The organism is Flavobacterium sp. IB48 (assembly GCF_016405855.1).
Classification (GTDB): domain Bacteria; phylum Bacteroidota; class Bacteroidia; order Flavobacteriales; family Flavobacteriaceae; genus Flavobacterium; species Flavobacterium ginsengisoli.
In genome coordinates, this window is record NZ_JAEFCA010000002.1 from 793386 (window position 1) to 851056 (window position 57671).

At 32.3% G+C, this 57671-nt stretch carries 54 protein-coding genes (2 of these 54 cut by a window edge); 31 read left to right on the forward strand and 23 right to left on the reverse strand.

Annotation, left to right across the window (positions count from 1 at the left end; all coding sequences use genetic code 11):
- The 5 genes from priA to nadC form a co-directional block, all read right to left on the reverse strand.
- On the reverse strand, positions 1 to 896 hold the start of the coding sequence (gene priA, locus JC605_RS10440; protein WP_198856111.1) for a primosomal protein N'. It extends 1555 nt beyond the left edge of the window; only the first 896 of its 2451 coding nucleotides appear in the window; the start codon lies at positions 894 to 896; its stop codon lies off the left edge, out of view.
- Between the two features lie 24 nt (positions 897 to 920).
- A complete protein-coding gene (gene bla-B1-FLAV / locus JC605_RS10445) occupies positions 921 to 1679 on the reverse strand; it encodes a subclass B1 metallo-beta-lactamase (RefSeq protein ID WP_198856112.1) in 759 nt (252 codons plus the stop codon).
- Between the two features lie 10 nt (positions 1680 to 1689).
- Positions 1690 to 2118 carry a DUF2147 domain-containing protein gene (locus JC605_RS10450; protein ID WP_198856113.1) on the reverse strand — a complete coding sequence of 143 codons (429 nt, stop codon included), beginning with the start codon at positions 2116 to 2118 and terminating at the stop codon, positions 1690 to 1692.
- Between the two features lies 1 nt (position 2119).
- Positions 2120 to 3043, reverse strand: a complete 924-nt coding sequence (locus tag JC605_RS10455) for a YihY/virulence factor BrkB family protein (RefSeq protein ID WP_198856114.1) — start codon at positions 3041 to 3043, stop codon at positions 2120 to 2122.
- A gap of 89 nt (positions 3044 to 3132) precedes the next feature.
- On the reverse strand, positions 3133 to 3990 hold the full coding sequence (nadC, locus tag JC605_RS10460; protein ID WP_198856115.1) for a carboxylating nicotinate-nucleotide diphosphorylase: 858 nt from the start codon (positions 3988 to 3990) through the stop codon (positions 3133 to 3135).
- 204 nt (positions 3991 to 4194) lie between these two features.
- Here nadC and JC605_RS10465 point away from each other — a divergent pair, with 204 nt between their 5' ends.
- From JC605_RS10465 to rlmH, 7 genes are all read left to right on the forward strand, one after another.
- Positions 4195 to 5295 (forward strand): DNA alkylation repair protein, encoded by a 1101-nt coding sequence (locus JC605_RS10465; protein ID WP_198856116.1) that lies wholly within the window; start codon positions 4195 to 4197, stop codon positions 5293 to 5295.
- A gap of 188 nt (positions 5296 to 5483) precedes the next feature.
- Positions 5484 to 6365, forward strand: coding sequence for a pirin family protein (locus JC605_RS10470; RefSeq protein ID WP_198856117.1), 882 nt, complete (start codon positions 5484 to 5486; stop codon positions 6363 to 6365).
- Between the two features lie 2 nt (positions 6366 to 6367).
- Complete coding sequence (locus tag JC605_RS10475) at positions 6368 to 6763, forward strand: OsmC family protein (RefSeq protein ID WP_198856118.1); 396 nt, start codon at positions 6368 to 6370, stop codon at positions 6761 to 6763.
- A gap of 5 nt (positions 6764 to 6768) precedes the next feature.
- Positions 6769 to 7053 (forward strand): GNAT family N-acetyltransferase, encoded by a 285-nt coding sequence (locus JC605_RS10480; protein WP_198856119.1) that lies wholly within the window; start codon positions 6769 to 6771, stop codon positions 7051 to 7053.
- A 211-nt stretch (positions 7054 to 7264) separates the two neighbouring features.
- A complete protein-coding gene (locus JC605_RS10485; protein WP_198856120.1) occupies positions 7265 to 8680 on the forward strand; it encodes an adenosine deaminase in 1416 nt (471 codons plus the stop codon).
- A gap of 173 nt (positions 8681 to 8853) precedes the next feature.
- Positions 8854 to 9156 (forward strand): antibiotic biosynthesis monooxygenase, encoded by a 303-nt coding sequence (locus tag JC605_RS10490; RefSeq protein ID WP_198856121.1) that lies wholly within the window; start codon positions 8854 to 8856, stop codon positions 9154 to 9156.
- Between the two features lie 145 nt (positions 9157 to 9301).
- Positions 9302 to 9775: a 23S rRNA (pseudouridine(1915)-N(3))-methyltransferase RlmH gene (rlmH, locus tag JC605_RS10495; protein ID WP_035648259.1), complete on the forward strand. Its 474-nt coding sequence runs from the start codon at positions 9302 to 9304 to the stop codon at positions 9773 to 9775.
- A 54-nt stretch (positions 9776 to 9829) separates the two neighbouring features.
- On the opposite strand, the gene JC605_RS10500 is transcribed toward rlmH, so the two are convergent.
- On the reverse strand, positions 9830 to 10462 hold the full coding sequence (locus JC605_RS10500) for a hypothetical protein (RefSeq protein ID WP_198856122.1): 633 nt from the start codon (positions 10460 to 10462) through the stop codon (positions 9830 to 9832).
- A gap of 139 nt (positions 10463 to 10601) precedes the next feature.
- Entirely contained in the window at positions 10602 to 11426 is an 825-nt protein-coding gene (folP, locus tag JC605_RS10505) for a dihydropteroate synthase (protein ID WP_198856123.1), read from the reverse strand.
- 217 nt (positions 11427 to 11643) lie between these two features.
- Between folP and JC605_RS10510 the strand changes: the two genes are divergently transcribed.
- The 7 genes from JC605_RS10510 to tpiA all read left to right on the forward strand — a co-directional run bounded on the left by JC605_RS10510 (position 11644) and on the right by tpiA (position 16774).
- Positions 11644 to 12186, forward strand: coding sequence for a DUF1599 domain-containing protein (locus JC605_RS10510; protein WP_198856124.1), 543 nt, complete (start codon positions 11644 to 11646; stop codon positions 12184 to 12186).
- 87 nt (positions 12187 to 12273) lie between these two features.
- Positions 12274 to 13395, forward strand: a complete 1122-nt coding sequence (locus JC605_RS10515; protein WP_198856125.1) for a BT_3928 family protein — start codon at positions 12274 to 12276, stop codon at positions 13393 to 13395.
- 86 nt (positions 13396 to 13481) lie between these two features.
- Positions 13482 to 13937, forward strand: coding sequence for a DUF2750 domain-containing protein (locus JC605_RS10520; protein ID WP_198856126.1), 456 nt, complete (start codon positions 13482 to 13484; stop codon positions 13935 to 13937).
- Positions 13938 to 13999: 62 nt separating this feature from the next.
- On the forward strand, positions 14000 to 14455 hold the full coding sequence (locus JC605_RS10525; RefSeq protein ID WP_198856127.1) for a hypothetical protein: 456 nt from the start codon (positions 14000 to 14002) through the stop codon (positions 14453 to 14455).
- Positions 14456 to 14485: 30 nt separating this feature from the next.
- On the forward strand, positions 14486 to 15145 hold the full coding sequence (locus tag JC605_RS10530) for an alpha/beta hydrolase (protein WP_198856128.1): 660 nt from the start codon (positions 14486 to 14488) through the stop codon (positions 15143 to 15145).
- Between the two features lie 325 nt (positions 15146 to 15470).
- Positions 15471 to 15965 (forward strand): TlpA disulfide reductase family protein, encoded by a 495-nt coding sequence (locus JC605_RS10535; protein ID WP_198856129.1) that lies wholly within the window; start codon positions 15471 to 15473, stop codon positions 15963 to 15965.
- A 56-nt stretch (positions 15966 to 16021) separates the two neighbouring features.
- Entirely contained in the window at positions 16022 to 16774 is a 753-nt protein-coding gene (gene tpiA, locus JC605_RS10540; RefSeq protein ID WP_198856130.1) for a triose-phosphate isomerase, read from the forward strand.
- 166 nt (positions 16775 to 16940) lie between these two features.
- Here tpiA and JC605_RS10545 read toward each other — a convergent pair whose 3' ends face one another.
- Together JC605_RS10545 and JC605_RS10550 are read right to left on the reverse strand one after the other, a co-directional pair.
- Positions 16941 to 19277 (reverse strand): hypothetical protein, encoded by a 2337-nt coding sequence (locus tag JC605_RS10545; protein ID WP_198856131.1) that lies wholly within the window; start codon positions 19275 to 19277, stop codon positions 16941 to 16943.
- Entirely contained in the window at positions 19237 to 20376 is a 1140-nt protein-coding gene (locus tag JC605_RS10550; RefSeq protein ID WP_198856132.1) for a hypothetical protein, read from the reverse strand. The genes JC605_RS10545 and JC605_RS10550 overlap by 41 nt, the downstream gene beginning before the upstream one ends.
- A 112-nt stretch (positions 20377 to 20488) precedes the next feature.
- On the opposite strand from JC605_RS10550, the gene prmA reads away from it, so the two are divergent.
- The 11 genes from prmA (at position 20489) to JC605_RS10605 (ending at position 28218) form a co-directional block, all read left to right on the forward strand.
- A complete protein-coding gene (gene prmA / locus JC605_RS10555; RefSeq protein WP_008462980.1) occupies positions 20489 to 21322 on the forward strand; it encodes a 50S ribosomal protein L11 methyltransferase in 834 nt (277 codons plus the stop codon).
- A gap of 36 nt (positions 21323 to 21358) precedes the next feature.
- Positions 21359 to 21634, forward strand: a complete 276-nt coding sequence (locus JC605_RS10560) for an ATP-dependent Clp protease adaptor ClpS (protein WP_198856133.1) — start codon at positions 21359 to 21361, stop codon at positions 21632 to 21634.
- 65 nt (positions 21635 to 21699) lie between these two features.
- Positions 21700 to 22971: a sterol desaturase family protein gene (locus tag JC605_RS10565; protein WP_198856134.1), complete on the forward strand. Its 1272-nt coding sequence runs from the start codon at positions 21700 to 21702 to the stop codon at positions 22969 to 22971.
- A gap of 8 nt (positions 22972 to 22979) precedes the next feature.
- The gene (locus tag JC605_RS10570) at positions 22980 to 23666 is read left to right on the forward strand and encodes a lysoplasmalogenase (protein ID WP_198856135.1); all 687 of its coding nucleotides are present in this window, start codon (positions 22980 to 22982) and stop codon (positions 23664 to 23666) included.
- 18 nt (positions 23667 to 23684) lie between these two features.
- Entirely contained in the window at positions 23685 to 24137 is a 453-nt protein-coding gene (locus JC605_RS10575; protein ID WP_198856136.1) for a 2-dehydro-3-deoxyphosphooctonate aldolase, read from the forward strand.
- A 141-nt stretch (positions 24138 to 24278) separates the two neighbouring features.
- Entirely contained in the window at positions 24279 to 24620 is a 342-nt protein-coding gene (locus JC605_RS10580) for a hypothetical protein (protein ID WP_198856137.1), read from the forward strand.
- 230 nt (positions 24621 to 24850) lie between these two features.
- A complete protein-coding gene (gene kdsA / locus JC605_RS10585; protein WP_095927741.1) occupies positions 24851 to 25669 on the forward strand; it encodes a 3-deoxy-8-phosphooctulonate synthase in 819 nt (272 codons plus the stop codon).
- A gap of 19 nt (positions 25670 to 25688) precedes the next feature.
- On the forward strand, positions 25689 to 26594 hold the full coding sequence (locus JC605_RS10590) for a hypothetical protein (protein ID WP_198856138.1): 906 nt from the start codon (positions 25689 to 25691) through the stop codon (positions 26592 to 26594).
- 99 nt (positions 26595 to 26693) lie between these two features.
- Positions 26694 to 27368, forward strand: coding sequence for a YiiX family permuted papain-like enzyme (locus JC605_RS10595; protein ID WP_198856139.1), 675 nt, complete (start codon positions 26694 to 26696; stop codon positions 27366 to 27368).
- 88 nt (positions 27369 to 27456) lie between these two features.
- On the forward strand, positions 27457 to 27909 hold the full coding sequence (locus tag JC605_RS10600) for a hypothetical protein (RefSeq protein WP_198856140.1): 453 nt from the start codon (positions 27457 to 27459) through the stop codon (positions 27907 to 27909).
- Positions 27910 to 27915: 6 nt separating this feature from the next.
- Entirely contained in the window at positions 27916 to 28218 is a 303-nt protein-coding gene (locus JC605_RS10605) for a hypothetical protein (RefSeq protein ID WP_198856141.1), read from the forward strand.
- Between the two features lie 81 nt (positions 28219 to 28299).
- On the opposite strand, the gene JC605_RS10610 is transcribed toward JC605_RS10605, so the two are convergent.
- From JC605_RS10610 to dnaK, 14 genes are all read right to left on the reverse strand, one after another.
- Positions 28300 to 28824: a PsbP-related protein gene (locus tag JC605_RS10610; RefSeq protein ID WP_198856142.1), complete on the reverse strand. Its 525-nt coding sequence runs from the start codon at positions 28822 to 28824 to the stop codon at positions 28300 to 28302.
- A gap of 8 nt (positions 28825 to 28832) precedes the next feature.
- A complete protein-coding gene (locus JC605_RS10615; protein ID WP_198856143.1) occupies positions 28833 to 30224 on the reverse strand; it encodes a M20/M25/M40 family metallo-hydrolase in 1392 nt (463 codons plus the stop codon).
- Positions 30225 to 30388: 164 nt separating this feature from the next.
- Complete coding sequence (locus JC605_RS10620) at positions 30389 to 32305, reverse strand: discoidin domain-containing protein (RefSeq protein ID WP_198856144.1); 1917 nt, start codon at positions 32303 to 32305, stop codon at positions 30389 to 30391.
- A gap of 31 nt (positions 32306 to 32336) precedes the next feature.
- The gene (locus JC605_RS10625; protein WP_198856145.1) at positions 32337 to 33110 is read right to left on the reverse strand and encodes a glycerophosphodiester phosphodiesterase family protein; all 774 of its coding nucleotides are present in this window, start codon (positions 33108 to 33110) and stop codon (positions 32337 to 32339) included.
- Between the two features lie 92 nt (positions 33111 to 33202).
- A complete protein-coding gene (bglX, locus tag JC605_RS10630; protein ID WP_198856146.1) occupies positions 33203 to 35503 on the reverse strand; it encodes a beta-glucosidase BglX in 2301 nt (766 codons plus the stop codon).
- Positions 35504 to 35513: 10 nt separating this feature from the next.
- Complete coding sequence (locus tag JC605_RS10635; protein ID WP_198856147.1) at positions 35514 to 36227, reverse strand: prolyl oligopeptidase family serine peptidase; 714 nt, start codon at positions 36225 to 36227, stop codon at positions 35514 to 35516.
- A 6-nt stretch (positions 36228 to 36233) separates the two neighbouring features.
- The gene (locus JC605_RS10640; protein ID WP_198856148.1) at positions 36234 to 37610 is read right to left on the reverse strand and encodes a glucoamylase family protein; all 1377 of its coding nucleotides are present in this window, start codon (positions 37608 to 37610) and stop codon (positions 36234 to 36236) included.
- A 75-nt stretch (positions 37611 to 37685) separates the two neighbouring features.
- Positions 37686 to 39143, reverse strand: coding sequence for a RagB/SusD family nutrient uptake outer membrane protein (locus tag JC605_RS10645; RefSeq protein WP_198856149.1), 1458 nt, complete (start codon positions 39141 to 39143; stop codon positions 37686 to 37688).
- 4 nt (positions 39144 to 39147) lie between these two features.
- Entirely contained in the window at positions 39148 to 42156 is a 3009-nt protein-coding gene (locus tag JC605_RS10650; RefSeq protein ID WP_198856150.1) for a SusC/RagA family TonB-linked outer membrane protein, read from the reverse strand.
- Between the two features lie 244 nt (positions 42157 to 42400).
- Complete coding sequence (locus tag JC605_RS10655; protein ID WP_198856151.1) at positions 42401 to 45145, reverse strand: histidine kinase; 2745 nt, start codon at positions 45143 to 45145, stop codon at positions 42401 to 42403.
- A gap of 96 nt (positions 45146 to 45241) precedes the next feature.
- On the reverse strand, positions 45242 to 46426 hold the full coding sequence (locus JC605_RS10660) for an acetate/propionate family kinase (protein WP_198856152.1): 1185 nt from the start codon (positions 46424 to 46426) through the stop codon (positions 45242 to 45244).
- 165 nt (positions 46427 to 46591) lie between these two features.
- Positions 46592 to 48685 (reverse strand): phosphate acetyltransferase, encoded by a 2094-nt coding sequence (pta, locus tag JC605_RS10665; RefSeq protein WP_198856153.1) that lies wholly within the window; start codon positions 48683 to 48685, stop codon positions 46592 to 46594.
- 42 nt (positions 48686 to 48727) lie between these two features.
- Positions 48728 to 49801: a magnesium/cobalt transporter CorA gene (gene corA, locus JC605_RS10670; protein ID WP_198856154.1), complete on the reverse strand. Its 1074-nt coding sequence runs from the start codon at positions 49799 to 49801 to the stop codon at positions 48728 to 48730.
- A 195-nt stretch (positions 49802 to 49996) separates the two neighbouring features.
- Positions 49997 to 51880, reverse strand: a complete 1884-nt coding sequence (dnaK, locus tag JC605_RS10675; protein WP_198856155.1) for a molecular chaperone DnaK — start codon at positions 51878 to 51880, stop codon at positions 49997 to 49999.
- 556 nt (positions 51881 to 52436) lie between these two features.
- Between dnaK and JC605_RS10680 the strand changes: the two genes are divergently transcribed.
- The 6 genes from JC605_RS10680 to JC605_RS10705 all read left to right on the forward strand — a co-directional run.
- Positions 52437 to 53087, forward strand: a complete 651-nt coding sequence (locus JC605_RS10680) for a hypothetical protein (protein ID WP_233074083.1) — start codon at positions 52437 to 52439, stop codon at positions 53085 to 53087.
- A gap of 265 nt (positions 53088 to 53352) precedes the next feature.
- Entirely contained in the window at positions 53353 to 54840 is a 1488-nt protein-coding gene (locus JC605_RS10685) for a TlpA disulfide reductase family protein (protein ID WP_198856157.1), read from the forward strand.
- Between the two features lie 8 nt (positions 54841 to 54848).
- Positions 54849 to 56150 carry a Na+/H+ antiporter gene (locus JC605_RS10690; protein ID WP_198856158.1) on the forward strand — a complete coding sequence of 434 codons (1302 nt, stop codon included), beginning with the start codon at positions 54849 to 54851 and terminating at the stop codon, positions 56148 to 56150.
- Between the two features lie 15 nt (positions 56151 to 56165).
- Positions 56166 to 56633 carry a hypothetical protein gene (locus JC605_RS10695; RefSeq protein ID WP_198856159.1) on the forward strand — a complete coding sequence of 156 codons (468 nt, stop codon included), beginning with the start codon at positions 56166 to 56168 and terminating at the stop codon, positions 56631 to 56633.
- Between the two features lie 82 nt (positions 56634 to 56715).
- On the forward strand, positions 56716 to 57177 hold the full coding sequence (locus JC605_RS10700; RefSeq protein ID WP_198856160.1) for an SRPBCC family protein: 462 nt from the start codon (positions 56716 to 56718) through the stop codon (positions 57175 to 57177).
- A 59-nt stretch (positions 57178 to 57236) separates the two neighbouring features.
- Positions 57237 to 57671: the 5' portion of a TlpA disulfide reductase family protein gene (locus tag JC605_RS10705; protein WP_198856161.1), read on the forward strand. 351 nt of this gene lie beyond the right edge of the window; 435 of the gene's 786 nt are visible here — the first part of the coding sequence; its start codon is at positions 57237 to 57239; its stop codon lies off the right edge, out of view.

Consider the following 57671-nt stretch of genomic DNA (forward strand, 5'->3'; position numbering starts at 1 on the left):
ACTTCTTTATCTAAAAAACTATCTTTTATAGCCAAAAAAGCATTCTCTTGAGCTTTGCTCAACTGCAATTCTTTATCCGATATTTCTCCACTAAATGTAACGCGATCATGCTGTAAATAATATTCTTCGAATATTTCTTTTTCAATTAGAGCCTTTACAACTGCAGCTGTTACATTTGAAACTTCTGTAAGTTTTTTGACTGTGATTGGCTTTCTCTCTGAAGCATTCAACTGAAAATAAGTCAAAACAATTTCTTTCTGCTTATTAGCACTTTTCAACACTTCAAGCAATTCAGCCAAACCATTATCTGATTCGTATTTTGAATGCAATTTCACATATCGCACCAACTTTGGTTTATATGTTTCTTTTATTTCTTCATCCAAAAAAATAATATCCCTAGCAATCAGCTTTTGAAGCACCGGAAGTATATTTTTTTTATTTAAAATCGAAGCAATTTCTTGAACCTTTAATGAACTCTGATGTTGCAAAGCCTCATAAATCAAAAATTCATCATCAGAAAGTTCGCTGTCGTTTACTACCACATCAGGTTTATGCGAAATAATAGTTTCACTCTCTAACAATAATCCGCTTGGAAATGCACCTCGATATACGTCTCCAATACCACACATATAATAATTAGCTACCCAAAGCCAGTGTTTAATCTGAATTTCGGTTGCAATTGGTTTTTCATCCAAAATCTGATGAATTTCTTTCGCTTCATACAATGTTGGAGCATTTTCATGAACATCCAAAACAAGTGCTGTATAAATTTTACTTTTGCCAAATGGCACAGCAACTCGCATTCCTTTTTTAATGAAATGAAACTCGGCTTCAGAAACTCGGTATGTAAATGTCTTAGCTAAAGAAAGCGGTAAAATGACTTCGATGAAATGCATGGATTATTTTTATATGTCAGCAAATTATTTCTGACCTGATTTAGGAGAAGTATTATTTGAAAGATTATAATCCTGAATCAGCTTTAAAGTATGATTGATAGATTTATTGCTTGTTCCGCCATCATGTCCCGGAATAACATAATGAGGATTCTTAAATTTTGACTGAACTTTTTTAATGGATCTTTGCCATTCTTTAACATCTGCATCGCCTAAATATCCAAGATCTTTAGCTTCAACACTTTTTATAAAACACCCGCCATAAAGAATTTTCTCTTTTCCGAACCATACTACAATATTATCTGGCGCATGGCCTTTACCAGGATAATACACTTCAAATTTGTATTGTCCAACTGTAAAAATTGTGTCATTCGGAGTTATAAATTCAGATCTGGATTCGTTGTTCTTTTTCAAAATATCATCTGTCAGCTTAATAGAGTACGTTTTGATTCCTTTTTTTTTATAAAAATCAAATCCACCCGCACGATCTTCATGTGAGTGCGTTCCAAAAAGCATAACAACTTCTTTATTATGTTTTGATTTTATACTATCCAATAAAGGCTGAAACTGTGTTTTATCCCACGGGGCATCAAAAAGAACAACTCCTTTATCTGTAACAACATACATGGCATTGGCAGAAATCTTTGTCCCTTTATAATCGCTAAAAGTCTTATAAACATAAAAGTCACCCGTAAGATGACTTATTTGTAATGGCGAATTCTTAGATTGTCCAAAGCTGTTTGAAACTATAACTAAGAATAAAATTATCGAAGCTAATTTTCGCATTAGATTTTAATTAATTTTTTACCCTTGTCCAATATTGCGTTCTACCCATTAAAGATATACCAACATACCCTCGAAGTTTTAGTTTATCGGCAGATTCTAATGAGATATAACATTTGTATTTTTTACCGCTTGTAGGGTCTAAAATAGTACCTCCATTATATTCATCACCATCTTTTTTTAAACCATTTATAATTACCATTCCTAAAATTGGCTTGTTTTTTTCAGCTCCTTCACATTTTACGCAGACATCTTTTTTATGGCTATCGCGAAGTATATCTACTACTTTACCATACAATTTCCCTGATTTTTCGTAAATCTCTACGATCGATTTTGCTTCACCTGTTTCATCATCAATTGTTTTCCATTTCCCAATTACACTTTGGCTTTGCATGGTTAGCGCAAAGAAAAAAACACCGATTGTTAACATCCAATTTTTCATACTAGTAAGTTTTTTTTTGTTTTAATTTTCTGATAGAAGCGTTTAGTTCGAACCCTAAAAGCAGTATCATACAGTTTATCCAAATATAAAACATTAGAATTAATAATGTCCCAATTGAACCATAAAGTTCGTTATATTTTGAAAATTTTATAACCCAAATCCCAAAAAAGAACGAAGATATAACAATTAGGATCGTTGTAAAAACAGAACCAATGCTTATAAAAGACACTTTATTATACTGTTTTGTACCATAACGCAATAATATTGAAGATGTTATCAAAATCATTAAAATAACAAACAAGTATCTTCCTAAGATGATCAACGGAATTCGATCACTCAATACATCCTGAATGATTGTTTTCTGAATAAAAACCTCAAAAACGACAATTGTTGCCACTGTTACAAACAAAATAACTGTCATAACAAGAGAAATTGCCAACGCAACAAGATACTGTTTAAAAAATCCGCGTTTATCAAAAACATGTTTAGAAGATTCAAAACCGCTCAAAATGCCATTTATACCATTTGCCATTAAGAAAATAGAAAGCAGGAAACCTGACGATAATAAACCCGAGTGACTATTATTTAAAATATCACTAATGATTTTACTAATCGCATCAAAAGTGTTTGGCGGAACGCTTTGCTGAACGAACTGCAAGAAATCTTCCTGAAAATTATCTATAGGAATAAATGGAATTAAGTTTAAGATAAACAGTGCAAAAGGAAATAAAGCCATGAAAAAGCTAAAAGAAACCGCACTGGCATGATATGAAAATGCACCTTCAATAATTCCTAAGGTATACATTTCTAGCAAATCATACAGCGAAAAACCTTCTAGCCAAGGCAGTTTTATTCTTTTAAAAAGTCGGGCTACATTGCGTATAACAGGCAATTTCTCAATCCGATCTTCTATCTCCTGCGACATATTTTTAGATTTTAGATTTCTGAGTTTAGTCCAACTATCGGGATAGATTTACAAAACTCATAACTTATAACTCAAAATTTATAACTTCGTTAAAAAGCTTTCAAACTCAAATCCATATTATAAACAGAATGCGTTAAAGCACCAGACGAAATATAATCTACACCGCATAAAGCATATTCACGAACTGTTTTTTCACTGATATTTCCTGAAGATTCAGTTTGGCATTTTGTACCAATTAATTCAACGGCCGTTTTAGTATCTTCATAATTAAAGTTATCAATCAGAATTCTATGAACTCCATCGCTCAATAAAATCTCTCTAATTTCATCTAGATTGCGAGCTTCAACAATAATTTTTAAATCCAAATTATTTTCCTCTAAATATTCTTTTGTTTTAGAAATCGCACGAGTAATTCCGCCTGCAAAATCAATATGATTGTCTTTTAACATAATCATATCATATAAAGCATAACGGTGATTCTCGCCACCTCCAATTTTTACAGCCCATTTTTCTGCCGCTCTAAAATTTGGAGTCGTTTTACGTGTATCTAAAATCTTTGTATTTGTTCCTTCCAAAAGATCCATTAAATGACTTGTTTTTGTAGCAATTGCAGACATTCTCTGCATGGTATTCAAAACAACTCTTTCAGCTTTTAAAATAGATTGTGAGCTTCCAGAAACTTCAAAAACAACTTCTCCGTATTCTACATGCGTTCCATCTTCAATAAAAGTTTTCACTTTCAGTTTTGGATCCACATGTGCAAATATCATTTTTGCCAATTCTACACCAGCAATTATTCCTTGATCTTTTACCAACAATTTAGCTTGACCGTGAGCTGTATCTGGTATACAAGCCAGCGAACTATAATCGCCTGGTCCAACATCTTCTCTTATGGCGTTACTAATCAAAAGTTGTAATTCTGCTTGAAATTGTGCTTCGCTTATCATTTTTCTATTTTTAATAATATGCTAAATTAGGATATATTTTATGGATTTGAAAGTTACTGCACCATGAAAAATTACATAAAACATTAAATATCTCTTTTTTAACTATTAAGATATTCAGAAAAATAAAGTTACAATTCTTAACAAAACTTAATCTCTTAATAAGAGCTCAATTAAATATCTTTGAAGTTTATTCAAGCAAAAATCATGGGATTAATTAAAGATATTTACTCGGTTTCTTTTTACGAAAAATTTGGTCAGGCTGTCGCCGAAGTACATCCTTCATTCAACAAACAAAAATTCATTGAAGCGATTTACGAAGGCGATTTTGTACAGAAAGAATGGAAAGACCGCATGAAACATACTACAGTTGTACTTCACCAATTTATGCCTCAGAATTTTGTAGAAGCCACTGCTTTAATTGATGAAATCATTGAAAACTTAAAGAAAAATAGTTTTACTGATGGCAATCTGGCTTTCATTTTCTTTGCCGATTATATCGAAATGTACGGTTTAGACGATTTTGAAACTTCCGTAAAGGCCTTTGTTTCTATAACACAATTTATAAGCTGCGAGTTTGCCGTTCGTCCCTTTCTTTTAAAATATAAAGAAAGAATGATCAACGAAATGATTAAATGGTCTTTGCACAAAAATCATCATGTACGAAGATTAGCTAGCGAAGGTTCAAGACCCAGATTGCCTTGGGCAATGGCGATTCCGTTTCTAAAAAAAGACCCAACTTCTATTCTTCTGATTTTAGAAAATTTAAAAAATGATCCTTCAGAATATGTTCGCAGAAGTGTTGCCAATAATTTGAATGATATTGTAAAAGATAATCCTGAGATTGTACTCGAAATCGCTTCAAGATGGAAAGGCCACAGCAAAGAAACAGACGGAATTATAAAACACGGTTGCCGAACTTTATTAAAACAAGGACATCCTGAAATTTTAAGTCATTATGGTTTAGAAAGCACCAATATCGAGCTTTCATCTTTCGAAATCAAAACTCCAACTGTAAAAATTGGAGATTATCTGCAGTTTCATTTTCATTTAAATAATAAAAACGAAGAACCCAAAACAGTTCGTTTAGAATATGCCGTTCATTACAAAAAAGCAAAAGGGCATTTGGCAAAAAAAGTCTTTAAAATCAGTGAGAAAATTTATCATCCAAATCAATTAACTAAGATTGAAAGAAATCAGTCTTTTAAATTGATTACGACCAGAGTTTTTCACACAGGAAAACATCAATTGTCGATTATTATTAATGGAACTGAAAGTGAAGTTTTGGAGTTTGAGTTGATTGATTAACTGTACTGAATTCACAAATTATCAAGGTTTAAACATCCTGAACTTAGAAACATCAAAATCAACAATTTGAATAATTACACATTTTCACTACTTTTATAGATAATACAAAAAACAACTTTTCTTAATCTAAATTAAGTTACAGATTTCTATCACCACTGTAATTTTGTTTTCAAATAAAATAATACCACATGTCAAACATCAGTTTAATCATCGAAGAACGTGCAGCCAATATTGGCAATTTTATGGTAGGAAGATTATTGCCTTTCCGTGAAAAAAGAGCCGTTGGACCATTTGTATTTATCGATCATATGGGGCCTGCGCATTTAAGTGACCATGAAAATATGGATGTTCCTCCGCACCCGCATATCGGACTTTCAACACTTACTTTTTTATTTGAAGGAAGCATTATGCACCGCGATAGTTTAGGAACCGAATTAGAAATAAAGCCAGGCGCTGTAAACTGGATGACAGCCGGAAAAGGAATTGTTCACTCAGAAAGAACTCCAGAATATTTAAGACATTCAGATAAAATGCTTCACGGTTTGCAGATTTGGGTTGCTCTTCCTAAAGAATTAGAGCAAATGGAACCTAATTTTACACACGTTGAAGCAGATAATATTCCTGCTTGGGAAGAAAATGGAGTTTCGTTCAAATTGATTGCTGGTGAAGCTTTTGGAAAAAAATCTCCAGTTCCTGTTTATAGTCCATTATACTTTATTGAAATTAAAAGCAAAGAGGCTCAAAAAATTAATATCGGAAAAGATTTGTTTGGCGAAAGCGGTTTATATATTTTGGAAGGAAGCATCAAAAATGGCGAACATACATACGATCCAAGACAAATTTTAATTACAACTGAAGCCTCTCTTTGCGAGTTCGAAATTGCTGCAAACTCTACAGTTTATATTTTTGGAGGAGAGCCATTTCCTGAAGAACATTTCATCTTTTGGAACTTTGTTTCTTCTGATAAAAACCTCATCGAAAAAGCAAAAATTGACTGGACAAACCAGACTTTTCCAAAAGTTCCTGGAGAAACCGAATTTGTACCATTGCCTGAACCAAGAATTAGATAATTATGAATACAATAGCAGCAAAAATAGATACGCGTTTGTATCGCACCGAAATAACATCTGCCAGCGGAAATGTAGTAATTGCAGATGAACCACAGGAAATGGGTGGCAAAAATTTAGGATTCAGTCCGTCAGAACTTTTAGCTTCGTCATTAGCCTCTTGCACGCTGATTACATTAAGAATGTACATCAATAGAAAGCAATGGAATGTTGAAGAAATCAATATAAAAGTCGATTTTGAAAGAGATTCAGAACAAAACGTATCTCTTTTTACCCGAAAAATAGAAATCATTGGCGAAGTTGACGAAAAACAAAGACAGCGCCTAGAAACGATTGCAAATAGCTGTCCGATTCATAAAACATTAACACATTCAATCGAAATCAAAACCACATTATTTTAATCATCATGGAAATTCAACAAATAAACGATACAAGAAGAGGCTATTTTGAAGCTGTAGAAGACGGAAAAGAAGCTGGAAAAATGACTTATACTTGGGCAGGAGACTCTAAATTTATTATTGACCATACAGAAGTAAGTCCAGATTTTAATGGAAAAGGTGTTGGCAAAAAATTAGTTATGGCAGCCGTAGATTATGCCAGAGCAAATAATGTAAAAATTATTCCTCTTTGTCCTTTCGCAAAAAGCGTTTTTGATAAGGTTCCTGAAATACATGATGTATTTTTTTCTTAAAAGGTTCTAAGTTTTTTTAACCGCAAAGCGCGCAAAGAATAACGCAAAGTTCGCAAAGTTTTTAGACAAAGCTTTGCGAACTTTGCGTTTATACTAAGTCAAGTAAATAACAAAACCTTGCGCTCTTTGCGGTAAAAATTCAAGATAACGAAATTCAATTTTCAAATTTCTCCGAAAACTCGTATATTTGCGCGTAATTTAATCTTAGAGTATGACAAGAATAATTACGCTTTTCTGTATTTTTATAGCACAAATCGGCTTTTCTCAATCGGCTGAGAGTTATTTAGAAAAAATCAGAAATAATGAAGCTCTCTTAACAGCTTTTTTTCAACAAATGCCTAAAGGAGGCGATTTACATCATCATTTTTCAGGATCAATTTATGCAGAACCGCTTTTAGAAAGAGCTATTGCTGAAGACTTTTATTTGAATCTAGAAACTATGGCAGTTTCTAAAACCAAACCTGAAAAAGGAAATTGGGAAAACTTTTCATCTCTTAAAAGCAAAGGAAAATTAGATTACTATCAGCAACAAGTTATGCAAACTTGGTCTATTAAAGATTACAATGGCTCCGTTCCTTCTGATGATCAATTCTTTGATTCTTTTATGAAATTTGAACCAACTATTGCAGGTCATTTTGCAGAAGGAATGCTCGAATTAAAAAAGCGTGCGATTGCAGAAAATGTGCTTTATATTGAAACGCAATTATCGACAATTCCGTGCGATATGAATGTTTCAGATCTAACCGATTTCAATTCAAAATTACGCCAAGCCGCAGAACAGAAAGATGAAAAAGCCGTTATGAAACTTTTAGATGAATTGTATAAATCATTTCAGAAAAAAGATGCTAAAAAATATGCTTTAGATTTCAATAATAATTTCATTGCAAAACTGCATAAAGACTTAAAAATAGATGACGATAAATTTACGATGCGTTATCAAAACTTTGTGCTTCGTTTTATGGATCCTGTTGATTTATTTAAAAATCTGACAATAGCTTTTATCTCTGCAAACGAAAGTAAATTGGTTGCTGGCGTAAACATTGTTTCTCCAGAGCATGGCGAAAATTCTATGAAAGATTACTGGCTTCATATGGTAATGTTTAAATATTGCCACTCTAAATTTTCAGACGTAAAATATACGCTTCATGCAGGTGAATTGACTTTAGGTTTAGTTCAGCCAGAAGAATTGACTTGGCATATTAATGACGCGATCTATGTTGCGGGAGCAAACAGAATTGGTCACGGAGTTGATATTGCGTATGAGGCAAATTCATATGATTTATTAAAATATATGTCGAAAAACAACATTCCGATTGAGATCAATTTAGCAAGCAACGAATTCATTTTGAAAGTAAAAGAAAACAGACATCCGTTTACGCTTTACAAAGAATTTAATGTGCCAATTGTGATCAGTACAGACGACGCCGGAATTCTAAGAAGCAGTATGACAGAACAGTATGTTATACTGGCAAAAAGATATCCCGACGTAAATTATGAAACGATTAAAAAATACGTTTACAATAGCATCAATTACAGTTTCATTCAAGATGCTTCAGTAAAAAAACAATTACTGAAAGATTTAGATACTCGTTTTAAAACTTTTGAGGCGAATTTTTCTAAAAACTAATCTTAAATCTATGTAAAAATTTCACGCAGATTTTAAACCGATTTAGGTTGATTTAATAAAGTTTTTTTTAAAACAAAATACTAAAAATAAAATCCGTTTAATCTGCAAAATCTGCGAGAGTATAATTTTTCCCTCAGATTTGGCAGATCCAGCAGATAAAATTTATTTAAATTATGATTCTAGAAGCAGCATTTCTATACGTAAAACCAAACTTAGCAAATCAATTTGAAGCTGATTTTACTAAAGCAAGCCAATACATTTCATCAATCGATGGTTATTTAGGACATCGTTTAGAAAAGTGTCTCGAAGTCGAAAATAAATATCTTTTACTGGTCGATTGGAATACATTAGAAGATCACACATTAGGTTTTAGAACTTCTGAAGCGTATCTGGAATGGAAAAAGATTTTACATCATTACTACGAACCGTTTCCAATTGTCGAACATTTTGAAACGGTTTTTGAAAACAAAAAATAAAGTTTTCATTTTGCCGCAGATTAAAAAGGATTAAAAAGATTTTTTTAAATTTAAAATAATCTAATCTGTGTTAATCCTTTTTAATCTGTGGCAAAAAAAATAAATTCGTGCGAATTAGTGTAATTCGTTGCAAAAAACTTAACCAATGAACATCAAACTTATAGCAATAGGCAAAACAGATAATAAATCGCTTCAGACTTTGATAGACGATTACACCAAACGCTTGTCATTTTACATCAAATTTGATCTGGAAATTATTCCTGATATCAAAAACGTAAAAAACTTATCTGAAAGCCAGCAAAAAGAAAAAGAAGGCGAATTAATCCTGTCTAAACTTTCAGCAACAGATCAATTGATTTTGTTGGATGAAAATGGAAAAACATTCTCAAGCGTTGGTTTTTCTGAAGAATTACAGAAGAAAATGAATTCTGGAGTTAAAACTTTAGTTTTCGTAATTGGTGGTCCTTACGGATTTTCTGAAACCGTTTATAAAAAAGCACAAGGAAAAGTTTCTCTTTCGCTAATGACTTTTTCGCATCAAATGGTTCGTTTATTTTTCATAGAACAATTATATCGCGGATTTACGATTTTACGCAATGAACCTTATCATCATCAATAGATTCTTTAAAGGGGCAAAGATTCAGAGAAACAAAGGTTCAAAGTTTTTTAAGTTTTAAAAAATGTACTCTACTGGGAGTTTATCAAGATTATATGTCACCTCTTTTTGCAATAGAATTTTATACTGGATATACTCTTCGTAGCTCATATTCTTGTCGAATAAAAACACTAAATCTGGTACTCTTTCAAACTTTATACTGTAAAATTGCTTTAGTATTTCTGAGATTTTTATTTCCTGATTAGCCATAAAAACCTGTTGTTTCCCTTTTTTAAAGTAAACTACAAAACTTCCTTGAGCAGGTCTTTCCATTTTATAAAACACTTTCGTGAAAGGAAGAAAAGCTAAATTCTTCCCTATAGAATCTGCATAAGAATAATAGTTTTCAGATTCTTCGTTTTGATGCATTTTCTCATTACGCTTTTTTTCCTGCATTTTAATTACTTCTGGGATTACCTTTTTTAATGGCAAGCGTTTGTCAATATTGAAAATCCAATTGGTTGAAATTATGGCGCTTTTTCTATTTAAATCTGCGATTGTATCTTTTCCCTCAACTTTAAAAAAGAGGTAAATTGGCGAATGATCTTGTACGTCTTTTACAATTGAAACATTTGATTTTGGCAATAAAACGTCTTCTTTTTTTCCGCAGGAGAAAAGTAGGAAAGCTATAATTAAGGTGAAGTATTTCATATTTTTAAAATTCATTTTACACAAAGTTTGTCATTTCAACGAAGGAGAAATCTTCGCAAGTAACTCCGCAACGAGAATCCATTCTTTGTCGATCTAGCAACGAAGATTTCTCCTTCGTCGAAATGACAAAACTGGCGATTTACAAACTCATTTTACCAAACAAAGTAACACATTCCATCGCTTCTTTCACATCATGAACTCTCAAAATTTTAGCTCCTTTTGTCAAAGCAATCGTATTCAAGAAAGTAGTTCCGTTTAAAGCTTCTTGAGGCGTAATGTCAAGTGTTTTATAAATCATTGATTTTCTAGAAATTCCAGCTAAAACGGGTAATTTCAAAAGATTAAAAAGTTCCATTTTCTGCATTACTTCATAATTCTGATCGGTTGTTTTAGCAAAACCGAACCCAGGATCTAAAATCAAATCGTTGATTCCTAAACTTCTTGCTTTTTTCACTTTTTCAGAAAAATAAAAAAGCATTTCTTTTATAATATCATTGTACTGCGTCAAACTTTGCATCGTCTGCGGATTGCCTCGCATGTGCATCATGATGTACGGAACATTATAATGCGCAATTACATCAAACATTTTTTCGTCTAGTTCTCCAGCAGCAATATCGTTTATAATTGCCGCGCCACTTTCTATGCTCGCTTTAGCAACCTCAGCTCTAAAAGTATCGATTGACAATAAAGTTTCTGGAAAGTGTTTTAAAATCAATTCTATCGCTGGCACAATTCGGTCAATTTCTTCTTGTTCGGTTACAAACTCAGCACTTGGTTTACTAGAATATGCTCCAATATCAATAAAAGTGGCTCCTTCTGAAAGCATTTTATCAACTCTCGAAATAATTTCGTCTTCGTTTTTATATTTTCCGCCATCAAAGAAAGAATTTGGAGTAACATTTAAAATTCCCATTACTTTTGGAATTTCCAAATCAATCAAACGGCCTTTACAATTAATTGTCATTTGTTCTGTTATTTTTTATTTCAGGTTTCAAGTCTCAGAACTTACGCAATCCAAGTCAACTTTAAACCTGAAACTTGAAACATTATATTTTAGTTTCAACTTCGTAGCATTAACACTTTGTTAAGAAAAAACTTGGAACAAAGAAAACCTTAAACTTGAAACTCTTAAAAAATTATGCTTATTTTTGAAGAAATTTTAGCAAATATACAGCATATAAATGAAGAATACTTCCCAAGAGTTTGATAATGTTATCGCGGTTTGCCGAACATTGTACATCAATAAAATGAAAGATTACGGTAGTGCGTGGAGAATTTTAAGATTACCATCACTAACTGACCAGATTTTCATAAAAGCACAACGAATTAGAAGTTTGCAAGAGAACGATGTTCGCAAAGTTGACGAAGACGAAAAAGGAGAATTTATCGGAATAATCAATTATTCGATCATGGCTTTGATTCAGTTAGAACTTGGCGTTGCAGATCAGCCGGATCTTGACGTTGAAAAAGCAACAGAATTATACGATGCTAAAGTAAAATTGACTAAAGATTTAATGGAAGCTAAAAATCATGATTACGGCGAAGCTTGGCGCGATATGCGTGTAAGTTCTTTAACTGACCTAATTTTGCAAAAAATTCTTCGCGTTAAACAAATTGAAGATAATAAAGGAAAAACTTTGGTATCTGAAGGTATCGATGCCAATTATCAGGATATGATTAATTATTCTGTCTTTGCTTTAATTCTAAACCCTATAAACAAATAAAATTTCAAAAAATAAAATCCCAAATTCCAACTTTAAAATTGGAGTTTAGGATTTAGAAATTTGGAATTTAAACCCTAAATATTTGCCATGAAAAACATCATTACCCAATTCTCCCGATTATTTGTCGGCGTCTTATTTATTATTTCTGGATTAATAAAACTGAACGATCCTGTTGGTTTCTCTTATAAACTGGCAGAATACTTTAGCGAACCTGTTTTTAATATGCCATTTTTAGAGCCGTTAACTTTAGGATTAGCAATTTTCTTAGTTATTCTAGAAGTAGTTTTGGGTGTAATGCTTTTGGTTGGCTACAAATCAAAATTAACAATTTGGGCTTTATTATTATTAATCGTTTTCTTTACATTCCTTACTTTCTATTCTGCTTATTTTGATGTAGTAAAAGATTGTGGATGCTTTGGAGATGCTTTACACTTAACGCCTTGGCAGTCATTTACAAAAGATGTTGTTTTACTTTTCTTTATCTTGATTTTATTCATTAATAAAAAACTGGTAAAACCTTTATTTTCAAAATTGGTTACCAATATTATTACTTTAATCAGCATTATTTTATGCGTATTTATGGCTGTTTGGGTTTTAAATCATAATCCTATCAAAGATTTCCGTCCTTACAAAGTGGGAACAAACATCGAGAAAGGAATGGAAATTCCTGAAGGCGCTCCAAAATCGGTTGTAGAAATGATTTTTATCTACAAAGTAAATGGTGTCGATAAAGAATTTACAGAGAAAGATTTAATGAATATTCCAGAAGGAGCGGTATTTGTTGATCGTAAAGACAAAGTAATTACCGAAGGCTACATTCCTCCTATTCATGATTTCACCATGACTAAAGATGATTCTGATTATAAAGAAGAATTATTAAAAGAGCCAAAATTATTAATCTATGTAACTTATGATTTGAATTTATCGAATCCTGACGGAATGAAAAAGTTAGCAAAAGTTACTGCAGATGCAAAAGCAAAAGGTTATAAAGTAATCGGAATGACTGCTTCTGGAGCTGATGAAATAGCTAAAGCTAAAAAAGATTATGCTTTAGATATTGATTTTTATTTCTGCGATGGAACAGCTCTAAAAACTGTTGAAAGAGCAAATCCAAGTATTGTAGTTTTACATAAAGGAACTATCGTTCAAAAAGTACACTACAACGACGTTGATGATTTGAAATTATCTGATGTAGCTTACGGTATTTAAAATACCAACTAAAATAATTTATTAAACGCCAATTTCCTTTTCAAGGTTTTGGCGTTTTTTTTCATTTATAAAATCCTTTCAGTAGAATGTTTAAAAATCATATTGACATAAAGTTAAAGCACAAAAAATTCATTAAAGAAGTATGCGAAACAGAAATTGTATTCGCATTAAAAAGCAAAAACGGATTCGCTACTTCTTACTCTAATGAATTTGAAGACGAAGATGGAGAACCAATAGAAATCATTTGCTTTTGGTCAAAAGAAATTATGGCAAAAATATGTGCAAAAAACGAATGGGACGATTATCATCCTGCAGCAATTAATCTATCTGATTTTCTTGAAAATTGGTGTATTGGCATGCATAACGATGGATTGCTGGTTGGAACAAACTTTGATCAACACCTTTTTGGCTATGAAAGTGAGGGCTATAATTTGATTCTAGAAATAATAACAGAATTAAAAAAGACAAAAAAAGAATTAGATCTTAAAAAATTCGAAAATATAGAAGATTTTGAAAATCAAACGAAGAAAACAATTAGATAGAAGGATATAAATAATTTAAAAAATAATCCTACATTTGGTCAAACCAAAAACTATTTTTAATCATGAAAAAACTTCTAAAGATTTCAGTTTTACTAGTCCTAATTTTTACTACAGGATGCGATTCACCTCAAATAAATTGTGAAACTGGACCTGTAATTTATACTTTCGAATTTGTTGATAAAGATTCTGGAGCAAATTTGTTTGACAATGGTACTTTTCCTCCACAAACGCCTGTGACAGTAACCGATTTAAATCAAAATAAGATAATTCAAACCACTTATCTGAAAAGTAACAATTCAGATCGTGCTTTGTTAGTATTAGGATTTGTAGAAGGAACATTTAAGTATGCGGTAAATATTGGAGACAAACCTGCCTTTGAATTATCTGTTGTTACAGAAAGAGTAAAAGGAAGCCAATGCAGTAATATCGTAAAAAAGGCAACTGAAATTAAAAATGCTGAATATCAAGAAGAAAAAACAACTGGAATTTATAAAATTCTCATGAATACAAAAAACTAAAATCCATTTTACATTCTACATATTCTATTCATGAAAAAACTCATTAAAACACTTGCTTTCTCGTTCTCCATTTTATTTTACATTGCAGGTTACAGCCAAATAAAAAATGAAAATCAACGCTACATTTTCTTTTTTCACAACAAATTCGTAGAAGAAAACGATCTAAATGTAGCTCATCCAGAATATGGTAAAGCAGAATACAATGAGATTTTAGAATCTTATAGAAAAGATAACTTTATTGTCTTTAGTGAAAAAAGAAAGAAAAATACAAATGCTGTCGATTATGCACAAAAAATTGCAAAACAGATTAAAGCATTGATGAAAAAAGGTATTCCGCCAAACCATATCACTGTAATCGGAACTTCAAAAGGTGGCTATATTGCACAATTCGTTTCGACTTTTGTGGCTAACCCTGACATGAATTTTGTTTTCATAGGTTGTTTTATGGACACAGATATAGATCAAATTCCCGATCTTAATTGGTGTGGAAATATTTTGACTATTTATGAAAAATCAGATATTTACGGAGTTTCTGCTATTAAAAGAAAAGAAACTTCTAAATGCAAAATAGATCATTTTAAAGAAATTGAACTTAATACAGGCCTAAAACATGGCTTTTTGTACAAAGCTGCAGACAATTGGATTGCTCCAAGCAAAAAATGGGCAAATGGAAATTATGAGCTGAATTAAAGATTCAAAAACATAAAAAGAAGTCTTCAATAATTTTAATTTTATTGAAGACTTTTTTTGTTGAAACCTGACGTTTTTTTGATTAAAATCTTCTTCTTGAAATAAAATTTTTATCATTTTTTTTCTTCTAAAATAGCTTCATAAAAAAGAAACGTCATTTTCAGCCTCTACTATTACGATTTCAAAACGTTTTTTTCAACCAAAAAACAGCGTTTTGTTACAAAATGAACGACTCTTCAAATTTTGTTAATGTACAATTGGCATTCCATTTGTTTGTTTAACTTTGTGAATTCAGTACCATAATAAAAAACAATTTTAATAAAATATGAAACAATTAGTCCTTGTCGTAATTGCATTTATTTCTTTTTCTTGCTCACAAGCTCAAAAAACAGCTTTTTCAAAAGAAGCTTTATCTGAGAAATTACTAGCTCTTGACGGAAGTCAGGTTACTTTCAAAAACATTTTAAAAAAATATAAAGGAAAAACTTTGGTTATCGAAGTTTGGGCTTCTTGGTGTGGTGATTGCGTAAAAGCAATGCCAAAACTAAAAGAATTACAAGCTGGTAATCCTGAAGTATCATACTTATTCTTATCTGCTGACAAAACAGCTGATAAATGGAAGGCAGGAATCGAAAAACACGAATTAAAAGGCGACCATTTCATGATGAACGACGGAATGAAAGGTGTTTTCGGAAAAGCTATTGATTTAGATTGGATTCCGAGATATATCGTAATTGACAAAACAGGTAAAATTGTTTTATACCGTGCTATCGAAACGGACTTCGAAAAAATCAATTCTACTTTACAATCATTGAAATAATTTTTCAATAACAACATTTCAAACAAAAAACAAAAAAATAATATAAAACTACCAAAATGAGAAAATCGATTGTTGCAGGAAACTGGAAAATGCATAAAAATGCTGCACAAACTGAAGAATTATTAAACGAGTTAATTGCTAAAATTCCAGCAAAAACAAATGCACAAGTAATTGTAGCGCCAACTTTTGTTAACTTACAAGCTGCAGCTGCAAAATTAAAAAATACTACTATTGGAGTTTCTGCTCAAAACGTTCACCAAGCTGAAGGTGGTGCTTTTACAGGAGAAATTTCTGCTGATATGTTAACAAGCATTGGTGTTAATACCGTAATCTTAGGTCACTCTGAGCGTAGAGCTATTTTTCACGAAACAGACGCTTTAATCGCAGACAAAGTTAATACAGCTTTAAAACATGATATGACAGTAATCTTCTGTTTTGGAGAAGAGTTAAAAGACCGTCAGTCTGGAAATCACTTTAACATTGTTGAGAATCAATTACGTGATGGTGTTTTCCAAATCGCAAAAGAATCTTGGTCTAAAATTGTTTTAGCTTACGAACCAGTTTGGGCTATTGGAACTGGAGAAACTGCTTCACCAGAACAAGCACAAGAAATGCACGAATTTATTAGAGAAACTATTCGTAAAGCTTTTGGAGCTGATATCGCTGACGAAGTTTCTATTTTATACGGTGGTTCTGTAAAACCAGAAAACGCTAAAGAAATCTTCTCTAAACCAGACGTAGACGGTGGTTTAATTGGAGGTGCTGCTTTAAAAGCTGACGATTTCTTAGCTATTGTTACTGCTATCTAAAAATTATTTTGCCACAGATTAAAATGATTTCCACAGATTTTATCTTAAATTTTGAATAAATCCTTTTAATCCTTTAATCTGTAGCTTAAAAAACAAAAGCGATACTTAAAAGTATCGCTTTTTTATTTCTATATAATTTGAACCTCATCAAGCATTAACAATTTTACTAATTTATAAATGATGATAGTAACGGACAATTATACTTTTTAAACGTTGGTGTTGTTTTATAAATTGAATAAAAATTAACCAGTTCCTTCCCTGCTTTAAACGGATTTTTAGCTTCTTCTTCAGCTGTAATCAACTCAGCATAGTGATTGTAATAATTACATTCAAAAATCATCAAGCTAGCCATTGCCTTTTCGTTACTGTTTTTAGACATTTTTAGAGCCTTTTCGTAATACATTTTGGCCATTTTCAAATTGTAATAATTACCGTTTTGATATTTCTTTTCGTTTTCAGTATTATCTCCGTAAACATAATCTGTATATGACCCGCCTGAACTCCAATCGTAGGCCGTCATCATCCAGGAATTACCTAAATACGAAACATTGAAATAAGCATGCGCCAATTGCAGATTGCTGCTTGCTGTATTTTGTTTTTTAAGCTGAATTAATTTCGCAATAAAATCGGTTTTATTGAAACGATAATCGAATTTACGCTCTTTGTCGTTTTGAAGAATTTTAGGCGTAAAAGGGTTTTCGTTTAAATAATTCTTATACTCGTAATTCTTTTCCCAAAAATCCTGAGGCATACTTGCGAAAGTCTCGTAAGCCAATTCGAGATTATTATTTCTAAAAGCAATTGTTCCTTTTAAATCTTTATAATAATTGACATTTGGCGCAATTGTTCCAGAACAAATATATTTTTCAAAAGGTGTTTTATTGGACTTCTCCTGTAAAGCTATCAAAAGATCCATATCTTTTACAGATGCATTGCGGTCAAAATATCCTATATAACTAAAAAAATATGGATTATTGTAAGCCGAATATTCTCCTTCATTTTTAATATCCGATTTCATCGAAAGCAAACCAGCAGCAACAATATCTCCTTTTTTATGAAAATCATCACTTGCAATTCGATACAAACTATATAAATTTTTAAATAATCCGTGATCGGTTTCTACCAAATTTTCAACTGAATCAAAGTATTTATAAAGCTGATTCTGAACATTTTCATTCTTTAAATCATCTTGTTTTAATGAAACCAAAGCCAATTGGATGTTCTTTTGCATTTGTATTGAAGCATTAGCTTTATCAGAAATCAAATCAGTATATTTTTTTCCTTCGTCAATCTGATCGTCAATAAAACATAATTGAGCAATTGCTGTTGTAATATAGTCTTTCTGCTCGCCAGAAGTCTGTTCACGAATCGAAATCAGATAATACTCTAATTCTCTCAGGTATAAAATATCTTTATTGAAATTTTCTTCTTTTGCTGTGGCATAATTTTCATACCAATCTGTACTGCTAAAAACAACAGATGGTGTTCCGTCATTGGTGTACTGAGGTGTAAAAATCCAATCTTCAAGTTTATTTACTTCTCGTCCTATCAAAAAGCTTAAAAACAAACTATTTGGACTTAACTCATAAATTTCTTTAATCGCTTTTAAATCTGGTGCTGGATTTCTAAGACTTTCAATAGATAAAATAACGCTTCGTTCTTCATCGTTTTGAGCTAACGCTAAAGTCTCTGCTGTCAATTTCCAATTATAATGCTGCAAAACGGCAAACGATTTTTCTTCGCAAGTATTAAAAACTTTACTCAATAGGTAGTTTTGTAAAGGCTTATTATCAATACATAAAGCATTATAATACAATGCCCAAGGTTTAAGTATTGTATTCGATTCAGAAACAAAATAAGTATTATATAATTCTATAACATTTTGCTTTTGCTGGGCGTAAAAATAATATCGCAACGCTAAAAAAGCATAACGCTGTTTTAGAAATGAATCTTTAGTCGATCTTATTTTCTTTTCAAAATCAAAAGTATCTACTAAATCATCATTCTTATAATTACTGTCAACTTGATCCCAAGACTCCCATTTTGTATATTCTACATTACCATATTCTAGTTTTTTAGCCAGCAGAATATAATTTAAAAAGGCTTTGTTTTTAGACAATAATAAAGCTTCTACAAAAGTATTTTTAGGGAATGCATTTTTCAAAGTTTTGTTTTCGAATGCCGTTTGAAATTGTTCAGAATCTGTTTCATACAAAATCACATGAACATCGTTTGGATTAATACTGTTTCCTAACTTCTTTTTCCACTCTAAACAATTCTTTTCCTGATCGACACTAGAAATAGTATTGGTCGCATAGTAATTATCTGCCGAATAATAAAACGGCGTAAGCTTAAAGAATCCTTCACGTTGCGCCTTAAACAAAGCTAAACGGCTGGTTTCTGGAGAAACACTCCATCCGCAGGCAAATGAAAACTGAACGCTTAAAAGTAAAAGTAAACTGTTAAAAGCACGCATAAAAATTGGAGATATTTTCGGTTCCATAATCGTTTATGTATTTTTTATCAAAAGAGAAAAAAGTCACTTTTGTATCATTATCAATTTGAATTTTGTTTTTAACAATCGAAATCATTTTATCCAATTCATTGTCTGAAATTTTTTCGATTCTAATTTCGTCCCCGTTTCTCAAATAAGTCTGACCTATTAAAACATCATCTTGCAAAACATATTTTGAATCTGAAGTTTTCTTTACTTTAATCGTATCTTTTATCAATTGATCGTATTCGGACAAAATGCCTTTAAATTGATTTCCTCTAAAAGCAACTGCCCAACTGTATAATGGCAATGCAATATCTAATTTGAGTTTATAATCGCTATGAGTTATGTATTGCGCCAATTCTCCGCTAGTTCCAATTGAGTTTTTAGTCTGAAAATCATCTGGTTTTGTAATGTTGTAGCACATTAGCAATCCTCTGTCTACAGGCGGAATTCCAGCTTTTGTAGCATATTTATATTGCCAAAGCCTTATAGTTGCCACAAGTTTTGACGACGGAAATTGTTTTTTAATTTGTTTTAATAAATAGAAATAATTCTTCTGTGATTTTTCGGTCCAATCGCAATCAATCAGAATTTCTTTAAAATCAACTTTTAATTTGGCCGATTCTGCTTTTTTTACAGAATCGTAATCTAAGGCTTTGAAGTCTTTCTGCTTGTAATAATCTTTTGGATAAACGATATTATAAGCATTGCTTTCTGCTTTTCTGTCATTCATCCTTTTTCCAATCTGACCAATTCGGCGTGCCATTCTAGCAGCAAGACTATCCAACTGTTTTGTATCCGATTTTAAAACCACCTCATTAGTAATAAAAATACTTGGCGTAATCTCAATATTACTTTTATTGAGTGAAATATTCGAAATAGTTGCAACAGGCAGCGGTTCTTTGGAATACGGATTATAGTCGACATCAAAAAAACGGACATACATATGCTGGAGATCCATTTTCTTTACTAAAGAATCTTCTGCTTCTTGAAAATACATATCGGTCTTCCAATAACAAAAAGATCTCACAACATCGTGTTCGTTTTCGCAGCTTGCGGCGCTTAAAACAACCAATAAAAGCACTAAAACAACATTTTTGACCATAATAAAAAACTTACAAAATTTAATTCAAAATTAGCATTAAAATTTATAAGAATATGATTTATTTATGAATAAATTTTACTTTGGATTCTTACCTTTGCAAAAATTTTTATTTATGTCGAATATATATTTAGGATATCATTTTACAATTGAGCCAAAAGAGTTAGGTTCTGAAATTTTAGTGGCTGAATTGGGCGAAAAAGCGTTTGAAAGTTTTACAGAAACAGAAAACGGAATTTCTGCTTTTGTGAAGAAAGATTTATGGGATGAGAATATTCTAGATGATATTTACATTTTACAATCTGAAGAGTTTAAAATTGAATATACAATTGAAGAAATCGATCAGGTAAACTGGAATGAAGAATGGGAAAAGAATTTTGAACCAATTGACGTTGATGGAAAATGCCATGTTCGTGCTCCTTTTCATGAAAAAACAGATGCTGAATTTGATATTGTAATTGAGCCAAAAATGAGTTTTGGAACTGGACATCATGAAACTACTCACATGATGATTCAGCATTTACTTGAAATGGATGTGAAAGGCTTAAAAACCCTTGATATGGGATGCGGAACTGCGATTCTAGCGATTTTAGCCGAAATGAAAGGCGCTGAACCAATTGATGCCATTGATATTGACAATTGGTGCTATTTAAACTCAATTGAAAATGCGGAACGCAATAATTGCAAACACATCAGCGTTTATGAAGGCGATGCGGCATTATTAGCAGGCAAAAAATACGATTTGATTATTGCTAACATCAACAGAAATATTTTGCTAAATGATATGCAGGCATATGTTGATGCTTTGAACCCAAAAGGTATTATTCTTTTTAGTGGTTTTTATGAAGAAGACATTCCATTTATCGATGCATCATGCGTTGAAAAGGGTTTAACTTATGTTAAAAAGCTTCAAAGAAACAACTGGGTATCTTTAAAATACGTAAATTAGATACTGATAATCAATTCAGTACAAAAACCATAAAATATGAGTACTAAAGAAAAAGTCAGAGAAAGAGTTCGCGAAAAAGAAGCGGTTGCTTTTAATAACGAGATCATTGTGTATAATGATGATGTAAACACTTTTGATCACGTAATTGATACTCTTATGCGCGTGTGCAGCCACACAGCCGAACAAGCAGAGCAATGCTCATTGATTGTACATTATAACGGAAAATGCACTGTAAAAACAGGTCCGATAGAAAAACTAAAACCTCAATGTACACAACTTTTGGAAGCTGGGCTTAGCGCCGAAATTGTTTAATTGACCCATAATTTAAAAAGCATTCTATTTTATTCTATATTTGGATAAAATAGAATGCTTTTTTTATGGAAGAATATGGCAAAATATTAATTATCGCAATGCCGATTTTTTTAGTTTTAATTGTAATCGAAAAACTATACGGCATTTACAAAAAGAACGATACTGCTCCATTAATAGATAGCGTATCGAGCATAAGTTCTGGCATTACCAATTCGGTTAAAGATGTTTTGGGGCTTAGTATAACTTTTCTTTCCTACGAATGGCTAGTTTCTAAAATTGCATTACAGCATTTAGAAGCAAATGTTCTCTCCTACTGCATAGCTTTTTTTGTAATTGATTTTTATGGTTATTGGAGTCATCGCCTGGCGCACCAGATTAATTTTCTTTGGAACAAACATGCTATTCATCACAGTAGCGAAGAATTTAATCTTGCTTGTGCACTTCGTCAGCCCATTGCAAGTTTAGTCAATTTGTTTACTTTTTTGCTTATTCCCGCCGCTTTACTTGGCGTTCCAGCTTCTGTTATTGCTATCACGCTTCCAATTCATTTATTTTTACAATTTTGGTATCATACAAAGCACATCAAGAAAATGGGTTTTATTGAGCATATTTTGGTAACGCCATCACATCATCGGGTGCATCATGCGATTAATCCAGAATATCTAGACAAAAACCATTCGCAGATTTTTATTTTTTGGGACAAAATTTTTGGAACTTTCCAAGAAGAATTAGACGATGTACCTCCTGTTTTTGGAATTACAAGGCCTGCCAATACATGGAATCCGATTAAAATAAATTTCCAGCATTTGAGTTTATTAATAAAAGATGCTTGGCGCGCTCCAAAATGGAAAGATAAATTAACCATTTGGTTTAAACCAACAGGCTGGCGTCCTGAAAATTTTGAAGAAAAATATCCTGTAAACAAAATTGAAAATGTTTTTGATTTTGCAAAATATGGCACCCAGAATTCTCAAAAATTAATATACTGGTCTGTTGCACAAGTTTTAATAACCTTGCTATTTGTGAGTTATTTATTTGACAATATTGCCAAAATTGGCCTGCCAAATATTTTTATCTATGGCTTCTTTATTTTTGTAACCATTTATAGTTACACAGAGTTAATGGATAAAAATCGGTTTGCACTTTTGTGGGAAGCAATCCGATTAGGAATTGTAATCTGTATTATTGGTTATTATGGTGATTGGTTTGGTTTAAATCGTGTAATTCCGATTAGTAATTATATTATTTTTGCCTACTTGTTTTTATCATTTTTAATGACACTTTATTTTGTCAATTTTGATTTTAAAACCAACCAAAACCAATATATCAATTCATAACCCCTATTATGAGAAACTCTTCTTTTTTTAAAATTTATTTAGCCTTTAGTATAGTTTATCTAATTATACTACTTTCAGGCTACGAGCGTTTTGATCTCTTTCTCAAACCCATTTTAATACCAATTATAGGATTTGGAGCTTATTTTTATAGAAAATTTCCAACTCAGAATATTTTATTGGCCGCGCTTGTACTTTCTTGGCTTGGAGACGTCATTTTGCTTTTTACAGATTTGGGCGAGATTTACTTTATCTTAGGTCTAGTATGTTTTCTAACAGCACACATTGTTTATTGTGTTCTATTTAATAAACAGAAAAGAATTAGAAAAAGGCAAAACAAACCACTTTTTATATTCGGAAGCGTCTTAATAGCATTTTATTTAATTGGAATGGTTTCTGTTCTAATGCCACATTTAGGAGATCTTGAAATTCCAGTTTCTATTTATGCTTCTATAATTTCAATTATGCTATTATTTGCTTTTAATGGATTTTTGGTTTGGGAAAAACCAGGCAATCAACTTGTTTTTTTAGGTGCTATTTTCTTTATCATTTCAGATAGTATTTTGGCCGTAAATAAATTTTATGCTCCAATTCCTAAAAGCTCATTTTTTATTATGTTGACTTATCTTCTGGCACAATATCTGATTGTAGTTGGTACTTTAAAACTAAACCCAAAAACAGTAGAGCAAACAGTTTAACCATACGTAACCTCAACCATGAAAAAAATAGCTTTTTTAATTATTTTATTAATCAGCGCTTCTTCTTGCGTGAGCACAAAATCGACTTTAAAGAATGTCGATGATAATGCTCCTGATTTAATTTTGAAAAAGGATAATACTTTTTCTATAACACAATTTGCTAAAGACAAAAAATACGGATATGATCCTGATTATCCAATTAATATCTTTTTTCAGAATACAAACAACGAGGCTTTAAACGAAGTTCGTTTCTTAAATGCTTTAGCTGGTCCAAATGGAGAAAAAATAACATTTCACAGATTAGAGACCTGCTGCCCATTTCCTACTAAGAGAAGCAATATGGGTGCTGGATTTTTAAATGTTTACGAATTGAAATGGGAAGGACAGAAAAAACCTGTAAAGCTCTATTTAAATATTTATGAAAAAGGAATTTTGATGGTTCCTATGGGGTTGAGATTGAAGCAGAATTAAAGATTACATTCCACTTCTTTAAACAAAGATCGTTTAGAATCGGCAACAGTACTATTATTTGGATTTTGCTGAACAATTTTTACATTTGTAATACATTTCTTTCTTTAATTTCTTTCTTAAGTATTCATCTATGATTATAAAATGCTAAATATATTACCTTTAATACTTATTATTTTACCAATATTATCCCAAATAATATTAGGAACATTTTCAATCTATAAGCCCACTTCTTTTAAATTCAGCATCATTTCTTGGATTAATTTTGTTCTGCAAATTATACTCTCTTTTGTAGCTTTTAATATTGCCGATTATAATCTTGCGAAACTATATGAACCAAATCCTGTCAGATGCGGAATGCCGCTTGTCGGAATGGCAATGGCTTGTTTCTTTTTTCTTTTTATTCTGATTTTGATTATCGCAATACAATTTTTAATTAAAAGATGGAGAGAAAATAAATTAAAAAGACGTGTTAATGAAAACTAAAAAACAATATTAAACTGTAAAACTTCAGAACATGACAAATGTCATCTATCAGTTTATTTTCATGCTTTAATATTGCCTCGGAAAAAGCATTTAATCATTTTAAAGAAATTTTAGCAATTCATTAATTCTACTAAGCTCGTAGCCAGTTATTCGACTTCTTAAAATAATCTTAAATCTTCATCTGCTATTCATAAATCATAACTACCTTTGCATTGCAAAAAAATAATTTTATGAACTTACAACATATTCCACAAATTAAGCATACTGATAGCGGGAATTTCTTTTTATTGGCGGGACCTTGCGCTATTGAAGGAGAAGAAATGGCTCTTAGAATTGCTGAAAAACTAGTTGGTATTACCGACAATCTACAGATTCCTTATGTATTTAAAGGATCTTTTAAAAAAGCAAACCGTTCTAGAATTGACAGTTTTTCTGGAATTGGAGACGAAAAAGCCTTAAAAATCTTAAGAAAAGTTTCAGAAACTTTTCATGTTCCAACTGTAACAGATATTCATACTAACGAAGATGCTGATATGGCTGCTCAATACGTAGATGTGTTACAGATTCCAGCATTCTTAGTTCGTCAGACAGATCTTGTTGTTGCCGCTGCAAATACTGGAAAAGTAGTAAACTTGAAAAAAGGACAATTTATGAGTCCAGAAAGCATGAAACACGCTGTTCAAAAAGTTTTAGACTGTAATAATGAAAATGTTATGGTTACTGACCGCGGTACAATGTTTGGCTACCAAGACATGATTGTAGATTTTAGAGGTATTCCTACTATGCAGCAATATGCTTCTACAGTTCTAGACGTAACACATTCTTTACAACAGCCAAATCAGACAGCTGGAGTTACAGGCGGAAGACCTGACATGATCGAAACAGTAGCAAAAGCAGGTATTGCAGTTGGTGTTGATGGTATTTTTATAGAAACACACTTTGACCCTGCCAACGCAAAAAGTGATGGTGCTAATATGCTTCATTTAGACTATTTTGAAGGCCTAATGAATAAGTTAGTTGCCATCAGAAAAACAGTTAACGCATTTTAAATTATAATACTTAAGTTCTTTGAAAACAAAAATTTTATTTTTCTTACTGATCTGTGTTTCTTTAAACACATTTGCTCAGGAAGAAATACCAGTACAAAAATATGCTGCTCACAACAAAGGAAAATTCTTTGTTATGTGGGGTGGTAATAGAGAAAGTTACTCAAAATCTGATGTAAACTTTAGGGGCAAGGATTACAACTTTACAGTTGAAAATATGGCAGCTCATGACAAACCAAAAGGATGGCATGTTGATTATATTAATCCTGCTAATATGACAATTCCTCAGACAAATTTGAGATTGGGTTACTTTTTTAGCGATCATTACAGTGTTACAATTGGTGTTGACCACATGAAATATGTAATGGCACAAAATCAAATTGCAAATGTTACTGGAAACATCAATTTACCTGCAGATGATCCTGCATCAATTTACAATGGCACTTACAATAACACACCTGTAGATATGTCTCAAGGTGGAGCTAAAGAAGGTGGTTATGGCAAAGGTGAAATAAATGTAAACGGTCCAGCTTTTTTAATGTACGAACATACAGATGGTTTAAACTACATTAATACGGAAGTTGCAAGATTTGATGATATCTCGGAATGGTTTGGTTTGCCAAATATTGATAAAGTTCAGATTAACTTAACTGAAGGTATTGGCGCCGGGGTTTTATATCCAAAAACCAACACTACTATTTTAGGTAAAGAACGTCATGATGATTTTCATGTTTCTGGTTATGGGGTTTCTGCAAAAGCAGGTCTTAACATTACTTTTTTCAAACATTTTTATGTTCAAGGAGAGTTAAAAGGAGGTTATATCAACATGCCGGATATCAAAACTACAACAAGTAATGAAGATAAAGCGTCTCAACATTTTACTTATTTTCAACGAATTATTGCTGTTGGAGGTATATTTAGAATCTAATATTTCGTAAAATATATTTAGAAAATAGCTGTCATTTTATTTGGCAGCTATTTTTTTTATTACTTACTTTGCAACTCAAAGTACTTTAAACTACACTTTATGAAAAACAAAAAATATCTATTTCCCATTATTACTTTTTTCTTGAGCTTTGGTTGTGCCTTATTTGTAGCAATAAAAGTTTTTCCTAATAATCCGTTTACGGGAAATAAAGAAGAAAAAACAATAACAAGCAAGTTTAAAGATGGAGATCTTATTTTTCAGACTTCAGAATCTCAACAATGTGAAGCAGTTCGTATTGCTACAAACTCAAAATTTTCTCACTGCGGAATTATTTACGACATTAATGGAAAATGGTTTGTTTTTGAAGCTGTTCAGCCTGTAAAACTTACTCCGCTAGAAGATTGGATTAAACATGGAAAGGATAGTAAATATGTTGTTAAACGACTAAAAGATGATAGCATTTTAAAACCTGAAGTTTTGCAAAAAATGAAAGATTACAGCCAGCAATTTGACGGTAAAGAATATGATGCTTATTTTGAATGGACTGACAACAGAATATATTGCTCTGAATTGATTTGGAAGATTTATAAAAATGCCGCCGGAATTGAATTGTCTAAACTTAGAGAGTTGAAAGATTTTAATTTGCAAGATCCGAGAGTTCAAAAAATACTAAAAGAGCGTTATGGCAATGATATTCCATTAGAAGAAAAAGTCGTTGCTCCTTCTGACCTTGCAGATTCTAATATATTAAAAACAATAATTGACACTTATTAATATTGTAAAAAGCTAGATTGCTTTATCGTCTCTAGCTTTTTTATTTAGCTATTTACTTTGAAATTCAAAGAACTTTTAAACCTACACTATGAGAGATTATTTAATTGAAAAACTATATGAATGTTCTAAAAAACCATATCAAAAATACTTTAAGAAAAATGATCCTTGGAATATTGATAAAAACACTCTAATGGATTATCCCGAAGAAAGTCTAGGATTTGGCTTGGGAAGTTTTCTCTACAAAAACCATTTTGATATTCAGGAAAAACTCGAAGATCACGACATTATCCATGTTTTGACTAATACTGGCGTTTCGGTTTATGAAGAAATTGGCATGCAGTATTATCTGCTTGGTAACGGAAAAAAAAGCTTGTATCTGTTTATGGTAATAGCAACTGGAACTATTTTTTATCCGAAACGTATCAACTATTTTATTCATCAATTTAAAAGAGGAAGAAAAGCAAATGCATTTCATTATCTCGATTTTTCAAAAATGCTTTTTATGCCTGTTCAAACTATTCAGCAAACTTTTAAAATTTAAAAACACATGAAAACAATTCACACCCCTTTTGAAGAAAAACAATCTATTGAATTGGCTGTTGGTACATTTATAATCAGCACAATTCTGTTTATTCTTTATATTGTTTCAAATGCAAACTCTATAGTTTTGGTTATTGCATGGCCATTTGCTTTAGCTGCTATTGTAGTTAATATTATAATGTTTTTTCATTTGATGGAAAAGTTTATCCATTTACCTCATCAGCGAAAAGATATCGGAATCAAAATTTTAATCTTGCTTTCTAATATTCCTATCCTCTTTTTATTTTATTTGATTGTAATGAAACTTTAATCTCAATCGATACTAATTATCAAAAAAAAAACAGCAATCAATACTTGATTGCTGCTTTTTTTTTGATAGACACATGCTATTTTATCTTATGTCAAAATTCTCATACATGTATTGAAAAACGGGCATATATGACAAGTAATCTTCACTTTTACTACAAAAAGTAAGTATGTATAAATCTCTATCTTTAATAAAAAAATATTGCAAAATAGTACCGAAAACACCATTACTCATTAATTGCTTGTAAACAATTTCTTGTCCCTGCAAACCGTTTTTTACAACCTTACGATTAGAAATAATTTCGCTGCTTACTCCGAATCTTTTATCAATTATCTTTTTTACTGTTTTTGCTTTAACTCCTGAATATCCAAGATCAGAAATCCGTAAACTTACATTTTCAATAAAATTATCATTTGCCGAACTTTTTTCGCTTAAAAGCATAAACTTCTTTTGCAAAGAATCTGATTGTTGAAGATGCCAGTTATAAGGAAATAATACAGAATATTTTTTTTCGCTTATATATAATTTCCCAGAGGCATCTTCAGATTTATGCTGTCCAAATACGAATGTTACAAATAATATAGTGATAAAATTTAAAAACAGCTTCAAAATAAATCTTAGTTAGCTTTTTTAGTCTCGATTCCGTTTTGGTCTAATAAATACATTAATGTAGTCATTGTCGCTGCTCCAAGCTCAAGCTCTCTTTTATTGATTGCATCAAATTTATCGTTTGCCGCGTGATGATAATCGAAATAACGCTGAGAATCTGGCTTTAAACCTGCTTTTACAATTGCTTGAGAAGTCAAATGGCTAATATCTGAACCTGCGTGACCAATTGTAAAACTGTGCACTAAATAAGGTTCAAAAAGATCTTTATAACCTTGAATTTTTTTCAAATTAGCATCATCAGCTTCAATTGAAAACCCTCTTGGTGAAAATCCTCCTGAATCACTTTCTAAAGCAAAAATGTGGTTTTCTTTATTTTGTTTTGAAACTTCTTCGTATTTAGCACCACCTTTTCCGCCGTTTTCTTCGTTCATAAACAATACAACACGAATTGTATTTTTAGGTTTATAGTTTAAGTTTTTCAAAATACGAATCACTTCCATACTTTGTACTACTCCTGCTCCATCATCGTGAGAACCATCTGCTAAATCCCAAGAATCTAAATGTCCTCCAACAACCATAATATTTTCTGGACTTACAGTTCCTGTTAATTCTCCAATTACGTTATAAGATAATACGTCTGGTAAAGTTTCACAAGATTGTTTGAAATAAAATTTCAAAGCTGGATTTCTTTTTAAAGTTTTACTTAATAATTCTGCAGCGTTTGTACTAATAGCCGCTGTTGGAATATATTGCTCTTTTGGCAAATCTCCATAACTTTGAGTTCCTGTATGAGGAAAATCATCCAAACGCAAGTTCATTGAACGAACAATACTTCCTACCGCTCCTAATTTTGCAGCTTCTTTTGCTCCTGCATATCTTTGGTCAACGCAAGCTCCATAAGAAGTAAAAGTTTCAATATTTTCAGGATTCATTGGTCTGTTAAAGAACACAATTTTTCCTTTCACTTTATCTGCACCAAGTTCGTTTAATTCTTTAATTCCTTGAACCTCGATTATTTCTGCAGTAAGACCTGTTTTTGCTGTTGCAACAGAACCACCCAATGCACAAATTGGCACATTAGTTTTTACTTTTCCATCAAGAATATAAGCTGTTTCTTTTTCTCCTCTAACCCAATGAGGAACCATAACTTCTTGTAAATAAACTTTGTCAAGCCCTAAACTTTCTAATTGTCTTTTAGTGTACTCAACTGCTTGTTCTGCTCCTTTAGATCCAGACAAACGAGCGCCAATATCGTTAGATAAATATTCTAACCATGTGTAGCATTTTGACTCGGTTAAAGCTTTTTTGTAAAATAATTTGATGTTTTTTTCATCATTTGTCTGTGCAAAAGATGTCAATCCGCTTAAAACTAATGCAGTTAAAAGAATTGTTTTTTTCATAGTTTTGATAGTAATTTTGGAGTTTATAGTGCTTTTGGCACATTCACAAAGGAACAAAATTATTGACAGTTGAACGCTTTTCTTTAATCTTTTAACAAAAAAAAGCTCTTATTACAAATTATTCAATCTGTAATAAGAGCTTTTACATATTTTGCAAATAAAGATTATTTTATTTCAATAATCTTATTTTTTGTTCCAATTCCGTTTTCATTAAAAGGCTCAATTGTAAAATAATATTTTGTGCCTTTATCCAAACCTCTAAAATCATACGTATTGTCACCATAAACCATAATGCTGTTATACAATTTATCTGGTTCGATTCCATAATAAATATTATAACCAATTGCATCTGCTTGTTTTTTCCATGAAATCATAGCGTTTCTAGAATCTGCTTTGTTTCTATCTACTTTGAAAGAAGCCACCGATTTTGGTTTTGCTGCCAATCCGTTTCCAAAAACTCTGAAATCAGAGATTGCAAATAAACCAGATGCATTGTGAATATTTTCCATTTTGATATAACGCGCTTTGATCGGTTTTGTAAGTTCTACATAATCGTGAGGTGCATCTTTATCGTTTTTAGATTTATCTACTACCAAAGTCCAATTTTTAGCATCGTCAGACATGAATATTTTATATTGATAATAAATATCCATTGCTTTATTAAACTGTGTCGCTTTATGATCAGCGTAATTGATTTGAAGTGCATTAATCTCCATTGGTCTTCCTAAATCCATTTGAAGCCATTCTCCCGGATTATTAGTTTTTGCCGACCAATAGGTTTGAATGTTTTCATCTGTTAGATTTTCTGGTCCGTAACAGAACTTCTCATATACTTTTTTCCCTCCATTATCCATTCTATGGGTTTCCACTTCCATACATTCCTCAGAAGAAGAAACAGTTACTGGCTTTTTATACGAAAGTAACATCCATCCTGAAGCAGCACCTTTAGTTTGATCACGCTGGCTTGTTGGCAATACAATTGGAAAATCTCCATAAGCTGTAATAGAATACATTACATCGTCTTTATCAAATCCTGCGGGAAACATATCTATACGACGTTCAAAACGATCTTTAATAGAAATTTTGCATGTTCCAGTATTCCAGTAGTTTCCATAATTATCGGCAAAAGTGTTTCCATGTCCAGCTCCAATTACAAATCCGCCTGGTTTATATGACATCGGATTGTGTTTCTGATATGCAAACGGCCCTAACGGATTATCTCCCACATGAACTCCATTTGCATAACCTTTAAACTCGGTTGCAGGAGCTCCGTATTGCATATAATATTTTCCGTTATGTTTCGTCATCCAAGCTCCTTCGATAAAATTTCCCCAAGGTGCAGGTTCCATATCATTGTTTGGTCCAAAACGTTCCCATCCGTGAGCTGAAGGATCTAAAATGGCAACTTCTTTAATTTGTCCGTAAGGTTTTTGAATATCTTCTACTTCTGTCGCTTTATATAATGTTGCATAATCAGCCTGATTTCCTTTTGGAAGCCAAGTATTATAATCAACTTCTACTCCAACAAGTGGTAATTTTCCGCTTGAACCATAGTACATGTATACTTTTTTATCATCGTCCTGAAAAATGGCAGGATCCCAAGTTGGAAGCATTGCTTTATCTACATGGCGTGTCCATCTTCCTGATTTTGGATCAGCTGTTTTCCAAATTGGATGATCTCTTTTCCAAGTTGAACCAACATAAAATAATGTATCGTTTACAACCCAAGCTGCAGGAGCACATTGGTCGTCGTCGCCTGGCTGTCTTTGAAAACTTCCGTAAACAAAATTCCAGTCTGACATATCTTTACTCCAAAAGAAACCTGCCTGATTGGTAGCAAATAAATAATATTCGCCTTTATAAGTAATAATTACAGGATCAGCGCTCGAACGGCGTGATTCTGGAATTCCGTTGTGGTTATGAGTCGTAAAATTGTATCCAATATTTATCGGATTACAATAGGTTGTTGCGGGTCTGCTAGGGTCAAACCATTCTGTTTTACCAGAATTTTGAGCCAAAAGAGTGCTTCCGAAAAGCATCGAAAACAAAATCGGCGTAAGTTGTTTATATATCTTTTTCATGGTTAGATTTCTTTAATAAAGTTTTAGAAGATTAGTTTTTAACTTCCTTTCTTTCCTTTAAAAGTTCAGGTTCATTTGTGGTGATGTAATTGAATTTATGAGCTATAATCCAATCCATATCTTTTGCGTCATTAACAGTCCAAGCATTTAAGATAATCTTATTGTCTTTAGCTTCCCGTATCCATTCCGGGTGTTTTTGAAAAACAGAATAGTGATAGTCAACCCCATTAATTTTATCTGCTTTTACTTCTTTTGGAGATTTATTTCCTTCTAAATATTGAAGAGAGGTTTTAGAATCTATTTCTCTAATTTTCTTTAGAATATCATAATCAAAACTGATGTAGCAGGTATTTTTATTGGCTTTTAGTTTTTTAATGGTTTCGACAGCTGCTACAGCAGTTTTTTGTCCTCTTTCTTTACTAATTTCCGAAGGTTTAATTTCGCACACTAAAAGAGTGTGTTTATTATTACGCATTCCTTCTGAAATATATTCGTGAAGGGTTGGAAGTTTTTCTCCGTTAGAAAGTTTAAATTTTATCAAATCTGCATAATTCGTTTCTTCAATAAGCAGTTTGTTGTAATGTGCGTCGTGATTAATAACAAGCGAATCGTCTGCAGTTCTCCATACATCAAATTCTGAACCTGGCAATTTTAAATCAATCGCATGTCTTAAAGATGCAATTGAGTTTTCGGGAAGATTGTTTTTTTTCCATGCACCTCGATGCGCTACAATTGCATTCTTTTGTGCATTACAAAATGAAAAAGCAATAAGACACACTGCACTAAATATTTTAATTTTATTCATAATAATCGTAGTTAAAAAATTACAAAAAAGGTTATTCATTTTAGAAAAAAAGCCCTCCAAACGAAGGGCTTTTAACTAATCAAATAAACCAACTATTTAGTTAACTCAAAACTAACTTTCTTATCAGCGTTTGAATTTCCTCCAACGAAAATATCAAACTGCCCAGGCTCGGCTACGAATTGTAAATCAGAGTTATAAAATTTTAAATCTTCAACAGTAATTTCAAAACTTACTGTTTGTTTTTCACCTTTTTTAAGTGCTATCTTTTGGAAACCTTTCAATTCTCTAACTGGTCTTGTTACTGAACCAACTAAATCTCTAATGTATAATTGAACTGTTTCTTTTCCGTCAAAATTTCCAGTGTTTGTTACATCAACAGTTACTTTCAATTTTCCGTTAGAATCCATTTTATCAGAAGAAATCTTCAAGTTTGAATAATCAAAATTGGTATAGCTCAAACCAAATCCGAATGGGAATAATGGCTCGTTTCTTTCGTCAATATAATTTGATCTGAATTTTTCAAATTTTCCTTCTGTGTTAGAAAGTGGTCTTCCTGTATTTTTGTGCGCGTAGTAAATTGGTAATTGTCCCACACTTCTTGGGAAAGTTGAAGTCAATTTTCCTGAAGGATTTACATCTCCAAATAAAACATCAGCAATAGCGTAACCAGCTTCTGTACCAGCAAACCAAGCATTCAAAATTGCTGGAACTGTTTTTTCTTCGTCAGTAATTACTAACGGACGTCCGTCAAATAAAACCAAAACAACTGGTTTTCCTGTTTTTAATAAAGCGTTTAATAAATCTTTTTGAGCTTGTGGAATTTCTAAGTTTGTACGGCTGCTAGATTCACCACTCATTTCTGCAGATTCTCCTAAAGCAGCAACAATTACATCAGATTGTTCAGCAACTTTTAAAGCTTCTGCTAATAATTCTTCTTTTGTACGAGCATCACGGTGTAAAGTTTTACCGAACATTGTTGCATTAGTTTCAAAAGTTTCATCGTAATCTAAATTGCTTCCTTTAGCGTATAAAACTTTAGTTCCTGTTCCAGCTACTTCTTTGATACCTCTCAATAATGAAACAGCATTTTCCATTTTTGTAGCCACACTCCAAGTTCCTGGCATATTTTCTTTAGCATCTGCCAATGGTCCGATTAAACCAATTGTTCCAGATTTTTTTAGAGGCAATAACTGATTTTGGTTTTTTAATAAAACTAAAGATTGAGCTGCAATATCACGTGCTTCTTTTCTGCTATCTGTTGTAAAGATTTCAGTTTTAGCTCTTTTTTCATCACAATATTTGTATGGATCTTGGAATAAACCTAAATCATATTTTGCTTCTAAAATAAGTTTTACAGCATTATCTATTGTTTCGATTTTTACTTTTCCTTCATCTAAAGATTTTTTCAAAGTTCCTAAGAAACCTTCTCCAACCATATCCATTTCAACTCCAGCGTTTAATGCTAAAGCAGAAACTTGCTGTAAATCACCCATTCCGTGAGGAATCATTTCAGGAATTCCTGTAAAATCGGTTACTACAAATCCTTTGAAACCCCATTGTTTTCTTAAAACATCTGTCATTAACCATTTGTTTCCTGTTGCTGGAATTCCGTCAACTTCATTGAAAGAAGCCATAACCGAACCTACACCTGCATCAACTGCAGCTTTGTAAGGAGGGAAATAATCATTAAACATTCTGATGTGGCTCATATCAACTGTATTATAATCACGTCCGCCTTCTGGAGCACCATATAATGCGAAGTGTTTAACACAAGCTAAGATTGAGTTATTTTTAGTAAGATCGTGCTGTTGGTAACCATTAACCATTGCTTTTGCAATTTGGCTTCCTAAATATGGATCTTCTCCTGAACCTTCAGAAACTCTTCCCCATCTTGGGTCACGAGAAATGTCAACCATCGGAGAGAATGTCCAGTTGATACCGTCTGCGCTTGCTTCTTTTGCAGCGATTTGAGCACTTCTTTCAATTAAGCCCATATCCCAAGTACAAGATAATCCTAACGGAATTGGGAATGTTGTTTCGTAACCATGAATAACGTCCATACCAAAAAGCAACGGAATTTTTAAACGGCTTTTTTCAACCGCAATTTTCTGTACTTCTTTAATTTTTTGAACTGATTTAATGTTGAACAAACCGCCCACTTTTCCTTCAGCAATATTTTTTGCCACATTTGAGCTGTTTGCCTGCCCAGTGGTAATATCACCAGATGTTGGCAAGTTTAACTGACCCAATTTCTCGTCTAAAGTCATTTTTGACATTAATTCCGCCACAAATTCAGACTTTGGTTTAATTTTCACTGTATTTTTAGCTGGCTTTTTTTGAGCATAACCCAAAACAGCACATCCTAAAAAAAGTAAGACTAATTTGTTTTTCATTCTATTCTATTTATTTGTTTGTATTCGTTTTTCTTTGCTGAAACATCCAGTCGTAGATCTCTTTGTTATCATAAACTCTTGTCCAGCTGTCATGATTTGCATCATCAAAAATGGTCAGCTTTACATCTTTTGCATTACATTTTTTCAATTCATTATAAATTGTGATTGCATAATTCACATTTACCACATTATCCTGTAATCCGTGGAAAATTCTGGTTGGAATATTGGCTATTTCACATGCTTTTTCTAACTGAATTAAATCTACAAAGCCAGCGACAGGTACGTTTGCGGCAAATAGATCAGGATGTGCAAAAGCCAAATTCCATGAAGCCCAACCTCCTGAGCTTAAACCAGTAACATATATTCTTTCTGAATCAATTTTATTTTCTTTCTGAATTTTCACAATCAGCTGGTAAATTGATTCTATATGCCAATTTTCGTCTTCTTTGCATTGTGGAGCCAAAACATAAGCATCTAATTGGTTCGTTTTTAAATATTTTAAAGGCCCATTAATTTTTACCTTTTCTAAATCGGTTCCTTTTTCTCCATCACCCGAAATAAAAACAATTAATGGCTTCTTCTCCTTAACATTCGCTGGACGATGCAAAACATAACCCAGTTCGTATTTAGACATTATAACCGTATTGATTTTCCCAGTTGTTTCACTCTGCCCAAAAACAACTACAGAAAACAACAGAAATATAAATGCTAATGTATTTTTCATAGAGACTTAAATTCCGTATTTTCCAGATTTAAATCCAAGTTTTGTTAAACCTTGTTTTACTTCTGGCGCGTTCATAAACAATTTCCATAATAGGCCTGTTCTGTAATTTTCGATCATTACAACTTCAGGACCTTGATCTATTGCTAAATAACGTTTTGCAACCCATTTATTTCCTAAACTCAAAGCATCATAAAAACCAGCATCTCCCCAAGTTTCGTCTTTATGATTTTCGTATAAATTTCTGATTACGGCCATCGATTCTTTTGGCGTGTAAACAATTGAGCTGATTGCTGCCGTTGGAGAAATTACACCCTGATCGTTGCTTGGCATGTGTGCATTATATCCGATCGATCCATCAGGGTTTCTAGAATAAGAAGCTGTTAAACCCCAATATTCTGGACCATAACCTGCATTTTTATTTGGATTTTGAACACAATACTCATAATTGATTTTAGTCTGATTTACATTTAAATCCCAATAATTAGCATATTTATCTGTTAACTGATTCGGATCTAAACCTACATAAGAATAATGAGCCCAAAATAATGGACCGCCAAATTCTTCTGCACCGTTGTGCTTTAAAATAAGTGGGATATTGTATTTTGTTTTTGAAGAAACTATGCCGCCGCTTCTCGCCCATCCTTCGTGATATGCTTTCGCATCGATTGTATGAGTTGGCGAAGACGCAGCCATTACATAAGTAATAAGGCATTCGTTATATCCTTGTAGTGGGAAATTCATCTCCCAAGCATAGCTCGGAGACCAGTGCCAATATAGTACATTTTTTTGATTTGTGTACCATTGCCAATCAACACCTTTCCAAAGTGCATCATATTTTTGTGCTACGGCTTTTTCTGTTTCAGAACCATCTTTAAGATATTCACGAACGGTAATCATTCCTGCAACCAAAAATGAAGTTTCGACTAAATCGCCGCCATTATCCTTGGTTCCAAAAGGCTTTACTTTTCCTGTATTTCCGTCAATCCAATGTGACCATGCTCCGTGAAAACGATCTGCTTTGCCTAAAAAATCTGCAATTTTGTTAAGTCTTTCTACTCCTTGTTCTTTAGTGATATATCCTTGAGACATTCCTGAAACAAGAGCCATTAATCCGAAACCTGAACCACCTGTTGTTACAATATTTGAATCGTTTTCAGGATAAACTCCGTCTGGATGATAACGTTCTCTGGCTAATCCAGAATTTGGTTCTGCATAATCCCAGAAGTATTTAAAAGTTTGTTTTTGAACAGCATCTAAAAGCTGATCATCTGTTAATGCAGTAACGCCAGAAGTATTTTCCTGTACATTTTCTTTTGACTTATCTTCCTTTGATCCACAACTAAAAAAAGCAAAAGCTAAAAATAAAACTGAAATTCTAACCATTATAAAAATTTAAGATTTTTGATAAATAATCACTTCCCTCAGGAAATCTGAAGGAAGTGATTCTTAAGATTTTGATTAATAACCAGGGTTTTGCTGTGAAAGTGTTCCTGCTTCTCTCATAAATGTAGTTGGAAGAGGCCATAATTCATGTTTTCCAACTATAAAAGTTTTACCATCTGCTGCCATAGCCGCTTCTGCTTGTCCTGTTCTAACGATATCAAACCATCTGTCGTGCTCAAAAGCAAATTCTAATCTTCTTTCTTTATAAATTGCTTTTCTAATATCAGTTTGAGAAGTAAAAGGAGTATCTCCTAAACCTGCTCTATGACGAATTTGATTTACTAAAGGAATTGCTGCTGCTGTTTCTCCTAATTCGTTTAATGCTTCAGCTTTCATTAGTATAACCTCAGCATATCTTAAATATCTAAGATTTGTATCTGTAAATTCTTGGTTATAAAAAGATGATGAATATGCTTTATAATTATATCTTGCATTCGCTACCGTAGATGGAACTTCTCTACCATCATACAAAACTGAACCTCTGAAAATAATTGTAGCAGCTCTTCTAACGTCTCCTGCCTCGTAAGCGTCTGCTAAGCCTTTAGTTGGTGTATTGAATCCCCAACCCCATCCTCCGGCACCACGTGGCGCTTGAGAAACAGTGTAATTTCCAATTCCAAATCCAGGGCTAGAAGTTCCTCCAATCCCATCAATCTCAAAAATAGATTCTGGACCAAATTCTCCTTCTTTTTTATATTGCAAAGAATAATCAGAAACTAAAGAATAACCAGTTACTTTATCGCAATTGTCAATTACTTTTTGCCAATTTTTTTGATATAGATTAACTTTTGCTAATAAAGCATATGCTGCTCCTTTAGAAGCTCTTACGACATCTTTACCAGTGTATGCCGATTTTTCTGGTAAATTCGCAATAGCATCTGTTAGGTCTTTTTCTATAAAAGCATAAACTTCTGCAGGAGTTTTACGGGTTAATTGCATAATTCTGTCTGAGTCATTTCCAGGAATTGGCAAATGATCTACAATAGGAACTCCGCCGTATCCTTTAACTAAAGTAAAGTACATAAACGCTCTCATAAATTTAGCTTCTCCTTCTAACCTAACTTTTAAACTAGGCGTTACCTGATCTAACTTAGGAAATATAGCCAAAGCCTGATTACATCTATTAATTCCAGCATAATTTGCATTCCACGTAGACTGAAATGACGGAGTTGAAGCATTATATGTTAAAGCATCCATAATATCTTTATCTCCACCAGCATCTCCGGGATCAGAGCCTTTATCAGCATCATCGCTAATGATACTTGTAACTGCATTCCAACCAAAAGAAGACATATCCCAGCCTAAAAATTGATTGTAAATTGCTGTTACAAAACTTGAAGCTCCAGCATCACTATTTACCAAAGTTGGGTCAGCAGGAATAGACTCTGTTGGCTCTACATCCAAAAAATCATTTGAACATCCAGATAAGAATAATCCAGAAAGTACAAACATTGATATATATATTCTTTTCATGATATTAAAATTTTAAATTTGCACCTACTACAAAAGATCTCAATGATGGGTATGCATCTAGCTCAACACCCTGAGTACCTTCAACTAATTTACCATCAGACACTACATCTGGAGAGAATCCAGAGAATTTTTGTGTAATAAATGGGTTAATTGCGTTTACATATAATCTGCAATAGCTAATAAAGTTGTTCTCTTTTATTGGAAGTTTATATCCTAAAGTGATGTTATTTATTCTAAAGAAATCAGCAGACTCTAAGTAATACGTTGAAGCGTAAGGAGTCAAGTTTGAAGGCGCTGGAATTGAAGATGTAGTATTTGTAGGTGTCCAAAAACCATTAGCCATAGAAGCTTCTACATTTTCTCCTCCAAATCTTTGTGCTTTTTTTCCATTATATACTTTTGCTCCTCCTGTTCCGTAACCATCAACAGAAAAGTCAATGTTTTTGTATGTCAATCCTAAAGTAACTCCATAAGTAGAAGTTGGTAAAAGAGAACCTACATATTTTTTATCTTTAAGTTCATCTAAGCCAGTCTGAGGAACTTTAGAACCATCAGCTTTGTAATACAGCATTTGACCATTTGTTGGATCAACTCCTGCGTACTCATACATATAAAAGCTACCTAATGGTTGACCTACTGATGTATTATCCAAAATTTTGGTATTTTGACCATTCCCTAAACTTCCTCCAATAATTGGATTTAGCTGAACATTTTTAAGACTCGTAAGTTCATTTTTATTATGAGAGAAATTCCCACCAACCCAATAGCTTAAATTATCATTGATTTTATCATCCCAACGCAATGCAATTTCATAACCTTTGTTAGACACTTCACCAACATGTGCAGGAGTAGCTAATGTAATTCCTGAAGTTGAATATGGTTTAACATTCAAAATTGTGTTTGTTGTATTTTTATCATACAAATCAAAAGATCCTTTTAATCTGCTATTAAACATTTCAAAATCAAAACCTCCTGAAAGTTCTTCCACAATCTCCCATGATAAATTAGGATCAACCTGAGAATTAATTGTAGTACCTGAACCAAGATCTGGATAATCTACCCCTGAAGTGAATACTTGAGTATTAAGAGGTACATTTTGATTCCCTAATCTACCCCAAGATCCTCTAAGTTTTAATAAATTAATTGGCTCTACATTACTTAAGAAGCTTTCTTTTGAAATAATCCATCCTAAACCAACAGAAGGAAATGTTCCCCAACGATTGTCTTCACTAAATTGTGATGAACCGTCACGTCTCACTGTACCAGTAAGCAAATATTTATCCATTAATTTATATTGAAAACGAGCAAAATAAGATGCCAATCTTCTTTGATTAAGTGCTTCATCTTTATAACCTGTTACATCAGCTACATTGTTAACATCTTTCAAAGACCAATAATTAGAATTTGGATTTACATTTTTTCTGTCAATCGTTAACTTTTCTCTTGTACCTTGAACATTCGCCTCAATACCTGCTGTAACTTCTACATCATGAATTTCTGCAAAAACCTTATTATAAGTTAAATAGTTTGATAAATTCCAATTAAAATACTCATCTCTGCTTCTGGTCAAAGTATTTTTATTTAAATCTAAAGGATATTTTTCTACTGTACGAGTAGGATCTGCCGATAACCAAAGAGCCACATTATCTACATAATTATACTGTTTGTAAGTATAATACTCTCCATTAAATTGTGATGTGAATTTTAAAGATTTAAGAATATCCCAATCTAATTTTAATCCTCCTTGCAAAGTAACCGATTTTTGCTGTTCATTTGTATAATCTAATTGAGCCACTGGATTTCCAACATTATTAAAAGATGTACCCGTTTCAGATACTACTCCGTTTGAAATAAATGGTACTCCATACTTACCATCCGCATAACGAACAGGAACTAATGGTGATTGTCTGTAAGCATTTGTAAATGCGCTCAAAGGCATTGGCGTATTTTTAATATTACTTACACTAAAATTTTGAGTTAATTTAACTTTTTCTGAAAGCTTGAACTCATTGTTATTTCTAAAAGTAGTACGTCCATAATCAGATCCGTTTAAAATTCCTTTTTCTTCATAATTTCCAAGACTGAAAAAGTATTTTACATTTTCTGAAGAACCTGAAACAGAAATATTGTTCTGAGTATAAGACCCTGTTCTTGTAATTGCGTCTAACCAATTTGTGTTATACGGTTGATTAGCAGAGAATCTACCTTGTGGAAAATCGTTACTATAAGCGGCGTTACTGTAACGAACATACTCATCAGCATTTGCCATTTTTACAGTTTTTAACGGAGATCTAACTCCTGCAAAACTTTCGACATCTACAGTAAGTTTTCCTTTTCCTGCTTTGGTTGTAATCATAATTACACCATTTGCACCTCTAGTACCATAAATAGCTAATGAAGAAGCATCTTTTAATACTTCGTAAGATGTAATATCATTAGTATTAATGTTATTGATGTTATCAGTTGGCATACCATCTACTACATATAAAGGATTTCTTCCTCCTAATGCAGTACCTGCTCCCCTGATCACAACTGATGGAGTACTTCCTGGCGCATCTGAGGTAGATACCTGAACCCCAGCAGCTTTTCCTTGAATAGCTTGAGAAGCATTCATTACTTTCATTTTGGTAATTTCTTCGGACTTAATTGAGCTAACCGCCGAAGTATTATCAATTTTCTTTCTAGTACCGTACCCAATTACAACTACTTCTTTTAAGGCAGTATCTCCTGCTTCTTTTAAAGTAATAGTCATTGTTGCGGCAGTAGCTGGTACAGAAACTGAATCAAAACCCAACATAGAGACTTTTAGAATATCTCCAGGTTTTGCATTAATTGTAAAGTTTCCGTCGAAATCTGCGTCTGCAGTTGCCCTAGCGTCAGCTGAAGCAATTATTGCTCCTGGAACTCCCATTCCATTACTGTCAACTACTTTTCCTTTGATTGCTTGCGCTTGCCCCATCATATATGTAGGCAATAGCAAGAGAGCTAAAAAGCTAAAAATAAAATTTTTCATACAGTACGTAATCGTTTAAGTTAGTAGAGCCAAATTAAGCAATTACAACGTTGTAGTACATCAAATAACACTACAGCATAGCTACATCACTGTGTTAAATTTTAACTTTACCTTAATGATTATCAGCACTATAAATGTTAACAAAAATCCTTTAACATATCGTTATGATGTAGTAATGATGTATCGCAATTATATAAAAAATGATATTGAAAAATATAAAATCTGTAAAAAACAAAACCAAATCTTACAGACTTAATAAAAACTTTGACAGATTTTCGTCCTGTGTGAGGTTTAGCTTCTTTCTAAGGCGATATCTATGCAATTCTACGCCTCTAAAAGAGATATTCATCATTGGAGCAATTTCCTTAGAAGAAAGATTCATTTTAAGATAAACACACAGTTTTATATCCTTAGGAGTTAATTGAGGATATTTTTTAGAAAGATTAATAATAAATTCATTGTGAATTTGGTTCAAATTGGTTTCAAAAGTTTCCCATTCATGTTTATTCACTTCATTAATCTTAATTGCTTTTCTAATTTCGTTTTTAAGTTTGCCAAAATCTTTTTCCGTTTCCAAAATGCCTTGAATTTTATCAATCATTTCCGTTTGCTTGGCGATCGACAATGATTTGCCCGCTACTTCTGAAGATTTTGCTTGCAATTCTAATTCTAAGATGTGTTTCTCATATTCTTGAATGTTGAGTTCATTTTCTTTCTTTAACTCCATTTCAAGAATTTCTCTCTGATGTTTTAATTCTTCAGCCTGCAATTTTAATTTTTGCATATAACGAAGTTTATTCCACTTATAATAGAAAAACAAAACAGTTCCGATAATAAGAAGGTACAGTAGAATCATCCAAAAAGAAAAATACCAAGGTTCGGCAACTTTAAATTTGTAAAATGAAACTTTGTCATAAGTTGCTCCATCATGTTTGAATATTTCTACTGTATGATAACCGCTGTTTAAATTATTTAAAACAATTAATCCGTCAGAAATTGGGAGAAAATCTTTCTCTTTATCTAGCTTATAAAATAAATTTGGTTTACTTGCTCCATAAATTCCAGAAATGACATTAATCTTTAATTCTGTATTGAATTTTATTTTCTCATCAATTGGAACTAAAACGTCATTACTAAATGCTTCAATTTTTACTTCTGAGTTTTGTCTATTTTCATATTGAAGTTTAAGAGAAACAAATCCGTCATCTAGATTAAACAAATAATAATTGCCTTTCTTGAAAATTCTTAGATTCTCATTAATCAATTTCCCTTTGTAATATTTCTCTTGAATGATATTCCAAACAAACTTGTTGCCTTGCGCATAAATATGATACAAGATTCCATTTTGCAAAACCATAAAATGATCGTCGTCTATAGAAACGACATCGGTCACATTTTTAAAATTTGTATTAAACAATTCGTTTTCTTCCAATTTAGCAGATAAAGAATTGTAGGTATACCAAGAATTATTAATAAGAAAGAGTATTTCTTTTCTAAACTCAAAAATCTTTATACCAAAATCATTTTGCATCTTACTCTGCTGCGTGACATTTTCAACTTTTAGAGTATTATAGTTGTCATCTAACGAAACGCGATATAAACCACGGTAATTATCGGCTGCCCAAATTTCATTTTTTTTGTTTTGAGCAACATATTTTATTGGTTTGGCAAGATCTTTTATGATTTTATAATGAGACATATTAGAAGGATCATCGTAAACCAAAATTCCGCTATAGGTAGACTGAAAATAAGTATCATTAATACTGCTTTTAGACATATTCCATCCTCCGCTAACTCCGTTTATTTTGGTCAAAGTATTATTTTCATACGAAAAAGTACCGTCGTTATGACCAATAATATATTTTCCGTCAATTTGAGAAATATTCCAGCCTTGCCCTTGCGTATTGGGCATCATATTAAATTTTCCAGCACTGTATTCAAAAATACCGTGATTTGAAGCAATTAAATAGCCTTTATTAATAGATGCCACCGCATAGACCGATCCTAAAATACCCGAATTATCGTAAAAGAAAGAAATAGGAGAATTAACCTCAACGTGCGCAATACCATTATCTAAACCAACCCACAAATCATTTTCTTTATCCAATCCTAAACTTAAGACTGAATTATTCATTAGAACATTGTCGCGCTCAATATTTTTAAAGGAATTATTTTTTAGATCTAAAATGAAAATTCCACGATTTCCGGTTCCAATAATTAACTTTTCGTTCTTTACAAACTTAGCCACATTAATTGTAGCCGATTTTAAAGTTTCGTTTATCGGATGATCCCAACTTTTTAATCCATTCTTTTCTACAATAAAAACTCCCTTTTTCTGTGTAAAGATGTAAGTCTCATTTTTATATTTTTCTATAGCATGAACAACTGTATTTTTTAAAACATTCCATCCCTTTGGATTTGCAATATGTTTGCCATTCATTTTATAAATTCCGTCTTTAACAGAAGCAACATATAAATTGTTATCTACACCAAAACAATAGGAAATAAGAAACGGAAATTTAATTTTCTTAATTGTTTTTCCGTCATAAATAAAAACATCATTAAAAGACTGAAAATAAAGGGAACCTTTGAATCTGAATATTTTCCAGATTTCTTCGTTGTCTTTTTCATCAAATAATCTGAGGTTTTTGGTAATAGAAACATAATGCATTGTTCCATCTTTTCGATACCAATAGCCAAATTCTTTATAAGAACCAGAATAGATTTTATCTCCTTCAATGAGAATAGATCTAATAATGGTTTTGTTTGGAAGTGTATATTTTTCCCATTTTACTCCGTCGTAACGAAGCAAATAGTGATTATTTGCAAAGTACATCGCATTATCATTTCCTTGAGCCACATTCCAGATTTGATTATCTCCCTGATAATCTGATTTGCTGTAATTTTCGACAAATGGAAGTAATTCTTGAGCCTGAAGTTGTAAAGCGATGAAAAAGAAGAAAACTGATTTAAAAAGTATCGATTTCAAGATATTCGTTTTTAAACCCAAAGATACTCAATATTCATTTTTAGGACAAAAAAAACTCCTCAAGCTTGAGGAGTTTCTTTTGATGGGATTTTTATTCTAATTTTCAAGTAACTGATAAACCTGATTTGCAATTTCGTATTCTTCGTCAGTTGGAACGACCAAAACTTTCACGGTCGATTTATCTGAATTGATTTCTCTTAATTCTTTAGAACGAATTTGATTTTTTGTTGTATCAATTTCAATTCCGAAATAATCCATGTCGGTACAAATTAGATTACGCATAAATGACGAATTTTCGCCAATTCCTGCCGTGAAAACAATTGCATTCAATCCGTTTAAGGCTGCTGTATATGCACCAATGGTCTTTTTAATTCTATAAGCATTCATTTTTAATGCCAGCTGGCAGTCTTTATTTCCTTTTTCTGCTTCTGCTTCAATATCTCGCAAATCACTGTAACCAGTAAGTCCAAGCATTCCACTTTGTTTCAGCAAAACAGCATTTACTTCATCTGGAGTATATCCTAAATTTTTAATCATATAAAAAATAACAGATTGATCAATATCTCCAGCACGCGTTCCCATAATTAAACCGTTTGATGGCGAGAATCCCATTGAAGTGTCAATACATTTTCCGTCTTTAATAGCGGCCATGCTGCAACCATTTCCTAAGTGAATGGTAATTATTTTAGAATTATCTCTTAAATAATTAATTGCTTTTTCAGACACATATTTATGGCTCGTTCCATGAAACCCATAAACACGTACTTTATTTTCTGTTAAAAGATAATTAGGAATCGCATATTTGTATGCAACTTCTGGCATAGTTTGATGAAATGCAGTATCAAAAACAGCAATTTGTTCTGCAGAACTGAAAATTTCTTCTGCCACATTAATTCCTTCTAAATTGGCAGGATTGTGCAAAGGTGCCAATTCAAAAAGCTGTTTGATTTTTTCTTTTACTTTGTCATTGATTTTTACTGTATCGCTAAAATCACTTCCGCCGTGCACCACGCGATGCCCAACAGCCGAAATTTCCGAAGTTGATTTAATTACTCCTTTTTCAGCATCTAAAAGCATTTTGGCTACTTTCTGCAAACCTACTTTATGATTCGAAATGGGAAGTGTCTCTTCAATTGAAACTGTTGCTGTTTTAAAAGTTATATTCGAAGTTTCTAAGCCAATTCTATCAATCATTCCAGAACAAATTACTTCGTTTTCTGGCATTATCATTAATTGGTATTTAATTGAAGAACTTCCTGAGTTTATAATTAGTATTTTCATTTTTTTTAAAAGATTCTAAGATGCTAAGTTTCTAAGGTGCTGAGTTTTTTTTAAGACTCAAAACTTTTTATTTTATATTTTTAATGTCACGAATTAAAATTGAAATAAAGGCAATTTTCAAAGCAAATTATAATTCATAATTTACCATTAGCAATTCACAATTATTTACATTCCTTGTGCTTGAATCGCGGTAATTACCACTGTATTGATAATATCATCAACTGTACAGCCACGGCTTAAATCGTTTACAGGTTTGTTCAAACCTTGTAGCATTGGCCCAATTGCCAAAGCTCCAGTTTCTCTTTGAACAGCTTTGTAGGTGTTATTTCCTGTATTCAAATCTGGGAAAATTAATACGCTGGCTTGCCCTGCAACCTCAGAATCTGGCATTTTGCTCTTTCCTACGCTTAAATCAACTGCTGCATCGTACTGAATTGGTCCTTCAATTTTTAAATCAGGTCTTTTTTCTTTTACAATTGCTGTAGCCGTTCTTACTTTATCAACCTCATCTCCTTTTCCTGAAGATCCAGAAGAATAAGAAAGCATTGCTATTTTTGGTTCAATTCCGAAAGCTAAACTTGATTCTGCAGAAGAGATCGCAATTTCTGCCAATTGCTCTGCTGTTGGGTTTGGATTAATGGCACAGTCTCCAAAAACAGAAACTCGGTCTTCTAAACACATAAAAAATACAGAAGAAACTACAGAAGAATTAGGTTTTGTTTTGATGAATTGCAAGGCTGGTAATATAGTATGTTGCGTTGTATGCGCTGCACCAGAAACCATTCCGTCTGCGTGACCTTTGTATACCATCATGGTTCCAAAATATGATACATCTTCCATTAAATCTCTTGCCATTGTAATACTTACGTTTTTAGCTTTTCTAAGCTCATAATACGTATTAGCATAATCCTCATACATTTCAGATTCTATCGGATTGATGATATTTACTTTAGAAAAATCAAATGTAATTCCGAGTTCTGCAACTTTACTTTCGATTTGTTTTTTGTCTCCAATAATAGAAATATCAACCACATCCATGTCTAACAATCTTGATGCTGCAGTAATAATTCTATCATCATTCCCTTCTGGTAATACGATATGTTTTCTATGCTGTTTGGCTCTTTTAACCATGTTGTACTGAAACATTTTTGGAGTCATACCTTCTGGCTGAAAAGTAATTACTCTTTGCGATAAAGCTTCAATTTCAACATACTTTTCAAAAGTATTAATTGATGTTTCAATTTTGTGTGTATTGTTAGCGTAAATCTCCGATTTAATCGAACCAATTTTATTGGTAATATGGTAAGTTCCCCCATCAACAGCAATAATTGGCACAATAGGAGAAAGTCCATCAATAAGCTTTAAAATACTTTCTTCTGGAACAATATTTCCTGTTAGAATGATTCCTGAAATTGTCGGGTAATTTGCCGATTCATTTGCTTGTAAAGCTCCTAAAATAATATCTGAACGGTCTCCTGGAGTAATAACTAAAGCATTGTCATGCAAATGCACTAAATAATTGTGCAATTGCATCGCTCCAACACTGTAATGCCCAATTTCGTTATTGAGATAATTTTCTCCAAATAAAACTTTAGCATTCAATTCGTGTACAATCTCCTGCATTGTTGGGTTATTAAGGCTCGATATCAACGGAATTGTATTAACCAGCACATTTGACGGTAAACTTTTTTGCAAACTACTGGTAACCAAATCTATATTTTCTGGTTGCACTTTATTGGCAAAAACCGATAAAACCTCAACTTCTTTTACTTTGAAAGAATCATAAACCAAATACAAACTGTCTAAAAGCTCTTCTAAAGTTTTACCAACTCCAGAACCTACAATTATAGTTGGAATTCCGAGGTTTTTTGCAATTAAAACATTTAAATCTAATTCGATTGAAGTTCCTTCACCCGTAAAGCTAGTTCCTTCAACCAAAACAAAATCGAAACGTTCTTCGAGTTTTTTGTATTTCTCGATAATGGTGTCTAAAACTTCTCCTATTTTTCCTTTATTCTTTTTCTTAATCAATCTGCTTTTGGTGATGGCATAAGCATCATCAAACTCAATATCTAGGTTAAAATAGGATAAAACTGTTTCGATATGATTATCTACTTCTCCATCAACAAAATCTTCTATTATAGGTCTAAAATACCCTACTTTGGCCGTTTTACCAATCAGAATACTCATTAATCCGAGTGTAATAATTGATTTACCACTATTATGGTCGCTAGTGGCTATATATATTGCTTTACTCATAATTTATATTTTTGAAACTATATGTATTTTAAATGTAAAATTCTAAAACCAGCGTCTTTTCTTGAAATAGATTATCAATCCTATTACAAGCAAAAGCATAATCCCCATGACTACAAAATAGCCATTTTGGGTTTTGAGTTCCGGCATGTTTTCAAAGTTCATTCCGTACACTCCAACAATAAAAGTAAGCGGAATAAATATGGCCGAAATTATGGTCAGCGTTTTCATGATTTCATTCATTTTTCGGCTTTGCTCCGAGAAATAAAAGTTTGAGGCACTTTCTAATGCACTCATATCCGATTCTATCTGTTCTAAAAGTTCCAGACTTTTTTGATGCAGTCTAATAAAGAAATTAAATGTTTCTTTCTGAATTAAGCCGTTTGATTCGTCATCATCTTTAATTGTTTTTAAATAATATAAGGAATCTCTAAGTGGCACAATGGAACGTTTTAAAAAATTAAAATTATCACGATGGTTTTCAATTTTTTCAAGAATAACAGGATGTGCTCCTTTTTTAGCCTGATTAATTAATTCTTCGATTTTATCTTCTTCATCTTCAATCGTAATGTAGAAGTTTTCCATTACAGCATCAAGCAATAAATAAAGGAGATAATCTACTTTTTTAGTTCTAACAATTCCTGCGTGTGTGCGAAGACGCTCTCTGATATGCGTAAAAAAATCGCTTCGTTTTTCTTGAAAAGAGATTAGAAGTCCATCTTTCAAAATAAAACTGATTTGTTCGACACTAAGATTGTCCGAATACTCAGAAGGTAAAAGTGATTTTATATTGAAGAATAAAACGTTTTGCTGTTCTTCTAGCTTGGTTCTTTTGGTGGTATTTAATATATCGGCTAAAAGAAAATCATCAAGTTTAAAATGAGCACCAATCGTTTTAATAAGATTAATGTCATTTAAGCCATGAATATTTAACCAATTGTTTTTAGTATAATCAAAACAAGAATTTAGAGCCAAGACGGTAAACTTATCGTATTCAATAACATCGGCATCATCGTATACAAAAAGCTGCATTTCGGTCTCATGCTCTTTATGTGAGCCTGTATACTCTAAAGTAATGTGTTGCAGCTTGCGTCCTTTCTTATATTTGATCTTTCTCATTCATGAAAATTTACAATAGTAATATTACGAAAAAGAATCCGAACAGGAAATGACAATTATCAGTTTGTGAAAAACCTAGATTTAAACGAACTGTGGTGCATTTCTACGTAATTGATACAAACAAAAAAACCGAGCCATTTCTGACTCGGTTTTCATATTCAATTGTAAAGACGCAATACGTCTTTACGGAGTAATTTATTTTACTTCTTCGAATTCAACGTCTTCAACGTTATCTCCAGAAGACTGCTCTTGTTGTGGAGCAGCTTGTTGACCTTCACCACCTTGAGCGTACATTGCTTCTGTAGCTGTTTTCCAAGCTGCATTTACATTGTCTAATCCTTTTTGGATTGCATCAAGATCTTGAGATTGGTGAGCCATTCTCAATTCAGTTAAAGCATATTCGATAGCTGTTTTTTGCTCATCTGTCAATTTATCTCCCAATTCTTTCAATTGACTTTCAGTTTGGAAAATAGTACTGTCAGCTTCGTTCAATTTCTCAGCTCTTTCTTTTGCAATTCTGTCAGCATCAGCGTTAGCTTCAGCATCTTTTTTCATTTTTTCGATTTCTTCAGCTGTTAATCCAGAAGAAGCTTCGATACGGATATCGTGAGATTTTCCAGTTCCTTTATCAGTTGCTGAAACTTTGATGATACCATTAGCATCGATATCGAAAGTTACTTCGATTTGAGGAACTCCTCTTGGTGCTGGTGGAATACCGTCTAAGTGGAAACGACCGATAGTTTTGTTATCAGCAGCCATAGCTCTTTCTCCTTGTAATACGTGGATTTCAACAGATGGTTGAGAATCAGCAGCAGTAGAGAATACTTGAGATTTTTTAGTTGGGATAGTTGTGTTAGACTCGATTAATTTAGTCAATACACCACCCATAGTTTCGATACCTAAAGAAAGAGGTGTTACGTCAAGTAACAATACATCTTTTACATCTCCAGATAAAACTCCACCTTGAATAGCAGCTCCAATAGCAACAACCTCATCAGGGTTAACACCTTTAGATGCTTTTTTACCGAAGAATTTTTCAACTTCGTCAGCGATTCTTGGCATACGAGTAGAACCTCCTACAAGGATTACTTCGTCGATATCAGATGTAGATAAACCTGCATCTTTTAATGCTTTAGCAACTGGTTCCATAGAACGTTTTACTAAAGAATCAGATAATTGCTCAAATTTAGCTCTTGTTAATTTTTTAACTAAGTGTTTTGGTCCAGAAGCAGTAGCAGTTACGTATGGTAAGTTGATTTCTGTTTCAGCAGAAGATGATAATTCAATCTTAGCTTTCTCAGCAGCCTCTTTCAAACGCTGTAATGACATTGGATCTAAACGTAAATCAATACCTTCTTCAGTTTTGAATTCGTCAGCTAACCAATCAATAATAACTTGGTCAAAGTCATCACCACCTAAGTGAGTATCACCATTTGTAGATAATACTTCAAATACACCGTCTCCTAATTCAAGAACAGAGATATCAAAAGTACCTCCACCTAAATCGTAAACAGCAATTTTTTGATCATTTCCTTTTTTATCTAATCCGTAAGCAAGTGCAGCAGCAGTTGGCTCGTTGATGATACGCATAACTTTAAGACCAGCAATCTCTCCAGCTTCTTTTGTAGCTTGACGTTGCGCATCGTTAAAGTATGCAGGAACTGTAATAACTGCCTCAGTTACTGTTTGACCTAAATAGTCTTCAGCAGTTTTTTTCATTTTTTGAAGTGTCATTGCAGACAATTCTTGAGCAGTGTATAAACGACCGTCAATATCCACACGTGGAGTATTGTTGTCACCTTTTACTACTTTGTAAGGAACTCTTTTTGCTTCATTTTCAGTTTCAGCAAAAGTGTGTCCCATAAAACGTTTAATAGAAGCAATCGTTTTTGTAGGGTTAGTTACTGCTTGTCTTTTTGCAGGATCACCTACTTTAATTTCTCCACCTTCAACAAAAGCGATGATAGATGGTGTAGTTCTTTTTCCTTCTGCGTTAGGGATAACAACTGCTTCGTTACCTTCCATTACAGAAACACAAGAGTTCGTCGTACCTAAGTCAATTCCGATTATTTTACCCATTTTTTATATATTTAATTTTGATTTTATTTTAATAACTCAGGTGGCATAAGTCAATCTTTGTGCCAATATAAAAAACTAAATAAAATTGTCAGTTTTAGCGTCAGTGCTCTAAAATCTATCTGACAACATGACATTTTCGTTATCTGACATGTATGGCACACGTCTATTTATCATGTCATTATAAAATTATAAATCAAACTGTTTTTTTTATTTCATTTGTTTAAAAAACATTAGCATGTCATAAACAAAACTTCCTACATTGCAAATAAATTAAGATACGGATACTTAATACCGTAAAAAAGAGAAAATGCTATTTTATAGCTTATTGCAAATCTGAAAAATGGTTTTAATTTAGCACTAGCAACTGCAGCAACAAAACACTAACAAATTAGACTAATCAGTATCTGTAATAAATACAAAATATAATAAAATGGTCACGTTCGAAACAAAGGTTTGGGAAAAAGATTGGGAATATATATTAAAAGGAAATTACTTAAAAGAAATGATTTCCAACTGCAATTTCAATTTTTCAAAAAAACAAGTTATCATTAATAATGTGAAAAATAGACAATTAGTTGAAAAATATTGTAAGCAAAAAATTCAAGAAGGAGTTATTGACAATTATTTTGTAGTTGAAGATTACGAATCAAAAGTATTAGAGCATTTTGAGTTAAATGTTAATAGTTTTGATCAGGGATATTATTATTCAATAGCTGAGCTAGTTGGAATATACCAATGCGAGACTGATTTTTTATTGCATTTTTCAGGTGATTCTTTTCCTGTGAATAACAACAGAAACTGGATTAAAGAAGCAATTGACATAATGAATAATAAACCAAATGTTATTGTTGCAAATCCTACTTGGAATTCTAAATTTAAAGAAGCGGAGAAAGAGTCTCTCGAACAAATTGAAAACTTTTATTTAAGTTATGGCTTTTCAGACCAAGCTTATTTTATTCGAAAACAAGATTTTATACAAAAAATCTATCATGAAAAAAATAAAGATTCTGAGCGTTATCCAAAATATGGTGGAGAACTGTTCGAAAAAAAAGTAGATTCATTTATGAGAAATCATCAAAGAATAAGAATCACTGATAAGTATTGTTCATATGGATCTATAAATTTCCCAAGAGATTGGTTTTCAAGAAAAATATTAAGAAATTATATTGTTAAAAACCGTATAAATCAAATGATTGAGAAATCTTAAATGAAATAGTAGGTTTAACTAAGGAAACTCAAATGGTAGCCAATCAATAGATATCCCAAACATTCACTTATATGAAGTGGAATTATATTTTTTCTAAACTCTCCCTATAGTCATAAAAAACATCCTAATTCATACTTGCATGTTTTGATAGAAAAATTAAGACAAAATTTTGCAGTAAAAAATAATACAATCTCTCAAAATCGTTCTTTTATAACATAAATAAATTATATTTGAAATAAGCAAAACCTGATTAAAAACATAAAAAATGAATTTCTCTAAGTTTATTTTAATACTTCTATTCTCCTCCTTCGCTATCGGTCAGGGAAAAAAAAGCGAAATAAAAATCACAGGAAAAATCACAGGAAAAATTCCAGACATAATTGAATATACCTTACCAATTCACGGAATCGATTATTTCGGATTTACAGATTCTGCCCAAATCGATCCAAATGGCAATTTTCAAATTATTATCCCATTAGACAAAACTTCTTTTATTGATTTATCCAACAGTTACAAATCTTACGGAACCCTAATTGCAGAGCCAGGTATGGTTTATAAAGTCACCATTAATACTGAGAATTCTGAAAACAAATTTGCAGTAGAATCTCCAAACCAAAAAGGTCAGATGCTTTACAATCAAATTCCAAATCGAAGCATGATTGTAGGCGGACATTTTGAACTCGAAACAAAAGAATATCTCCAAGACGGTATTCCTTCAGAAATAGCACAAAAAATAGAGCAAAGCAAAGAAGCTGAAATGGCAGGATTTAAAAAGCTTCTTAAAGAAAAAGTGATTTCAAAAGATTTTTACCATCTCGTAGAAATAGACCGAGATTATTTTCATAAGGGAATACAAGGAAGTCTCGCTTTTATTAACTATTTGTTTGTGGCAGAAAACAAAAACAAACTTTCCAACGAACAATTTAGTAAAATGTGGAAAGAAATTTTCCAATCAAATCCCGTTACAAATCCGGAGCTTTTAAGTTCACCATGGTTTTATTTTTATGTCGAAAATTTTCTTCGTTACAACGAATTAATTCTTGAAAAAACAGATACTAAAATATTGGCTGAATTTCATAAAAAAGGCCAGATTCATACGCATAACATAGACAATGCAAAAAAATATTTGTCAGGACTTCAGTTAGAATATTACTTTGCCGCCTACATTTATTATGAAGCGATAAACAATAATTACGAAAAAGAATTAATTACTCTTTTCGATCTATTCAAAAAAGAATATCCTTCAAGTTCGTATACGCCCTTTTTGGAACCCGTTATTATACCAATTATTGCCTTTCAAAATAAACAGGCGGAACCATTAAATGAAAAAGTTAAATTCGTAAACAATGCTTCAAACCTTAACTCTGTAAATGATGTTATAAAAAGTCTAAACAGAAAACAATATTACATTGATATTTGGGCGACATGGTGTGGTCCTTGTAAAGCCGAATTTAAAGACAATGCGAAACTTTACCAATTGTTAAAATCAAAGAATATAACGATGGTCTATATCTCTATCGATAAAGAAAGTAGAGAAAAACAATGGAAAGAAATGATTCATTTTTATAATTTAGAAGGATATCACATCAGGGCAAATGAAAAATTAGACGCCAATTTAAGAAGCCTATATGGCAATCAGTCTATGGGAATTCCGTGGCATTTTTTAACAAACGAAACCGGAGATATTATAAAGAAAAATATTAGCGGCCCTTCTGAAATAGAAAATTTAGAAAAACAGCTAAACAACAATTAAATACCAGAATGGAAAACTACACCATCATCATTTTCATATTAGCCATTGTAATTGGTCTTTCTGCGTTTGCAGAAAAATCAAAACTTCCCTACCCGATTCTTCTTGTTATTGTCGGAGTTGGAATTGGTTTTATTCCAACAATGAATGAAATCGAAATTAATCCAGAAATTATTTTCTTGATTTTTCTTCCTCCATTGCTTTATGATGCTTCTTTTAATATTTCTCCTAAACATTTTAAAACAAATTTAAGCACAATCAGCACTTTAGCGATTCCGTTAGTATTTCTTACTACATTCTGGATTGCGGTTGTTTCTCATTACATGATTCCAGGCATGACATGGCCTTTATCTTTTGTACTTGGAGCTATTCTTTCTGCCACAGATGCTGTTGCGGCTGTAAATATTACAAAAGGTCTTGGCATACCCGAAAAAACACTTACAATATTAGAAGGCGAAAGTCTTATTAATGATGCTTCTGCTCTTGTTGCTTATCGCTTTGCAGTTGCAACCGCAATGGGTTCAGCATTCATTATCTGGAAAGCCGCTTTTCAGTTTGTTTTCTTGCTCGGAGGCGGTTTTTTGGTAGGTGTAGTAATGGGAAAAATATTAGGAATCATACTTAGAACAGTTAGAAACAACATTAATGTCGTTGTGAGTTTTATGCTTTTAATGCCTTTTCTCACCTATCTTGTTGCCGAGCATTTACACGTTTCTGGGGTTATAGCAGTTGTTTTCTTAGGTTTGGCAATGGCGCGTTTAAGCAGTAAAGCTTTTCCTGACCACTTAAAAAACAGCTCCAAAAGTCTTTGGGATGTTATTATCTTTTTACTCAACGGATTAATTTTCATCTTAATCGGACTCAATTTTAGATATGTTCTAGAAGATATAGAGAATGATATGATTTTGCCTTACATTGGTTACGCTGTAGTTATTACAATCGTTGCACTATTAACCAGAATGACAAGGGTCTTTTTTCAGAAGAAAAATCTGCAGAAAGCCTTTCAAAGCAATAAAAAGGGAAAACGAAAAATTAGTGAGCATGCCCTACTCGATTTTGGCAACAGCCTAATTATAAGCTGGTCAGGAATGCGAGGCATTGTTTCTTTGGCAATTGCTATGGGACTTCCAAAATTTTTAGAAGATGGAACTCCGTTTCCACATCGCAATGCCATCATTTTTATTTCTATAGCGACGGTATTATTGACTCTGATTGGGCAAGGATTAACACTGCCATGGATTGTTAAAAAAATAAAACAAATAGAAGAGAAAAAACAACTAAACCAACAGACTCCCAAAACAAATAATAACTAACTAACCAAAAAAACGATGGAACAGGAATTAAAAGGCCAATTTGACGAATTTGAAAAACCAGAAATAATAAGACGTAAATTGCTCCCTTGGTGGATCAAAGTCTTTTGCTGGATTTTTATGCTTATGAGTGTAGGTGCAATAGCTTCGCTTATTACAAATCTCTTTGTTCCAAATGTAAATTTATCTCTTTACGGATTTTCTACCAATACTGCTTATTCAGGAATTGGACTTTTTATTATCGCAGTTATGCTTTTAAAAGGATTTGCTGCCTACTCGCTTTGGTTTGAAAAATCAAATGCCATTACGATTGCCAAAATAGATGCAATAGTTGGCATTGCAATATGTATTGCTTCACTATTCATTCTCCCTTTTAGCACTGCTGACGGTCATTTTTCTTTACGTTTAGAAATTTTGCTTCTAATTCCGTATTACTGGAAAATTAATAAAATAGAATATGAATGGGATAATCTTGAAACCATTTAAATCTTGAAAAAGTTGAATTATCATTTGATAAAATAAATGTAACTTTACTTATTTCACTGATATTCAATCAAAATCAAAAGAGATGACTTCAGATATTCTAACAACAACACCAAATTCAGAAATCGTAACCACACGAATTTTGAATTTTCCGCAAGAACTTGTTTTTAAAGCATGGAGCAATCCAGAACATTTGAAAAATTGGTGGGGACCAAAAGGTTTTACCAATACGTTTCATGAATTTGATTTTCACGAAGGCGGAATATGGAAATTTACCATGCACGGCCCTGAAAGAGGAAATTTTGAAAATGAATGCGAATTCATAAAAATAGACAAACCTAATCTTATTGCTTGGAAACGCCATTCGAAACCGCTTTTTCAGATTTTAACCACTTTTGAAACTCTTGCTGAAAATGAGACCAAAGTAGTTTTTAAAATGCTTTTTGAAACTGAGGCAGAATGCCAGAAACTAAAGCCTTATGTTGTAGATAAAAACGAAGAAAACTTTGACAAACTTGAAATTGAATTGTCTAAAATGAATTTATGAAAACATAATTCATTACATTTACCATAATCATCAATCATTAAACAATCAAAATCAATCACATGAAAAAAACTATTTTCCTTGCGATACTATTCGCAACGCAACTTTTTTACGCTCAAAACAAAGTTGCTAAAAAACCTGAAACCGTTATTATCATCAACAACGAAATTGCTACAATGGATCAAGTGATCAAATATGGCAATGAAGGTTATGTAAAATCAATGAATAAAGGTGTTAGTGAAGAAGAACGAAATGCACTAGCAAAAAAGTTTGGCGATAAAATTGGCGATAGAGAATTTATAGTGGTCGTAGAAGTTTTTACCGAACAAGAAAAAATCGAAAACGATAAAAAAAATCAAACCGCCGCTGCCGAGCAAAAACCTCAAGTCAAACAAGAACAATTTATCTTAAACGTAAACGATCAAGCCAAAGACTTCACTCTAAAACTTGTAGACGGAAAAGAAGTAAAACTTTCTGATTTGAAAGGAAAAGTGGTA

Excerpts from the sequence above, each read along its gene's own strand:
- JC605_RS10535 (WP_198856129.1), top strand. The coding sequence starts at position 15,471 with ATGAAACAATTAGTCCTTGTCGTAATTGCATTTATTTCTTTTTCTTGC.
- JC605_RS10640 (WP_198856148.1), bottom strand. The coding sequence starts at position 37,610 with ATGGTTAGAATTTCAGTTTTATTTTTAGCTTTTGCTTTTTTTAGTTGT.
- JC605_RS10545 (WP_198856131.1), bottom strand. The coding sequence starts at position 19,277 with ATGGAACCGAAAATATCTCCAATTTTTATGCGTGCTTTTAACAGTTTA.
- JC605_RS10465 (WP_198856116.1), top strand. The coding sequence starts at position 4,195 with ATGGGATTAATTAAAGATATTTACTCGGTTTCTTTTTACGAAAAATTT.
- bla-B1-FLAV (WP_198856112.1), bottom strand. The coding sequence starts at position 1,679 with ATGCGAAAATTAGCTTCGATAATTTTATTCTTAGTTATAGTTTCAAAC.
- JC605_RS10525 (WP_198856127.1), top strand. The coding sequence starts at position 14,000 with ATGAAAAAACTTCTAAAGATTTCAGTTTTACTAGTCCTAATTTTTACT.
- JC605_RS10620 (WP_198856144.1), bottom strand. The coding sequence starts at position 32,305 with ATGAAAAAGATATATAAACAACTTACGCCGATTTTGTTTTCGATGCTT.
- JC605_RS10565 (WP_198856134.1), top strand. The coding sequence starts at position 21,700 with ATGGAAGAATATGGCAAAATATTAATTATCGCAATGCCGATTTTTTTA.
- JC605_RS10560 (WP_198856133.1), top strand. The coding sequence starts at position 21,359 with ATGAGTACTAAAGAAAAAGTCAGAGAAAGAGTTCGCGAAAAAGAAGCG.
- folP (WP_198856123.1), bottom strand. The coding sequence starts at position 11,426 with ATGACAATTAATTGTAAAGGCCGTTTGATTGATTTGGAAATTCCAAAA.
- kdsA (WP_095927741.1), top strand. The coding sequence starts at position 24,851 with ATGAACTTACAACATATTCCACAAATTAAGCATACTGATAGCGGGAAT.
- dnaK (WP_198856155.1), bottom strand. The coding sequence starts at position 51,880 with ATGGGTAAAATAATCGGAATTGACTTAGGTACGACGAACTCTTGTGTT.
- JC605_RS10690 (WP_198856158.1), top strand. The coding sequence starts at position 54,849 with ATGGAAAACTACACCATCATCATTTTCATATTAGCCATTGTAATTGGT.
- JC605_RS10615 (WP_198856143.1), bottom strand. The coding sequence starts at position 30,224 with ATGAAAAAAACAATTCTTTTAACTGCATTAGTTTTAAGCGGATTGACA.
- tpiA (WP_198856130.1), top strand. The coding sequence starts at position 16,022 with ATGAGAAAATCGATTGTTGCAGGAAACTGGAAAATGCATAAAAATGCT.
- JC605_RS10575 (WP_198856136.1), top strand. The coding sequence starts at position 23,685 with ATGAAAAAAATAGCTTTTTTAATTATTTTATTAATCAGCGCTTCTTCT.
- pta (WP_198856153.1), bottom strand. The coding sequence starts at position 48,685 with ATGAGTAAAGCAATATATATAGCCACTAGCGACCATAATAGTGGTAAA.
- nadC (WP_198856115.1), bottom strand. The coding sequence starts at position 3,990 with ATGATAAGCGAAGCACAATTTCAAGCAGAATTACAACTTTTGATTAGT.
- JC605_RS10635 (WP_198856147.1), bottom strand. The coding sequence starts at position 36,227 with ATGAAAAATACATTAGCATTTATATTTCTGTTGTTTTCTGTAGTTGTT.
- JC605_RS10580 (WP_198856137.1), top strand. The coding sequence starts at position 24,279 with ATGCTAAATATATTACCTTTAATACTTATTATTTTACCAATATTATCC.
- JC605_RS10650 (WP_198856150.1), bottom strand. The coding sequence starts at position 42,156 with ATGAAAAATTTTATTTTTAGCTTTTTAGCTCTCTTGCTATTGCCTACA.
- JC605_RS10455 (WP_198856114.1), bottom strand. The coding sequence starts at position 3,043 with ATGTCGCAGGAGATAGAAGATCGGATTGAGAAATTGCCTGTTATACGC.
- JC605_RS10570 (WP_198856135.1), top strand. The coding sequence starts at position 22,980 with ATGAGAAACTCTTCTTTTTTTAAAATTTATTTAGCCTTTAGTATAGTT.
- JC605_RS10685 (WP_198856157.1), top strand. The coding sequence starts at position 53,353 with ATGAATTTCTCTAAGTTTATTTTAATACTTCTATTCTCCTCCTTCGCT.
- JC605_RS10660 (WP_198856152.1), bottom strand. The coding sequence starts at position 46,426 with ATGAAAATACTAATTATAAACTCAGGAAGTTCTTCAATTAAATACCAA.
- corA (WP_198856154.1), bottom strand. The coding sequence starts at position 49,801 with ATGAGAAAGATCAAATATAAGAAAGGACGCAAGCTGCAACACATTACT.
- JC605_RS10520 (WP_198856126.1), top strand. The coding sequence starts at position 13,482 with ATGTTTAAAAATCATATTGACATAAAGTTAAAGCACAAAAAATTCATT.
- JC605_RS10595 (WP_198856139.1), top strand. The coding sequence starts at position 26,694 with ATGAAAAACAAAAAATATCTATTTCCCATTATTACTTTTTTCTTGAGC.
- JC605_RS10605 (WP_198856141.1), top strand. The coding sequence starts at position 27,916 with ATGAAAACAATTCACACCCCTTTTGAAGAAAAACAATCTATTGAATTG.
- JC605_RS10450 (WP_198856113.1), bottom strand. The coding sequence starts at position 2,118 with ATGAAAAATTGGATGTTAACAATCGGTGTTTTTTTCTTTGCGCTAACC.
- JC605_RS10700 (WP_198856160.1), top strand. The coding sequence starts at position 56,716 with ATGACTTCAGATATTCTAACAACAACACCAAATTCAGAAATCGTAACC.
- JC605_RS10645 (WP_198856149.1), bottom strand. The coding sequence starts at position 39,143 with ATGAAAAGAATATATATATCAATGTTTGTACTTTCTGGATTATTCTTA.
- JC605_RS10475 (WP_198856118.1), top strand. The coding sequence starts at position 6,368 with ATGAATACAATAGCAGCAAAAATAGATACGCGTTTGTATCGCACCGAA.
- JC605_RS10480 (WP_198856119.1), top strand. The coding sequence starts at position 6,769 with ATGGAAATTCAACAAATAAACGATACAAGAAGAGGCTATTTTGAAGCT.
- JC605_RS10515 (WP_198856125.1), top strand. The coding sequence starts at position 12,274 with ATGAAAAACATCATTACCCAATTCTCCCGATTATTTGTCGGCGTCTTA.
- JC605_RS10625 (WP_198856145.1), bottom strand. The coding sequence starts at position 33,110 with ATGAATAAAATTAAAATATTTAGTGCAGTGTGTCTTATTGCTTTTTCA.
- JC605_RS10510 (WP_198856124.1), top strand. The coding sequence starts at position 11,644 with ATGAAGAATACTTCCCAAGAGTTTGATAATGTTATCGCGGTTTGCCGA.
- bglX (WP_198856146.1), bottom strand. The coding sequence starts at position 35,503 with ATGAAAAACAAATTAGTCTTACTTTTTTTAGGATGTGCTGTTTTGGGT.
- JC605_RS10470 (WP_198856117.1), top strand. The coding sequence starts at position 5,484 with ATGTCAAACATCAGTTTAATCATCGAAGAACGTGCAGCCAATATTGGC.
- JC605_RS10485 (WP_198856120.1), top strand. The coding sequence starts at position 7,265 with ATGACAAGAATAATTACGCTTTTCTGTATTTTTATAGCACAAATCGGC.
- JC605_RS10500 (WP_198856122.1), bottom strand. The coding sequence starts at position 10,462 with ATGAAATACTTCACCTTAATTATAGCTTTCCTACTTTTCTCCTGCGGA.
- JC605_RS10600 (WP_198856140.1), top strand. The coding sequence starts at position 27,457 with ATGAGAGATTATTTAATTGAAAAACTATATGAATGTTCTAAAAAACCA.
- JC605_RS10530 (WP_198856128.1), top strand. The coding sequence starts at position 14,486 with ATGAAAAAACTCATTAAAACACTTGCTTTCTCGTTCTCCATTTTATTT.
- rlmH (WP_035648259.1), top strand. The coding sequence starts at position 9,302 with ATGAACATCAAACTTATAGCAATAGGCAAAACAGATAATAAATCGCTT.
- JC605_RS10490 (WP_198856121.1), top strand. The coding sequence starts at position 8,854 with ATGATTCTAGAAGCAGCATTTCTATACGTAAAACCAAACTTAGCAAAT.
- JC605_RS10550 (WP_198856132.1), bottom strand. The coding sequence starts at position 20,376 with ATGGTCAAAAATGTTGTTTTAGTGCTTTTATTGGTTGTTTTAAGCGCC.
- JC605_RS10695 (WP_198856159.1), top strand. The coding sequence starts at position 56,166 with ATGGAACAGGAATTAAAAGGCCAATTTGACGAATTTGAAAAACCAGAA.
- prmA (WP_008462980.1), top strand. The coding sequence starts at position 20,489 with ATGTCGAATATATATTTAGGATATCATTTTACAATTGAGCCAAAAGAG.